The sequence below is a fragment of the Tahibacter sp. genome (assembly GCF_032229445.1).
Taxonomy (GTDB): Bacteria; Pseudomonadota; Gammaproteobacteria; order Xanthomonadales; family Rhodanobacteraceae; genus Tahibacter.
Window position 1 is genome coordinate 1 of sequence record NZ_JAVTWC010000109.1, and the last position, 57,671, is coordinate 57,671.

Annotated in this window: 42 protein-coding genes (1 of these 42 running past the window's edge); 18 read left to right on the top strand and 24 right to left on the bottom strand. The window is 67.8% G+C overall.

All coding sequences use genetic code 11. The features are described from left to right. Window positions 1-268: 268 nt before the first annotated feature. The gene (locus tag RUU78_RS19580) at window positions 269-1,438 is read right to left on the bottom strand and encodes a hypothetical protein (protein ID WP_313919316.1); all 1,170 of its coding nucleotides are present in this window, start codon (window positions 1,436-1,438) and stop codon (window positions 269-271) included. Window positions 1,439-1,523: 85 nt separating this feature from the next. Here RUU78_RS19580 and RUU78_RS19585 point away from each other — a divergent pair, with 85 nt between their 5' ends. The 5 genes from RUU78_RS19585 (at window position 1,524) to RUU78_RS19605 (ending at window position 12,466) form a co-directional block, all read left to right on the top strand. Then, on the top strand, window positions 1,524-2,441 hold the full coding sequence (locus RUU78_RS19585; RefSeq protein WP_313919318.1) for a hypothetical protein: 918 nt from the start codon (window positions 1,524-1,526) through the stop codon (window positions 2,439-2,441). Window positions 2,442-2,600: 159 nt separating this feature from the next. Next, the gene (locus RUU78_RS19590) at window positions 2,601-6,143 is read left to right on the top strand and encodes an indolepyruvate ferredoxin oxidoreductase family protein (protein WP_313919319.1); all 3,543 of its coding nucleotides are present in this window, start codon (window positions 2,601-2,603) and stop codon (window positions 6,141-6,143) included. Between the two features lie 148 nt (window positions 6,144-6,291). Continuing rightward, window positions 6,292-9,633, top strand: coding sequence for a DEAD/DEAH box helicase (locus RUU78_RS19595; protein WP_313919321.1), 3,342 nt, complete (start codon window positions 6,292-6,294; stop codon window positions 9,631-9,633). Window positions 9,634-9,783: 150 nt separating this feature from the next. Continuing rightward, window positions 9,784-10,572 carry a DUF3667 domain-containing protein gene (locus RUU78_RS19600; RefSeq protein WP_313919323.1) on the top strand — a complete coding sequence of 263 codons (789 nt, stop codon included), beginning with the start codon at window positions 9,784-9,786 and terminating at the stop codon, window positions 10,570-10,572. Window positions 10,573-10,600: 28 nt separating this feature from the next. After that, window positions 10,601-12,466, top strand: a complete 1,866-nt coding sequence (locus RUU78_RS19605; RefSeq protein WP_313919325.1) for a TPM domain-containing protein — start codon at window positions 10,601-10,603, stop codon at window positions 12,464-12,466. Window positions 12,467-12,922: 456 nt separating this feature from the next. On the opposite strand, the gene RUU78_RS19610 is transcribed toward RUU78_RS19605, so the two are convergent. The 7 genes from RUU78_RS19610 to RUU78_RS19640 form a co-directional block, all read right to left on the bottom strand. Then, on the bottom strand, window positions 12,923-14,968 hold the full coding sequence (locus tag RUU78_RS19610) for a hypothetical protein (protein WP_313919326.1): 2,046 nt from the start codon (window positions 14,966-14,968) through the stop codon (window positions 12,923-12,925). Window positions 14,969-15,191: 223 nt separating this feature from the next. Next, window positions 15,192-15,803, bottom strand: coding sequence for a DUF938 domain-containing protein (locus tag RUU78_RS19615; protein ID WP_313919327.1), 612 nt, complete (start codon window positions 15,801-15,803; stop codon window positions 15,192-15,194). A gap of 69 nt (window positions 15,804-15,872) precedes the next feature. After that, entirely contained in the window at window positions 15,873-18,707 is a 2,835-nt protein-coding gene (locus RUU78_RS19620; RefSeq protein WP_313919329.1) for an AAA family ATPase, read from the bottom strand. Further along, window positions 18,700-19,401, bottom strand: a complete 702-nt coding sequence (locus tag RUU78_RS19625; protein ID WP_313919330.1) for a hypothetical protein — start codon at window positions 19,399-19,401, stop codon at window positions 18,700-18,702. The genes RUU78_RS19620 and RUU78_RS19625 overlap by 8 nt, the downstream gene beginning before the upstream one ends. Beyond that, window positions 19,394-20,758, bottom strand: coding sequence for a hypothetical protein (locus RUU78_RS19630; protein ID WP_313919332.1), 1,365 nt, complete (start codon window positions 20,756-20,758; stop codon window positions 19,394-19,396). The genes RUU78_RS19625 and RUU78_RS19630 overlap by 8 nt, the downstream gene beginning before the upstream one ends. A gap of 381 nt (window positions 20,759-21,139) precedes the next feature. Continuing rightward, window positions 21,140-21,532 (bottom strand): YchJ family protein, encoded by a 393-nt coding sequence (locus tag RUU78_RS19635; RefSeq protein ID WP_313919333.1) that lies wholly within the window; start codon window positions 21,530-21,532, stop codon window positions 21,140-21,142. Between the two features lie 76 nt (window positions 21,533-21,608). Continuing rightward, entirely contained in the window at window positions 21,609-21,806 is a 198-nt protein-coding gene (locus RUU78_RS19640; protein ID WP_313919334.1) for a hypothetical protein, read from the bottom strand. 200 nt (window positions 21,807-22,006) lie between these two features. Between RUU78_RS19640 and RUU78_RS19645 the strand changes: the two genes are divergently transcribed. Further along, window positions 22,007-22,402: a hypothetical protein gene (locus tag RUU78_RS19645; RefSeq protein WP_313919335.1), complete on the top strand. Its 396-nt coding sequence runs from the start codon at window positions 22,007-22,009 to the stop codon at window positions 22,400-22,402. A gap of 17 nt (window positions 22,403-22,419) precedes the next feature. Here RUU78_RS19645 and RUU78_RS19650 read toward each other — a convergent pair whose 3' ends face one another. Both RUU78_RS19650 and RUU78_RS19655 read right to left on the bottom strand, forming a co-directional pair. Further along, window positions 22,420-22,782: an EF-hand domain-containing protein gene (locus RUU78_RS19650; protein ID WP_313919336.1), complete on the bottom strand. Its 363-nt coding sequence runs from the start codon at window positions 22,780-22,782 to the stop codon at window positions 22,420-22,422. Beyond that, window positions 22,779-24,044, bottom strand: a complete 1,266-nt coding sequence (locus RUU78_RS19655; protein ID WP_313919337.1) for a TCR/Tet family MFS transporter — start codon at window positions 24,042-24,044, stop codon at window positions 22,779-22,781. Before RUU78_RS19655 ends, RUU78_RS19650 begins: the two co-directional genes overlap by 4 nt. Before the next feature lie 182 nt (window positions 24,045-24,226). On the opposite strand from RUU78_RS19655, the gene RUU78_RS19660 reads away from it, so the two are divergent. Continuing rightward, window positions 24,227-26,389: a protein-disulfide reductase DsbD domain-containing protein gene (locus RUU78_RS19660; RefSeq protein WP_313919338.1), complete on the top strand. Its 2,163-nt coding sequence runs from the start codon at window positions 24,227-24,229 to the stop codon at window positions 26,387-26,389. Further along, window positions 26,386-27,000 carry a thioredoxin family protein gene (locus RUU78_RS19665; protein WP_313919339.1) on the top strand — a complete coding sequence of 205 codons (615 nt, stop codon included), beginning with the start codon at window positions 26,386-26,388 and terminating at the stop codon, window positions 26,998-27,000. The genes RUU78_RS19660 and RUU78_RS19665 overlap by 4 nt, the downstream gene beginning before the upstream one ends. Window positions 27,001-27,199: 199 nt before the next feature. On the opposite strand, the gene RUU78_RS19670 is transcribed toward RUU78_RS19665, so the two are convergent. From RUU78_RS19670 to RUU78_RS19695, 6 genes are all read right to left on the bottom strand, one after another. Beyond that, complete coding sequence (locus RUU78_RS19670) at window positions 27,200-28,522, bottom strand: PQQ-dependent sugar dehydrogenase (protein WP_313919341.1); 1,323 nt, start codon at window positions 28,520-28,522, stop codon at window positions 27,200-27,202. Window positions 28,523-28,617: 95 nt separating this feature from the next. Next, entirely contained in the window at window positions 28,618-29,487 is an 870-nt protein-coding gene (locus tag RUU78_RS19675) for an NAD(P)-dependent oxidoreductase (protein WP_313919343.1), read from the bottom strand. A 291-nt stretch (window positions 29,488-29,778) separates the two neighbouring features. Further along, entirely contained in the window at window positions 29,779-31,440 is a 1,662-nt protein-coding gene (locus RUU78_RS19680) for a fatty acid CoA ligase family protein (RefSeq protein WP_313919344.1), read from the bottom strand. A gap of 240 nt (window positions 31,441-31,680) precedes the next feature. Further along, window positions 31,681-32,394 (bottom strand): M50 family metallopeptidase, encoded by a 714-nt coding sequence (locus tag RUU78_RS19685; RefSeq protein WP_313919345.1) that lies wholly within the window; start codon window positions 32,392-32,394, stop codon window positions 31,681-31,683. 238 nt (window positions 32,395-32,632) lie between these two features. Continuing rightward, a complete protein-coding gene (locus RUU78_RS19690; RefSeq protein ID WP_313919346.1) occupies window positions 32,633-33,532 on the bottom strand; it encodes an alpha/beta fold hydrolase in 900 nt (299 codons plus the stop codon). 91 nt (window positions 33,533-33,623) lie between these two features. Next, complete coding sequence (locus RUU78_RS19695; RefSeq protein ID WP_313919347.1) at window positions 33,624-34,640, bottom strand: 3-oxoacyl-ACP synthase III; 1,017 nt, start codon at window positions 34,638-34,640, stop codon at window positions 33,624-33,626. 361 nt (window positions 34,641-35,001) lie between these two features. On the opposite strand from RUU78_RS19695, the gene RUU78_RS19700 reads away from it, so the two are divergent. Together RUU78_RS19700 and RUU78_RS19705 are read left to right on the top strand one after the other, a co-directional pair. Then, window positions 35,002-37,065, top strand: coding sequence for a hypothetical protein (locus RUU78_RS19700; protein ID WP_313919348.1), 2,064 nt, complete (start codon window positions 35,002-35,004; stop codon window positions 37,063-37,065). 18 nt (window positions 37,066-37,083) lie between these two features. Beyond that, window positions 37,084-37,476, top strand: a complete 393-nt coding sequence (locus tag RUU78_RS19705; protein WP_313919349.1) for a DUF4156 domain-containing protein — start codon at window positions 37,084-37,086, stop codon at window positions 37,474-37,476. Between the two features lie 203 nt (window positions 37,477-37,679). Here RUU78_RS19705 and RUU78_RS19710 read toward each other — a convergent pair whose 3' ends face one another. Next, window positions 37,680-40,418, bottom strand: coding sequence for a pitrilysin family protein (locus RUU78_RS19710; protein WP_313919350.1), 2,739 nt, complete (start codon window positions 40,416-40,418; stop codon window positions 37,680-37,682). A gap of 182 nt (window positions 40,419-40,600) precedes the next feature. Between RUU78_RS19710 and RUU78_RS19715 the strand changes: the two genes are divergently transcribed. Next, window positions 40,601-41,299, top strand: a complete 699-nt coding sequence (locus RUU78_RS19715; RefSeq protein WP_313919351.1) for an SDR family oxidoreductase — start codon at window positions 40,601-40,603, stop codon at window positions 41,297-41,299. 62 nt (window positions 41,300-41,361) lie between these two features. On the opposite strand, the gene RUU78_RS19720 is transcribed toward RUU78_RS19715, so the two are convergent. Further along, window positions 41,362-41,859: a cytochrome C gene (locus RUU78_RS19720; protein ID WP_313919352.1), complete on the bottom strand. Its 498-nt coding sequence runs from the start codon at window positions 41,857-41,859 to the stop codon at window positions 41,362-41,364. 71 nt (window positions 41,860-41,930) lie between these two features. Between RUU78_RS19720 and trmL the strand changes: the two genes are divergently transcribed. Continuing rightward, window positions 41,931-42,443, top strand: a complete 513-nt coding sequence (trmL, locus tag RUU78_RS19725) for a tRNA (uridine(34)/cytosine(34)/5-carboxymethylaminomethyluridine(34)-2'-O)-methyltransferase TrmL (protein WP_313919353.1) — start codon at window positions 41,931-41,933, stop codon at window positions 42,441-42,443. A gap of 135 nt (window positions 42,444-42,578) precedes the next feature. Beyond that, complete coding sequence (locus RUU78_RS19730) at window positions 42,579-43,127, top strand: hypothetical protein (RefSeq protein WP_313919354.1); 549 nt, start codon at window positions 42,579-42,581, stop codon at window positions 43,125-43,127. A gap of 512 nt (window positions 43,128-43,639) precedes the next feature. Here the strand turns inward: RUU78_RS19730 and RUU78_RS19735 are convergent. The 5 genes from RUU78_RS19735 to RUU78_RS19755 form a co-directional block, all read right to left on the bottom strand. Continuing rightward, window positions 43,640-44,221, bottom strand: coding sequence for a TetR/AcrR family transcriptional regulator (locus RUU78_RS19735; RefSeq protein WP_313919355.1), 582 nt, complete (start codon window positions 44,219-44,221; stop codon window positions 43,640-43,642). Window positions 44,222-44,525: 304 nt separating this feature from the next. Then, window positions 44,526-45,107 (bottom strand): nucleotidyltransferase family protein, encoded by a 582-nt coding sequence (locus RUU78_RS19740; RefSeq protein WP_313919356.1) that lies wholly within the window; start codon window positions 45,105-45,107, stop codon window positions 44,526-44,528. After that, on the bottom strand, window positions 45,104-46,084 hold the full coding sequence (locus RUU78_RS19745) for an XdhC family protein (RefSeq protein ID WP_313919358.1): 981 nt from the start codon (window positions 46,082-46,084) through the stop codon (window positions 45,104-45,106). The genes RUU78_RS19740 and RUU78_RS19745 overlap by 4 nt, the downstream gene beginning before the upstream one ends. A gap of 100 nt (window positions 46,085-46,184) precedes the next feature. Next, entirely contained in the window at window positions 46,185-46,919 is a 735-nt protein-coding gene (locus RUU78_RS19750; RefSeq protein ID WP_313919359.1) for a methyltransferase domain-containing protein, read from the bottom strand. Between the two features lie 83 nt (window positions 46,920-47,002). After that, a complete protein-coding gene (locus RUU78_RS19755; protein ID WP_313919360.1) occupies window positions 47,003-49,324 on the bottom strand; it encodes a TonB-dependent receptor in 2,322 nt (773 codons plus the stop codon). Between the two features lie 141 nt (window positions 49,325-49,465). Between RUU78_RS19755 and RUU78_RS19760 the strand changes: the two genes are divergently transcribed. Continuing rightward, window positions 49,466-50,626: a phytase gene (locus RUU78_RS19760; RefSeq protein WP_313919362.1), complete on the top strand. Its 1,161-nt coding sequence runs from the start codon at window positions 49,466-49,468 to the stop codon at window positions 50,624-50,626. Between the two features lie 58 nt (window positions 50,627-50,684). Here the strand turns inward: RUU78_RS19760 and glpD are convergent, their stop codons facing one another. Further along, window positions 50,685-52,241, bottom strand: coding sequence for a glycerol-3-phosphate dehydrogenase (gene glpD, locus RUU78_RS19765; protein ID WP_313919491.1), 1,557 nt, complete (start codon window positions 52,239-52,241; stop codon window positions 50,685-50,687). Window positions 52,242-52,350: 109 nt separating this feature from the next. Here glpD and RUU78_RS19770 point away from each other — a divergent pair, with 109 nt between their 5' ends. From RUU78_RS19770 to RUU78_RS19785, 4 genes are all read left to right on the top strand, one after another. Continuing rightward, a complete protein-coding gene (locus RUU78_RS19770; RefSeq protein ID WP_313919363.1) occupies window positions 52,351-53,388 on the top strand; it encodes an iron ABC transporter permease in 1,038 nt (345 codons plus the stop codon). Window positions 53,389-53,391: 3 nt separating this feature from the next. After that, window positions 53,392-54,198 carry an ABC transporter ATP-binding protein gene (locus RUU78_RS19775; RefSeq protein WP_313919364.1) on the top strand — a complete coding sequence of 269 codons (807 nt, stop codon included), beginning with the start codon at window positions 53,392-53,394 and terminating at the stop codon, window positions 54,196-54,198. Window positions 54,199-54,221: 23 nt separating this feature from the next. Further along, on the top strand, window positions 54,222-55,160 hold the full coding sequence (locus RUU78_RS19780) for a cobalamin-binding protein (protein WP_313919366.1): 939 nt from the start codon (window positions 54,222-54,224) through the stop codon (window positions 55,158-55,160). Window positions 55,161-55,452: 292 nt separating this feature from the next. Next, a protein-coding gene (locus tag RUU78_RS19785; protein WP_313919367.1) for a hypothetical protein crosses the window boundary here: on the top strand, window positions 55,453-57,671 show its 5' portion. 1,564 nt of this gene lie beyond the right edge of the window; 2,219 of the gene's 3,783 nt are visible here — the first part of the coding sequence; the start codon lies at window positions 55,453-55,455; its stop codon lies off the right edge, out of view.

Sequence of the window (57,671 nt, forward strand, 5' to 3'; positions counted from 1 at the left end):
AAACGCCTGCTTCGCAGGCCTTTGGCCGCCCCCTTGACTCAAGGGGGCTCCAGAAACAAATGCAAATATCGACTTGTTCAGCGGCTCCCTTACGTCCGATCGCGCACTTCCACATCAGCGCGATCGCGAGCGCCATGGCAGATCCTTGTTGTGCAGACACACACCGTACTGCCCGCGCACCCGGGAAACCTCTGAACCGGTTGATATTTGCTTTTCACTCCGCAGCAAGACCGGCAGTGCCAGGACCTGTTCGGAAGTTCCTCGAGATTCAGTGCGCCACCGGCGCTGCGTCGGTGATCGCCAGTTCCGCGCCGGCGGCATCGAAGACGATGCGGCCGAGCCGCTGCAGCTGTGGCGAGGCGCCGAAACGCGCCGCAAGTTGCGCGACACCATCGCCGAGCGCGGCCTGGTCCAGCGGCCAGGCGTGCGCGAGCACGCGCGCGGCGCCGTGCGCCGCCACTTGCGCCACCGTGATCACGACGACGCCAAGCCCGCGTGCTTCATGCGCATACAGCGACGCCGCCGGCAAGGCCGGGTCGACGTCGGCGAGCAGCTGAACCGGCAGCGATGCATCGTTGGCATTGGCGTCGAAACGCAGCGCAACCTGATGCGCAGCGAACAGGCCGGCGTACTGGCGCAGTTCAAACAGCCAGCCGGCATAGCCGATCGTACGTTCCGCCGCATCGTCGCCGCGGCCGAATTCCGCGACCCAGTCGGCGTAGGCGGGCAGGGCGCAATGCACCTGGCCTTCGCGGAACGCGAGCTTGCGCCCACGCGAGGTCAGCGCCTCGCCGTCGCGCTGCGGATACAGCAGGGCAAATTCGAGCATCTGCCACAAAGCAGAAAATCCCGCATGTTCCAATTGTGAGCACGTTAGCGCGCACAGATCGTGGCGAGTGAGGTAGCGCGCATGCTCCAGGCGCAGGCCTAGCGCACGCATGAGGAAGTCCGCGGTCTGCGTGCCGGCCTCGCCCTTGGCCATGAAGACGCTTTCCATGCGCGCGCCGAGGTCGGTGGCCAGGGCCTCGTCGGCGCAGAAGGTCCAGGGCAGCAACAGCAGCGCGCCGGGGACTGACTGCACTTCCGGCTGCAGGCGTTCGCCGGGCATGACGCCGCCATGGCTGCCGAACGCGACGATGCGGCCGCCACCGCCGCCCTGCAGTGCACGGCTGTGCTGCGCAAGTTCCGCGAGTTCGGCCAACACGGGCCAGCCGGGTCGCAGCAACTGGGCGTGATCGTAGAGGGCGCCCAGAACGAGCAGGTCGGCCTGCTCGGCACCGGGCTGATGCTTCGCCGGTGGCAGCAACCGCGCGAGATCGTCGGCGATCAGCCGGGCGAGCGCGTCGGCCTGGTCACGGCTCAGCGTATAGGCCGACGGCGCGGTGCCAGCGGAAAGTTCCAGCGCCAGCACACCGGGGCTATGCAGGATTTCGGACATGGGAGGGGACGCAGACCAGGCGCGAACGGTGCGCGCGGGGCTGGCGAGTGTAGCATTCGGCTTTCGCCCTCCTTCCGTGCCGCCCGTGATTGCCAAGCTCCGCTCCCAGTTGCCCGATGCCTGGCAGTTCTTTCTCGCGCCGGCACTGGCGGCGGTGCTGCCCTGGAAGCTCGCCTACCGCTGGCTGCGCTGGCTGAGCCGCCATTCGCGCAGCGCCTTCGACGAGCCGGCCCGGGCCGCCGCGGCATCGGCGCCGAACTACCTGCCGATCGCCGACGCGACGGAATTCGCCGCGAACGTGCGCCTCAATTGCCTGTGGGACACGGCCGATCTCTATCTGTCGCTGCTGCGCCGGCGCCGCGGCCGCCTGCCCTGGCATGTGCATCAGGTCGGCGCCTGGCCGCGCGATTCGCACTTCATCGCCGCGGGCTTCCACCATGGCCACGGCCATTGGGTGTTCAAGACGCTGGCCCAGGCCGGCTTCGACGCAAGTCTCGTCTCCGCGCGCTGGGATCGCGCCGACTATCCGGGACTGCCGCTGCGCTACTGGTACGGGCGACTGCGCGGCGGTGATGTGGAACGCCTCAGCGGCCGGCCCGTCGTATTCCGCCCGGGCGCCAAGGCCAAGCTGGCGCGCTCGCTGGACGAAGGCGCCGCCGTGGTCAGCGTGCTCGACATGCCACCTCGCATGGCCCCACGGGGACAGAAGCCGGTGCGCCTGCTCGACCAGGACGCCTGCTTTCCCGACGGCACGCTGGGTCTGGCGGTCGCTGCCGGCGTGCCCGTCGTGCCGTACTGGATGGAATTCGATCTCGATACTGGCGTACGCCGCTTCGTCATCGGGGAGCCGCTGGACCCGTCCGATCCGGCGACGCTGCAGACGCTCGCCGACATCCTCGACCGCGCGATCCGGCTGACCCCGAGCGCCTGGTTCTTCTGGCCGGAATGGCCGCGCTGGATCATCGACACGCCCGACGCAACCCGCCAGCCTGCGCCGGACTGATCCGGATCCGGACACCGGCGCCCCGCACCGGAGGATCCGTCCGACGCCGCCTCGCCCGGGCGGCCACGTGGCCAGTTGTCCGGACCTGGCCTCGTCGTGGCACCATGCCCCGACCGTTAAACTCCGCGGTTCCCTCAGCGCGCCACCGGATCCCTGCCCATGTCCGTGCCAGCCATACAGCCAGCCGTAGAGATCGATCGCGACTACAGCCTGGAGCACAAATACACACGTAGCGAAGGCCGCATCTATCTTTCCGGCGTGCAGGCTCTGGTGCGCCTGCCGCTGATGCAGCAGATGCGCGACCGCGCCGCGGGCCTCAACACCGCCGGTTTCATCTCGGGCTACCGCGGCTCGCCGCTCGGCGGCTTCGACCTGGAACTGTGGAAGGCGAAGAAGCACCTCAAGTCCTCCAGCATCGAGTTCACGCCAGGCCTCAACGAGGACCTCGGCGCGACCATGGTGTGGGGCTCACAGCAGACCAACCTGTTTCCGGGCGCCAAGTACGACGGCGTGTTCGCGATGTGGTACGGCAAGGGTCCCGGTGTGGACCGCTGCGGCGACGTGTTCAAGCACGGCAACGCCGCCGGCACCTCCCGGTACGGCGGCGTGCTCGCGCTGGCCGCCGACGACCACGCCTGCCGCTCGTCCACATTGCCGCATGGTTCCGAACTGGAATTCGTGTCGGCGATGATGCCGGTGCTCAATCCCGCCGGCGTGCAGGACATCCTCGACATGGGCATGCTCGGCTGGGCCATGTCGCGCTTCACCGGACGCTGGGTCGGCTTCAAGACCATCGCCGAGACGGTCGAGTCCTCGGCCTCGGTCAACGTCAATCCGCACCAGCTCGACATCGTCATTCCCGAAGACTTCGTCCTGCCCACCGGCGGCCTGAGCATCCGCTGGCCGGATCCGCCGCTCGACCAGGAAATGCGCCTGCACCAGTACGCCGTGCAGGCCGCCGTCGCGTTCGCGCGCGCCAACCGCATCGACCGCACCGTGATCGATTCGCCCAAGGCGCGTCTGGGCATCGTCACGACGGGCAAGAGCTACCTCGACGTGCTGCAGGCGCTGGAATACCTCGGCATCGGCGAGCGCGAAGCGGCCGACATCGGCCTGCGCGTCTACAAGGTCGGCATGACCTGGCCGCTGGAACCCGTCGGGATCCGCGAATTCGCGCGCGGTCTCGAAGACATCATCGTGGTCGAGGAAAAACGCTCCTTCATCGAATCGCAGATGAAGGAACACATGTACAACTGGGACCACCACACGCGTCCGAGCATCGTCGGCAAGTACGACGAGGAAGACAACTGGATCCTGCCGTCGACGAACGAACTGACGCCGGCGCGCATCGCTCGCGTCATCGCCAAGCGGCTCGCGCGCTTCTTCACCTCCGAAACCATCGAGAACCGCCTCGCCTTCCTTGCTGCCAAGGAGAAGGAACTCGCCCAGCCGCGCGCCAGCTTCCCACGCGCCGCGCACTACTGTTCGGGCTGCCCGCACAACACCTCGACCGTGGTACCGGAAGGTTCGCGCGGCCTCGGCGGCATCGGCTGCCATTACATGGTCACGTGGATGGACCGCCGCACCGAGACCTTCACGCAGATGGGCGGCGAAGGCACTACGTGGTGCGGCCAGGCGCCGTTCACCGAGACCAAGCACGTCTTCCAGAACCTCGGCGACGGCACGTATTTCCATTCCGGCTCGCTCGCGATCCGCCAGTCGATCGCGGCCAAGGTCAACATCACTTACAAGATCCTCTTCAACGACGCGGTCGCGATGACCGGCGGCCAGCCCGTCGACGGCACGCTGACCGTGCCCGACATCGCCCACCAGGTCCGCGCCGAAGGCGTGAAGACCATCGTCGTGCTGTCCGACGACATCGCCAAGTGGACGCGACCGGAGATCTTTCCCGAGGGCGTGGAATTCCTCGACCGCAGTGAACTCGACGCGGTGCAGAAGCGCCTGCGCGAAACGCCCGGCGTCACCATCATCATCTACGACCAGACCTGCGCCACCGAGAAGCGCCGGCGGCGCAAGCGCGGCAAGATGGAAGACCCGAAAAAGCGTGTCTTCATCAACACCCAGGTCTGCGAAGGCTGCGGCGACTGCGGCAAGAAATCGTTCTGCGTATCGGTGCTGCCAAAGGAAACCGAATTCGGCCGCAAGCGCGAGATCGACCAGTCCAACTGCAACAAGGACTATTCCTGCGTCAAGGGCTTCTGCCCGAGCTTCGTCACCGTGCACGGCGGCGGCCTGAAAAAGCGCAAGAGTGTGGGCAAGGTCGATTTCGACGCGCTGCCGCATCCGGTGTTCGCGACCGATCTGGCGCAGCCCTGGAACATTCTCGTCACCGGCATCGGCGGCACCGGTGTCGTCACGATCGGCGCGCTGGTCGGCATGGCCGCGCATCTGGAAGGCAAGGGCGCGACCGTGCTCGACCAGACCGGCCTGGCCCAGAAGGGCGGCGCAGTCACCTGCCATCTGCGCGTCGCGCGCGATCCGTCCGGCATCCACGCCGTACGCATCGCCGCGGGCGAAGCCGACCTCGTGCTCGGCTGCGACATGGTCGTGGTCAACGACTACTGGGCGCTGTCGAAGATCCGTGCCGGTCGCACGCATGCGGTGCTGAACACCTACGAAGCGATGCCGGGCACGTTCACGACACGGCCCGACATGCAGTTTCCGTCCGCGCAGATCGTCGACGCAGTGCAGATCGCGCTCGGCGACGAAGCGCCGGAACTCGTCGACGCGACCGCCCTCGCCACGACGCTGCTCGGCGACTCGATCATGGGCAACCTGTTCATGCTCGGCTATGCCTGGCAGAAGGGCTGGGTGCCGCTTAGCCTCGACGCGCTGATCCGTGCGATCGAACTCAACGGCGCGGCGATCGAGCAGAACCGCGCCGCGTTCAACTGGGGTCGCATGGCCGCGCACGACATCGCGACCGTGCTCGCCGCCACCGGCAAGAACACCCAGCCGGCCATGCCCGACGCGCTCGCACTCGGCGGCGACAGCCTGCTCGACGACCGCAGGATCTCCCCCGACCTCGACACCGTGATTGCGCGCCGCGTCGCGTTCCTGACCGAATACCAGAATGCGGCGTATGCGCAAAAGTATCGCAACCTGGTCGACCAGGTGCGCGCAGCGGAAGCGGCCCGCGCCGCCGGCGCGAGCACGCTCAGCGAAACCGTCGCGCGTTACGCGTTCAAGCTCATGGCCTACAAGGACGAGTACGAAGTCGCGCGCCTGTACACGCAGCCGCAGTTCCTGCAGCAGATCCGCGACACCTTCGACGGCGACTACAAACTGCACTTCCACCTGGCACCGCCGCTGCTCGCGCGCCGCGACAGCGAAGGCCATCTCGTCAAGCGCGAATACGGCGCCTGGATGCTGACCGCATTCAAACTGCTGGCCAAGTTCAAGGGCCTGCGCGGCGGCGCGCTCGACGTGTTCGGCAAGACTGCCGAACGGCGCATGGAACGCCAGTGGATTGCCGACTACTTCACCACCGTCGAGGAGCTGCTGCGCACGCTGGACGCGGACAACCGCAGCCTCGCCGTCGAAATCGCGAGCGTGCCCGAACACATCCGCGGCTACGGCCACGTCAAGGAAGAGCACGAAGCCAAGGCCAAGGCACGCTGGAACGAACTGCTCTCGACCTGGCGTAATCCCAAGGCATTGCCGGTCAAGCTGGTGGCGTGAGTCCCTTCGCACCTATGGCCTGATCCGCACGGCGCTCATGACGCGCCGTGCGGATCGCGCGCACCGCCTTCGATTCTCGGCATAATCGGCGTTTATCTGTCGCAGCGACCGCGCCCGTCGCGGTTGCTGCGAAAGTGCCGGGAGGCCCATGGATCGGTCGCGGTTCATCCAACTGCTAACGGATTTCGACTTCGACAGCGTGTTCAGCCTGCGCGTGCTGGAACGTGGTTCGGACTACGTCGACAGCGGTCGCGTGCTGGAGAAGAAGTACACCACCGAGGGCGCGGCCGGCCTGCTGATCGGACTGGTGCAGGGCAATTCCACCGAACCCTATCGCTGCGGATTCCGCATGCTGCCGCGCGGCCGGCGACTCTTTGTCGATACGTTCTGCAGCTGCCCGGTCGGCAGCGACTGCAAGCACGTTGCCGCGCTCGTGCTCGAATCCCTGGGCGAAGACTGGATGGCCGACGACGAGTCGCATCCGTTCGCATTGATGCCGCCGCCGTCGCCGGCGCAGATCAAGCCGGACCTGCGGCCCTGGGAACAGTGGCTGTCCAGTCTCAACCTGCCGGCCGCGCCCAGTGGCGCGAGCGAAAACCGCGTGCTCGGATTCCTGTTCGAGACCGCGACCGGTTCGCCGGCCGGGTTGTGCGCACAGGCCATGTGGTTCCGCCACGGCAAGCGCGGCGGACTCGTATCGCCGCGACCGGTGCAGCCGGTGCCGGGACGCGGCGATCCCTGGGTCGGCCTGTCGCCCGATGAGTTCCAACGCATCGCGGAGCTGCGCATGGCGCAGGCCGAATACCTGCGCAACGGCAGCTGGCAGCGGCTCGCCTCGCCGCGGCACGAAGCCTGGCTCAACGATGTGCTTGCGCATACGCCCTGCTATTTCGGCAAGCCTGGCAGCGCCGCGCTCAAGCGTGGCGCACAGCGCGGCGTGGAATGGGCCTGGCAGGCGCAGGCCGACGGCACCCAGCTGATGTCAGCCATCGTGGTCGGCGCTGCGCCGGCCACGCAGCTGCTGCGCATCGCCGGGCTGTGGTACTGGGATCCGGCCAGCAACGAGATCGGTCCGGTCGACGGCGACGTGGCCATGGCCGAACGCCTGCTGCGCGCGCCGTCAGTGCAGCCCGAGCAGGCGCCACTGCTGCGCGAACGCTGGAAGAACACCGAATCGCTCGCCGACGTGCCGATGCCGGCCGATCATGGCCAGATCGAGGTGGTGCAGGCCGCGCCGATGCCGGTGCTGCGCCTGGGCACGCTCAAGGCGCGTCAGCATGGACGCAGCGGCAGCGCGCGCTATACCGCCGGCTGCCTGTTCCTGAGCTTCGACTACGCCGGACAGCGCGTGGACTACGCCGCGACGGCGCAGCGCGAGCGCCGTTTCGTCAACGGCCGCGTGATCGACATCCATCGCGACCGCAGCGCCGAGATCGCCGCGTACGAGCGCCTGGACCGGCACAAGCTGGTCGAGGCCGACGACGTCGCCTACGCCCATGACATCGAGCCCTACGGACCGGGCAGCGCGTTCGTGCTCGAACGCGGCCGCAACGAACTCGCGCCGCCGGATCATCTGCTCGCGCTCGCGATGCGTCTGCAGGCCGACGGCTTTCAGCTCGAGTTCGACGCCGGCTCGCCGGTGGAAATCCTGCCGGCGCCGGAAGCCTGGCATGCGGACGTCAGTGACAGCGGCAACGCCTGGTTCGACCTGTCGCTCGGCATCGATATCGCCGGCGAGCGCGTCGACCTGCTGCCGATCCTGCAGCGCGCGCTGACCGATCCCTCGTTTCCGCTGACGGCGCCGGCCAAAGAACCTGCCGATGCGATCTGGCTCGCGCCGGTGGATCCGCGCCGCCGCGTGCCGCTGCCGGTGGCGCGCGTGCGGGCGCTGATCGCGCCGCTGCTGGAATGGCTGGAACAGGGCAACGCACGCGAAAGCCTGCAGCTGCGCCGCGCCCAGGCCGGCGTCGTGGAAGAACTCTCGCATGGCGTCGCGGCGCTGCCCTGGCGCGGCGCGAGCCGGCTCAAGGACATGCTCGTGCAGCTGCGCGCCGAGCGGCCGCCGGTCCGTGAACCCGAAGGCTTCGGCGCGACCCTGCGGCCGTACCAGCGCGACGGCCTGGCCTGGCTCGAATTCCTCGGCCAGTCCGGTCTCGGCGGCATCCTCGCCGACGACATGGGCCTGGGCAAGACGGTGCAGGTACTCGCCCACCTCGAAGCCATGCGCCAGCGCGGCGAGCTGGACCGACCGGCCCTGGTCGTCGCGCCGACCAGCCTGGTCTGGAACTGGCGCGCCGAGGCGCAGCGCTTTGCACCGAAACTGCGCGTGCTGATCCTGCACGGCTCGGCACGCGACGCGAATTTCGCCGCGATGCCCGACCACCACCTGATCATCACGACCTATCCGCTGCTCGCGCGCGATCGCGACGTCCTCGTGCAGCAGCCGTTCTCGCTGCTGATCCTCGACGAGGCCCAGGCGATCAAGAACGCGCGCACCCAGGCCGCGAAAGTCGTGCGCGAACTCGACGCGCGGCGCCGCCTCGCCATGACCGGCACGCCGCTCGAAAATCATCTCGGCGAGCTCTGGGCGCAGTTCGACGCGGTCGAACCCGGCCTGCTCGGCGACGAGCGCGGCTTCGTGCGCCACTACCGCACGCCGATAGAAAAGCACGCCGACCCGGACCGTCAGGCCAAGCTGCACAAGCGCATCGCGCCGCTGATGCTGCGCCGGCGCAAGGAAGACGTACTGCTCGACCTGCCGCCCAAGACCGTGATCGAACGCGGCGTGGAACTGGTCGGCAAGCAGCGCGAACTCTATGAATCGCTGCGCCTGGCCCAGCACGAGCGCGTGCGCGAGGCGATCCGCGAGCGCGGTCTGGCCCAGTCCGGCATCGTCGTGCTCGACGCGCTGCTCAAGCTGCGCCAGGTGTGCTGCGATCCGCGCCTGGTCAAGCTCGAACGCGCGCGCAAGGCGCCGGAGTCGGCCAAGCTCGATCTGCTGCTGGACCTGCTGCGCGAGCTCGTCGCCGAAGGCCGTCGCGTACTCGTGTTCTCCCAGTTTGCCGAGATGCTGGAACTGATCGAGCGCTCCCTCGACGCGGAATCGATCAGCTACCAGACCCTGACCGGGCAGACCCGCAACCGCGCCGAACTCGTCGAGAACTTCCAGGCCGGCAACGTGCCCGTGTTCCTGATCAGCCTCAAGGCCGGCGGCGTGGGGCTCAACCTGACCATGGCCGACACGGTCATCCACTACGACCCTTGGTGGAACCCGGCGGTCGAAGCCCAGGCCACCGATCGCGCCCACCGCATCGGCCAGGACAAGCGCGTGTTCGTCTACAAGCTGATCTGCACCGGCACGGTCGAGGAAAAGATCCAGGACATGCAGCAGCGCAAGGCGGACCTCGCCCAGGCCGTGCTCGAAGGCGGCACGACCCAGGCGCTGCGCTTTGACGAAAGCGACCTGGCGGAGTTGTTCGGGATCGAGTGATGCGGGCCGCCCCGTGCGGCGCGCATTTTCCGATGAGCCCCGGCACCGGGCCGGGCTTCTGCCGGCAGGAAATCGACGATCCGCGACGGGGCGGAGGAAACGCGGTCGTTCTGCGTACAGCGCAACAACGCCCTCCTGCCGATCCTGCCCGTGAACACGACCGCCGAACCCGTGCTGCCCTCCGCCGGCTATTTCACGATCGCGGTCTGCCGCAACTGCGCGGCCCCGCTGCACGGGCCGCATTGCAGCCAGTGCGGGCAGAAGAAAGCCGCGCGCATCGGCACGGCGTCGCTGCGTAGGGAGATCTGGGAAAAGCTGCGCGTGTTCGAACTCGACCACCTGCAGTCTGCGCTGCGGCTGCTCGCCGGCCCGGGCTGCGTCGCGCGCGAGTACGTGCTCGGCGTGCGCAAGCGCCATACCCACCCGCTCAAGCTGCTGCTGCTCGCCATCGCCGTGCTTCTCGTCGTGCTGGCGCAGACGCGCTATCTGCATTCTTCCAATGTGCAGGTTTCCAAGGTCATGGAAACCGTGCGCAAGTACGCTGAGTGGTCGTTCTCGCTCGGCCTCGCCGCGATCTGGCTCGCCTCGCTCGCCGGATTCCATCGCAGCCGGGGCTACAACGCGACCGAGCACCTCGTGCTGGCGCTGTACGCCCACTTCCTCATCATCCTGGCCAACATCGCCAACCAGCTGCCGCTGCTGCTCCTGCGCTCGCCGGCCTGGCTCGCAGGGCACAAGCAATGGTCGGGCTGGTACATGGACGCAGTGGAACTGGGCATCGTGCAGCTCGCACTGTCGCAGTTCTTCCTGGTCGACCTGCGCCGGCACTGGTGGCGCCTGGCGCTCGCCGGCATCACGTTCGTTGTAGCAAAAACGCTACTTCTCTATTTATATGCATTGGCGCTGGTCAAGCTGGTACTGGCCCGCGCCGCGTCCTGAACCACCACGAACCTCCCGGGGAACCGTCATGTCCTGCGCCCGACCGCTGCACCGCAACCTTCTCTGCGCCGCCCTGATCCTGGCCCTGGCCGGATGCGGCGACGCCGCCGACTCGCGCAGCGCCGGCGACGGGCGCAACATCGCCGCCGCCCGCATCGCGCCACCGCCGGCACCACTGAGTGCGGCCAACGAGCGAGCGCTCGTCGACGAGATCGCCCAGTCGCTGCAAGCCTGCTCCTACGATGGATCGCCGCTGGCGCTGTCGAAGTCGGCGCTGGACTTCAGCGCGCGCGGCGCAGGCGCGCAGGTCGTCGCGGAAATCATGAAATACACCGGCCTGCCGCAGAATTTCGACGTCATCGAAGGCCAGGTGCCGAATGCAGCCGCGATCATCGTGCTCGGCCCCGACCAGCTGCCGCGGCGCGTGATCGCCTACAACCGCGCCTTCATGGACCAGGTGCGCCAGGCCACGCGCAACAACGACTGGGCACCGGTCAGCATCATGGCGCACGAGATCGGCCATCACCTGTCGGGCCACACCATCACGCCGGGCGGCAGCCAGCCGCCGACCGAACTCGAAGCCGACAAGTTCAGCGGCTTCGTGCTGTACAAGATGGGCTCTTCACTGAGCGACGCCAAGAAGGCGCTGGAAACGCTCGTGCCCGAGCAGGACGGCCGCACGCATCCGGGCCGGCGCAAGCGCGTCGCGGCAATCCAGGACGGCTGGGCGCAGGCCTGCGCGCAGCAGTCCGCCGATTGCGGCAGCGGTGCGGCAACCGCGACGGCAGCCACGAAGCCGGCCGTTGCGGCGACTACCGCGCCGCTCACGGCGACGCGTGTGCCCGATACAGGCGACAGCATCGCGGCGAACGTCGGCATGGATTCGCCAGCGGTGTCGGCGGATCCGTCCACAGGCAACCGCGTCGATACTGCCACGCGAGCGGGTACCGATCGGATCGCGCTCACGCGCGCGCCGGAAACACCGGCCACCACGGGCGGTGCAGAACGCGCCGACGTATTGCCGAAGCCCGACGCCAACGCGGTCGCCAGCAAGTTCGACCGCTTCGTCTACGACGAGACCGGCCTGCTCGATCCGGCCGCACGCCGCGCCTTCGAGGCGAAGATGTTCGACCACGCCAACAAGCACCATGTGGAAATCGTGAGCCTGCTTGTGGAGGATCTGCACGGGCTCAGCGCCGACGAATACGCCTACGCGATGCTGCGCCAGCTGCGTGTCGGCAAGCTCGACGTCGGCAACGGCGCGGTACTCGTCGCCGCGCCGGGCGAGGGACAGGTCGGCGTCGCCATGGGCCCGGGCGTGCAGCGCCAGATGAAATCGTATGTGGAGCTGGAGAAGCGCCGCCTGACGACGTTCGTCGACAGTGGCTATCCCAGTTGCCAACGCAACGGCGCGTGCAATGCGGCCTGGACCGAACGCTTCTTCGCCGCCGCCGATCACATCGCCGACGACACGGATTTCCAACCCTGGGTGATCCGCTACCAGAGCCTGGCCGAACTCGCCGCGGCGGACGCCGCCGACCGGGCCGAGCGCGAGTCGCAGAACCGGCGCTACGATCCAAAGACCGATCCGGTGCGCGGCCAGATCCTGCGCCTGCAGGGCAGCCTCGCCGCGCTCGACGCACGCCAGGGTGAACTCGCGCGCCATGTGCTCGACCACGCCGGCATTGACGACGCGGACCTGCGCACACTGCAGGTCACCGCCGACGGCCGCAACGTGCTGCTCGAGGTCGATCCGCATGCGGAAAAGCTGATGCCGACCAAGCTCATCGCCGGCGCACGCTACGATTTCGTCGTGCGCGTCCGCGACGCCACATTCCACAATCCGAAGGATCCGATCCGCGTCGAGCTGCTGAGCTATTCGACGCTTGATTGAGAGGCCGCACAAAAAACGGGTGAGCGGCATGCGACTGAAGATAGTCCACGCCCGGTTTTCTCGGCGGCGGTTCACGGCAACGATGCCATGGCGTCGCCGCGAAGCGCCACCCGAAACGGTCGATCGCAGGGCCGCGAGCAGCGCGGTCTTGCGCACCGTCCAGGGCAACGGCAACGCGTGCAGCGCGGGCACGAACGCGAAGAACACAGCAACGTGGGCGAGTCGAAGACCGAAGCCTTCCACCGAAAAGCGATCCCACCAAGCAGGCCGGTGCGGTTTAGCGCCAGGAGCACGACGGCCGCTCGTACGCGGACTGCGGTCGCGGCTCCCGCGCAGGCAACGGGCGATCGTGCATCAAAAGGAAAACGGGATCGGATTCTTACCGTGTGCCGCGCCTCTCACTCCGGCCTGCAAGCGTCACGACCCTGACCCGTCCTGATCGCGCCCGCCATGGACTCACTCCAGGCCGAAGCCATCGGCAAAAAGCAGGTCCGGTGATGCGCGGCGCAGCCACAGGCCCGATCGCGTGCCGACCACGCTGACCGATTGTCCGGCGATGCATTGGCTGTCGACAGCATTCGCGCGATTGATGCCGCTGAGCCGCGCTGGCGGTTCCGGCGTCAGCTCAGGCGTCGTACCGCGCAACACGCGCAGGTCGTACGTGGTGTAGCGCTCACGGTCGCAGGCATCGATCCATCCGTTCAACCCGCTGTAGTAAACGGGATTCACGACCGTGGTCCAGTTCACGCCGCCGTCGCTGCTCACGCGCAGGCTGGGGATCTGGTTGGGTACCGGGACGCCGGTGGAGACGAGGTGCAGGTCGTCGTTCGGATCGACGGCCAGCGTGCGCGAGTAGCCTCCGAAGCCGCCGAGTTCGGTGAACGTGGCACCGCAGTCGGTGGTCACGGCATAGCTGCTGGAACGCAGCAGGTAGACCCGGCTCGGCGCACGGCGCGCGGATTCCAGGCGCGGCGACAGCGTCGTCGTCACGCTGCTCCAGCTCGCGCCGCCGTCGAGCGAGCGGTAGATCGTGTCGCCGATCTGGGCCATCAGGTGCGTGTCGTTGTTCGCGCACCAGACCACGTCGCGCCAGCCCCGGCCGTCGGGCTGCGGACCGATCGATGTGGCAACCGGCTGCCAGGTGAGGCCGGCATCGCGCGAGCGGTATAAGCCGCCTTGCGCCGCGGCAACGAGATGGTCGGGATCCACGGGCGAGCGCGTAAGCGAGCGGACGTCCTGCGGCACCTGGCCGCCAACGTCGTTCCAGCTGATGCCGCCGTCGTCGCTGCGCTGCAGCGACTGCAGGTCGCGAGCCGCCAGCAACCGCTGCGCGTTGCGCGGATCGACCGCTACCGCGTTGATCGCGGCATCGCGCATACCGCCGGCGCGTACGTTCCAGGTCGCGCCGGCGTCGTTCGAATGCTGCACGCCAGTGGACGGATCGGTCAGCCACAGCTGATCGGCGCCGTCGCGCAGCAGGCCGCCGAAGGCCACGTCGCTGTTGGGACGCTTGGCGCCGTGACGGATGCCGCCGCGCACCTGCCACTGTGTCGCGCCGGGCGCGAGCGCCCAGACTTCTTCGCGCAGGCAGTAGTCGCATGCGGCATAGCCGCCCAGGCTTTGCGCGAGCACCGTGCCCGGGTTCGCCGGATCATCGCGCATACCGCTCAGCAGACCTGGGACGTCGGGAAAGTGCGTGACGGCGCCGGTGACGAGATTCACGGTGCCGGAGCGGCCGGGCAGGCCCCAGGTCGTCGCGTCAGCCCAGAACAGCTGCTGCGCGTCCGACGCGCGCGGAAACAGCTGCAGGATATCGAGGGACGACATGCGCAGCGTCGCCACCGGGCTGCTCCAGGAGGTTACGTTGTCGGGGCTCAGATACAGTTTTGCGTCGATGCCGTCAGGTACGTAGTCGTACTTCAGACCGACGAAATGCTGTCCCGACAGCGCAGCACCGAGCTGCACGCCGGGATCATCGATGTCGCGGCTGGTCGGCGTCCAGTGCGCACCGCCGTCGAACGACAGGGCCATGGCATTCGCGTTCGCCGCCGCATCGCGATACCAGATCAGCAGCGTGCTGGTCGCGACTGGATGGGCAATCGGCAGCGCGAGTGTCTCGCCCGGCAGCGCCAGCGCCTGCCAGTTCGCACCGCCGTCGCGGGTCTCGAGCACGCGGTTGATGAATTCCATATAGAACTGGGGCGAGCCGCCCGTCGGAACCAGTTCATCGAATTGCACATACCAATGCTGTGCATCGGCCGGGTCGACGAGGATGCCGCGGATGTAGCTCCAGCGCGGCAGCGACGCCAGCCGCGACCAGCTCCCGCCATCGTCGGTGGAAACCTGCAATCCCTGCAGTGTACCGAGCAGCAGCTGGTTGCCGGCCCTCGCGACGACGGTGCCGTTGGCGCCTTCGAGGCCGCGATATGACCATATCGAGGCGTAGGTCGCGGTGCCGAGCGCGCACAGGGTCAGGCCGAACAAGGTACGGAGGAAGCGCATGCGGGAGTCCTGACAGCAAAGTTGAATGCGGGAGCCGCACGGACGCGCGGCCGGCGGCAATCGTCGCTCACGCAACCGCTGCGTGCCTATGACGCCCTGCGAAAGCGCATCCCCCAACCGGGGCCGTGCAGAGTCGGATCACGTCCCTGCGCGCAACGATGCGCGGCGGCGCCGGTACACCCCGGGGACGGCCAGTGCCAGCGACGGGGTACGGTGTGCGGGATCAGCCAACGCGCCCGCGACGCCATAGGCGACAGCGATTGTTCGCCGGCAGCGCGTGATCGGCAACAATGTCGAAGCCATGCAATGTGGCCAGCGCATCGACCTCGGCCGCATCGCGGATGCCGCGATGCGGCACGGCGGCGCGCAGCGACCGGTCGAACGCGGCGTTGCTCGCGCTGGTAAATTGTCCGTCGATGTTGAACGGCCCGTAGATCGCGAGCGTGGCGCCTGGCCGCAGCACCTGCGCGATGCCGGCGAACATCTGACGCACTTCGGACCAGCTCATGATGTGCAGCGTGTTCGCGCTGAACACGGCGTCGAAGGACTGCGCCGGCGGCCATACTCCGGTGGCGACGTCGAGTTGCAGCGGCGGCGGCGTGTTCGGCAGCGCCGCTTCGGCGAGCCATGCGCGGATGCCTGCCAGGTTCTCCGCACGATCGGAACACTGCCAGCGCAGTGCCGGCAGCGCCGCGGCGAAATGCACTGCGTGCTGGCCGGTACCGCTGCCGATCTCCAGCACGTCACGGCAACCGGCGAAGGCTTCGCGCAGAACAACGAGGATCGGGTCGCGATTGCGTTCGCTGGCGGCGGAATAGGGCTTATCGAGGTTCATGTCCACCGCGCTCCTGTCTCGGGGTTGTCGCTCATCAGCTGACGCCATTGGCCGCCGCCGTGTTTAGTCTCAGCGCCGCGCGGCCCGCGTCTCGACTGCGCCTGTTTCCCGTTCTGCCGGCGCACGCTTGAGCACCGCCACCGGCTCGGCCCAGGTGCTGGCCGGGCGCCGCTTGGTCGTCGTCAGCACCAGGTCGGTCGGATGGAACACGTTGAGGTTGTGGGTGATCGGCGTGGTCAGGATGTATTGCGCTTCGGTCGCGCGCAGGAAACTTCCCACTTTCTCGATGTTGAAAACGTCGAGATGGGCGAACGGCTCGTCGATGAAGACGAAGCCGCCCGGATGCGTCTCGTCACGCAGCAGTGCGACCAGCAGCAGCAGCGATTTCATGACCTGCTGGCCGCCGGAGGCTTCGCCGTCGTCGAGGCCGATCCATCCCTTGCGGTCGAAATCGAAGCGCACGCTCAGGCCGGCCTGGGCCAGCGCGATGTCGTCATTGGCCAGTTCCGGCTGGTCGACCTCGACGCTGATGCCGGACAGCTCGCCGAGCGCGCGCAGGTTCCTGGCGTACTGGCGCACGGTGGCGCGCAGCACATTGATGTAGGCGCCGCGCGCCTCGTCGGTGATGCGCCGCGCGCGGTTGAGATGCGCCTCACGCCGTCCCAGAGTGGTTTCCAGCGCTTCATGATCGGCGGCGATCTTGTCGCGCAGCGCGACGCAGGACGCATCCATGACAAAGCCGCCGCGCTCGATGCGCTGGGCGATCTTTTCCAGCTCGCGCTGGACTTCGTGCTCGGTCTCGAATTCCGCGAGCGCGGCGGCAAGCGCGTCGGGATGACGCCAGGCGGGCGGCATGAGGCGGCGCTGATGGCGGTAGTCGAGCGCGCGGCGCACGTATTCCTGGCGATGCCGCGCAAGCTTCTGCTGGTTCTCCTCACGCTCGCGCTCGAGCAGTTCGCGCCGCGTGCGCCGCTGGCCCGCATCGAGCTCCTCGCGCTTCTGCGTCTCACGCGCGGCATCGACCGCGTCGCGTGCCGCGCTGAGCGCGTGCGCGCTGTCCTGCGCGGCCTGCTGCAGGGCCGGCAATGCTTCGGCGGCGGAAGCGAATTCGACTGCACGCGCCGCGAGTTCCTGCGCCGCGTCGAGCTTGAGCAGGCGCGCCTGGTTCGCGTCCAGGCGCTGTTCGAGTTCGGCGCGTTCGCGCCGGCGCGCCTCCTGCGCGGCGGTCAGCTCGCCGCGTTCGCGCTGCAGATCGCGCAGCCGCGATTCGCGCGCACTGGCGCCGAAGTTGCGTTCGTCGGTGCCGATATGACGACCGCCGCGGTGTTCGCGCAGATAGCCCTTCGGCGTGATCCAGTCCTGTCCGGCCGGCAGTTGCATGCCCTTGGTCACGTCGGCGACACGGCGCAGGCGATCCAGCTGGCGCGGCAGCCAGGCCGGCGGATCGGCGGAAAAGCGCAGCACTTCCAGCAGCGACCCCGGCGTCGCGGCGGTTGCGGGTGCGCGCTCGGCGACGACGAAATGGCGGTACTGCGCCTGTTCGCCGAGTCCGAACGCGACCTTCGCGTCCGACGGCGAAGCCAACAGTACGAGGTGACGGTACGGCTGCAGGACCGCTTCGACGGCAGCCTCCCAGGCTGGATCGGTGACCTCGACCGCGTCGGCGAGCATGCGGTGCGCCACGCCCGCGCGTTCCAGCGCGCCGCGGAATTCGCGCTCGAACCCGGGCATGAAGCGCTGGCCGCTCGCGAGTGCGGCGATGTGCGCGTCGAGCTCGCCCGCGCGTTCGGCGGCGTGTTCGTCGGCGAGCCTGATCTGCGCCTGGCGGCGCCGATCGGCTTCGACCGCGCGCAGCAGCTGCGCCAAGTCGCCGGCGCCCTGGCTCGCGGCCAATTTTTCCAGTTGTTCACGGCGCCGGTCGATCTGCTCCGCATCGCGCGCCGCATCGCGCGCGGCGAGGAACGCCGCTTCCGCGGCCAGCGCCTGCGACTGGGTCTCGCGCAAGGTTTCCGCGACCGTGACCAGGCGCGCGGCAGCCGCAGTCTCTTCGGCGTCCAGCGCACCGGCGCGGCGCAGGCAATCGCGCAGCGCGCGGCGCAGTCCGGTCAGCTGTGGACGGCTACCGTCGAGGCTGGCCTTGCGTTCGGCCAACGCCACTTTCGGAGCGACCTCGGCCTGCAGGCGCTGCCTGTCGCGCTGCAGCTCGCCGTATTCCTCGAACGAACGCACGTCGGCCTTGGCTGCTTCCAGGCGGGTATGCAGCGAGGCGAGGTCCTGCCCCAGCGCCTTGAGTTCCTGCTCGGTCGCGAACTGTTCGGAACGCGCGCGCTGGTAGTCGTCGAGCACCGGTTTTTCGCCGAAGACGTCCCAGACCAGCTGCAGCAGTTCGCGCGGCGGGTACTGGCACAGCTTGTCGGTCGCGCCCTGCTCCAGCGTCAGCACGCGGCGTATCGCGCGTGTGAGTCCGGCGCCTTCCAGGCGTACGCGATAGTCGCGCAGGACTAGCCATTCACCGCCCTGCGCCTCGATCGTCTCGACGCCGATGTCGCCGCCGAGGATCTGGTAATCGCGCGTCCAGTCGCCGCCTTTCTTGCGGATCCGGCAGGCCAGCGTGACTTCGGATTCCATCAGCGGGAAGAACGGCCGGCGTCCGTTGCGGTCGGGCCGGTTGCTGACCACGCCGCGCAGCCAGGCGAACGGCTTGCCGTTATGGCGCAGATAGGTCTTGTAGTCACGCGCGGTCTCGCGGTCCTCGATCGCGAGCAGCGTGCGCAGCGCGTCGAGCAGCGTGGTTTTTCCTGAGCCGTTCGGGCCGACCACGGTGACGATCGCCGAGTCCAGCGGCAGTGTGAAGCGCTGCCAATAGTCCCAGTGCACGACTTCGAGTGCGCGGAATTCAAACATGGTCGGTCTCCGTCGCATCGCGGTCGTCGTCGACGTCATCCGCCGCATCGGCTGCGGCCTCGCGCCGCGCCTGCTCGACCACGAAGGCCAGCGCACCGTCGAGCACGCGCCGTGCCGTGCGTTCGTAATCGAACGCGAGATCGAGCAGCGGTCCTTCCTGGATGCGGTCCTTGCGCCTTACGATGAAACCATGGCGCGCGAGCACGCCGAGATTCATGTTCAGGCGCATCTTGCCGCCGAGCTTGTCGCCGAAATCGGCCAGCAGCGTCCGTTCGGCCAGCGGTTCGGCGACTTCCGCGCCGACCGGCACGGGCTTCATCTCGGCGAAGATCTGGCCCTGTTCCTGGTCGCGGTCGACCTCGACGCGGCGGATCTGGCGCTGGCGTTTGGGAAGAATCAGCAAACTCCACAACACCACGAGCAACGCGATCGCGTCGCGGTCCAGATCGAGGTTGCTCGCCGACCAGGCCTTGGGACCGGCGAACACGGCGGCTTCCTGCGCTTTGGCCACGGCGAGCGCGACGTGCCCCGCATACGGATGGTCGAGGAGGCGCAGGCCGACGGCGGACAGACGCCGGTCCAGCTCCTCGCGAAAGCCGGCATCGGTCAGCGCCTGGCGCGCGAGTTCATCCTCGCGCGGCAACCAGCGCTCGGACAGCAGGCGCGCGATCAATGCGGCCACGGGATCATTCATCGGTGACGTCCTCGCCGCGGGCGCCGGAAGGCGCCGCGGGTTGCTGCAGGTCAGGTGACGGCACCGCCGTTTCCGGCGAGCGGTCGGGATGCACGCGGCGCAGCCGGCCGGCGCTGATGCGCGCGACGCCGGCGCTGTCGATGTCCTCGAGCACGCCGCTGAGTTCCAGTCGCAGCGGCAGGCGCGCAAGCTCGGCCAATGCGCCGTCGCGTGCATGCGCGCCCGGATCGCCGAGCAGGCCGAGCAGCGACAGACGGTAGGCCGATGTGGCGAAATCCTCGCTCGGCACGAGCCCGGCCAGGGGCGCGTCGTCGACGAGCGCCGCCAGCTGAGCCTGCCAGCGCTGCGCAAGGACGTAATCGTTGCTCGCGATCGGCGCGTCGGCCTGTTCCGGCGCGGCGCGCGCGTCGGGCAAGGTCTCGACGATGCTGACTTCGCGCTCGCGCTCGACCAGTTCGAAGTCGGCCACATCGAGCGCGATGTCGCCGAGCACGAAGGCCGGCGCAAGACGCGCGGCCAGTACGTCGCTTGCGATCGCCGCGAGCGCGGCCTGGTCGAGACCACGCAGCCACTGGTTCACATCGGAGGACGACAGGCCGCTGCCGCCCAGGTGCACGCGGTGCCGGTCAAGCTGGTTCAGCGCACGCTGGAATACCGACGCCTGGCGCAGCATGGCGCTCTGTGCACGGCCGATCTGCTGCGCGACGCGGTGCGTGGCCGGATCGAGTTCGCCGTCCTGCGCGATCAGCCTGACGATGGCCGTGCCTTTCTCGACCCAGCGCCAGACCGATTTCAAGGTCGCCGCCGCGGCGTGGATCCGGTGCTCGGAACCGCTGAGCACGGCGCGGTCGAAATCGTCGCGCAACTCGTTGAGGCGCGACAGCAGGTGCTGCAGGTCGTCGCTGCCGACGCGGCCGGTCGCTTCGCCCGCGGCGATCTGTGCCGTGACATACGCGAGTTCGTCCCCCTCGCCCTGGAACTGCAGCAGCTGGCTCAGCGACGACAGCGCCTGGCGGCCGACCGGACTGACGCGATAGCGCTGCGTTTCCGCATCCCACGTCAGCAGCGCGTTCTCGCGCAGGCGCGCGAGCACGGTATCGAGCTTGGTCGCATCGACATAGGCGAAATGCTCGCGCAATTCCTGCGGGCTCCAGTCCGGTGCCGCGCCGCGCTCGCCGATCGTGCGCAGGATGAGCAGTCGCACCATGACCACGTCTTCGCCGCCGTGGAACAGCGTCGAAAAGGCACGCAGCAGTTCGCGCGCCTTGCGCAGCGGAAACAGGGCCGGGATATCGTTGGCGAGAAGGCCCGGACGCAGGAAATCCTGCAGGCCGTCATCGGACGCGGATGCGCTCACTGGTGTGCTGGCCCATACGTTTTCGAACGAAAGATTCCGGATGGATTGACCCGCTTCGCTGTTGAATACCGCTGCGAGACCAGGCGTGCCGAGGAGACATGCTGGCAGTACGGCGACGAGGCGCAACGACGTATCGCGGCGAACGACAACGGAATGTTCGGAAACGTATGGGCCGGCACACTCGGTATCGCAAACGGGAGGCAGCCGGCAATGGTCGGGCATGTGCGCCGGCATGGCAAGGTGAGGCGTTCGGCGCGCCCCACCTGCCGTCGCGACCAGCCGCACGTCATCGCGACCCGTGTCAGGGGTCTGCTGTCCTGGTTGGGAAATGAAACGACCGCGCGACGGTGCGAACCGCCCCGCCAGAACCTCGACGGGACATCACGTGTTCCATTCCCCCGCCACATAAAACCAGCGCCCACCCTCGCGCCGGAACCGGCTCAGTTCGCGCAGGCGCTGCATGCTGCCGCCGCCGACCTTGTACTTGGCGACGAACTCGACGAAGGCGTTGTCGGCGTCCAGTGGCTGGTAGCGCAGGATCTTCAGGCCGTGCCAGCGCGGCGCGGGTTTTTCGCCGGCGAGATTCAGCACGGCAGGACGGGTCGATGGATGCCAGCTGGCGAGAAGGTAGGTTTCCAGGCCGAGCGCATAGGCGCTGTAGCGCGAACGCATGAGTGCTTCGGCGGTCGGTGCGGGTTCGCCCGCGTGCAGCGGGCCGCAGCACGCGGCATAGGCGAGATCAGAGCCGCAGGGACAGTCGACGGGTTCGGTCATGGACGCACGCAGCCGGGAACGGCGCGCATTCTCGCCGCAATCGCCGCGGCGTCACAGGGCCCGCGAAGGCGACGGTTCAGGCCGGGCGTGCGCCCAGCAGTCGTGCCGGCAACAGCAGCAGCGCGCGCAGGAACTCAAACACCGCCGACAGCGTGATGCCGACGAGCCGGAACGGCAGGCTCAGCAGCCAGACCAGCGGATACAGCACCAGCGCGAGCAGCGCCAGCGGCCAGCACAGCACCAGAAGCAGCAGCCAGAGCAGGAACTTCAGCATGGCGCGCGCGGCCTCCGCCGGATGACGACGCGCCTAGCGTGGCAAAAGCCGACGCGGCGCAAACGTGCCGGAAGTGAGTATCCCTGCACCTGGGCCGCCGGGTCGTTCAGGGAATGCAACGGCGACGCAGACGCCATGTGCGTCGCAGATTTCGAGACGGTCGCCTGCGAGCCTGCACACCCACGCGGAGGTGTCCCTTTATGCACAAAAAGATTCCTTACACTGATCCACTCGTGGAACTGCTCGACTGCATCGAGGACGCCGTGCAGTTGCTCGCCTTCGACTATTTCGCCGCGGCCGGCGACGAGCTGCGCCGGGCCGACGCGCTGCTGCAGGGCGCGCTGTGCGACTGGCGCGGCGAGGATGCGGAACTCGCGCGGCGCTGGCTGCGCCAGGCCGTGCTGCCGGGCTGCAGCGGCGCAACGCCCGAACGCCGCGGCCATTGCGCCGGCGCGCTGTGGCGCGCGCGGCGCGCGGTGCGGCGGCACTGGCTGGCGCGACTCGGCGTCGCCTGGGATCCGTATGACACGGCGCTGGCCGCGCCCGGCTCGCGAACCGCGCTGATCGGCAAAGGGGAGAACAGGCCGGATGCCTGAGCCCGACTGACGCGGCTTCAGCGTGGTGGCGCACCGAGCTCGCGCGTGTCGAGGTAGCCGTTCCTGTTCGCGTCCTGGCGGCGGAAGACTTCCGCCAGCCGGGCGCGGTGCCGCGCGAGCGAGATCGGTCGCGTGTTCGGCCCGACCACGGCCGGATCGAACTCGTCGAGATCGACGATGCCGTTGCCGTTGTGGTCCATGCGCCGAAATATCTCGCTGAGCTTGTCCTGGTATTCGGCCAGGCTCACGCGACCGTCGCGATCGCGGTCGTATTCGCTGAGGTAATCCTGCGTCGAACTCGCGAACTGGCCAGCGGCCGGCGCCGCGCCGGCCATCGCCAGCATCAGCGCGGCGAACCGTAGCGCGGCGCCGGTCGTCATGGCCGCGCGGCGTCAGTGGCAGCGGCGGCGGCGTCCGCCGGATGCGTGGCTTTCCAGGCGACGGCCAGCGCCACGAGCAGCAACACGGCGGCGACGAGGAACGCGGCACCGGGCAGATGCCACGGCGCGTCCTTGTCGATGCTCCAGGCGAACACCTGAGTGTAGAGACCCGGACCGATGATGCCGGCGAGACTGGTCAACCCGGCCAGCGCGCCCTGCAGACGGCCCTGCTCGCTGGGATCGACCTGTCGCGTGACCAGCGCCTGGGTCGCCGGACCAGTGCAGCCCCACAGTGCGAGCAGCGGGATCGCGATCAGCGACGCCAGGCCGGTCGCGGCGATGCCTTGCCAGGCGAAGCCGAGCGCGCCGAACGCGAGACCGGCGTAGATCGCGCGGCGCTCGCCGAAACGCCGCACGATGCGGCCGACGAGCAGCGCCTGCACGATGCCGTTGCAGACCCCGACGAAACCGAGCGTAAAGCCGACCGCCTGCGGACCCCAGTCGTAGCGGTAGTCGGCATACAGCACGAACGTGGTGTTGAGCACGTAGTGCGCCAGCTGCGACAGGAACACCACGACGGCCAGTGCATACACTTGTGGATAACGCCGCAGCAGCAGCAGCGCGCCAAGCGGGTTCGCGCGACGCCAGTCGAACGTGGTGGTGCGCCGCTCGACCGGCAAGGATTCAGGCAGCACGAAATAGCCGTAGCAGAAGTTGGCCAGCGCGAGTCCGGCCGCGAGCCAGAACGGCAGGCGCAGGTCGATGTCGCCGAGCGTGCCGCCGAGCGCCGGGCCGAGCACGAAGCCGATGCCGAACGCCGCGCCGAGTGCGCCGAACGCGGCCGCGCGCTTTTCGGGCGCCGTGACGTCGGCCAGATAGGCGTTGGCCGTGCTGAAGCTTGCCGAGGTCATGCCCGAGAGCACGCGCGCGATCACGAGCCAGGGCAGGGTCTGCACGACGGCCATGAGGATGAAATCGAGTCCCAGGCCGAGGTTGGACAGCAGGATCACGGGGCGCCGGCCAAAGCGGTCGGACAATGCACCCTGGATCGGATTGCAGAAGAACTGCACGACAGCGAACACCGTCGCAATGACGCCGACCCAGTGGGCCGCCGAAATCATGTCGCCGCCGGCGATCTCCTTGATCAGACGCGGCAGCACCGGAATGATGATGCCGAAGGCGAGGATGTCGAGCAGGACCGTGACGAAGATGAAGGCCAGCGCGGCCTTGCGCGCGGGCGGTACGGAAGCGGGGACGTGCACGGCGTTTCCTGCGGTTTGCGGCGGCGCGCAGTCTAGCAGGCGCTGCCGACGGCCCGGCCCGCACGCTTCGGCGCGGGACGGCCTCGCTTCATCGCGACATCGGCGTCGGGTCAGGCAACACTCGCGCTAGCTTGCGGTCCTGTCTGTGCGCCGAGTCGGCGCGTACTGCCTCCGGAGTATCGATGCCCTCGTGCCTGCGAACCTTGTTGCTGCCGCTGCTGGGCCTGCTGCTGATGCCGGTCGGGACTCGCGCGGCCGTGGTCGCGACGGAGCACCTGAACGTCGAACTCGTGGCCGGGAAGACCGCCCTGGTCGCGGGCCGCGCGAACTGGCTGGGCCTGCGCCTGGACCACGAGGCGCATTGGCATACGTATTGGGCCAATGCCGGCGATACCGGCCTGCCCACCCGCTTCGAGTGGACCGTTCCGGCCGGCTGGACCGCTGGCGCCATCGACTGGCCCGCGCCGGAACGCCTGCAGATCGGCGAGCTGTTCAATTTCGGCTTTTCCGGTGAAAACCTGCTGCCGGTCAGTGTCGACGTCCCCGCCGATGCCCCCATCGGCAGCCCGGTCACGCTGCAACTGCGAGCCAACTGGCTGATCTGCAAGGAAGAATGCATCCCAGGCAAGGCCGAGCTGGCAATCACCTTGCCGGTTGCCGCCCCCGGCAGCGAGCCTGGCGATTCGGCCGCTGCGCCCGCACTGCGCACCGCGCTGGCGCAGCGGCCGGTTGACACCGACTGGACCGCCGCAGTCACCCCGACCGGCGATCGCATCGGAATCCGCCTGCGCGGCGACGGACTGCCCGCCGTCGCCGGCCTCGACGTGTTCGCGCTGCAGCCGCAGGTGCTTGCGAATGCACCGCCCCGGATCGCAGCCGACAGCGACGGCGTGCTGATCGAGGCGGCACGCAGCGACTATTTCACGACGGCACCCGCTCAGCTGGACCTCGTACTGGTGCAGCGCGACGCCGGCCGTGTTCGGGCATGGCGCGTGGCTGCGCCCTGGGCCTCGGATGCGGCCGCGGCACCGGTAGCAAGCACGCCGGGCGTTGCGGCGAGCACGATCGGCAGCGGCGCCGCCGGTGGCGGCGCAGTGGGCAGCGTGGGCCTGGCCCTGCTGCTGGCGCTGTTCGGCGGGGTGGTCCTCAACCTCATGCCCTGTGTGTTCCCGGTGCTGTCGCTCAAGGCATTGAGCCTTGCCGAGAACGCGCATGCGCCGGCCGCCGCGCGCCGCGACGGGCTGGCCTATCTCGCCGGCGCGGTCGCTGGCTTCGTCGCTCTGGCCGCGATCCTGCTTGCACTGCGGCAGGCCGGACAAAGCCTGGGCTGGGGCTTCCAGCTGCAGTCGCCGCTGCTGGTCGCGCTGCTGGCCTATCTCATGGTGGCGATGGGACTGAGCCTTTCCGGCGGATACATCATCGGCGCGCGCCTCGGCAGCGTGGGCCAGTCGCTGGCCGACGGCCACGGCACGCGCGCGGCGTTCTTTACCGGCCTGCTCGCCTGCCTCGTCGCGAGCCCTTGCACCGCGCCGTTCATGGGTCCGGCGCTGGGGTTTGCGCTGACCCAGTCCACACCGGTCGCGCTGGCAGTATTCGCTGCCCTCGGCGTGGGCCTGGCGCTGCCCATCGTCGTGCTGAGCTTCGTACCGGTGCTCGCGCGCTGGCTGCCCCGGCCCGGTGCGTGGATGGACACGTTCAAGCAGATCATGGCCTGGCCGCTGTACCTGACCGCGGTCTGGCTGGTCTGGGTGCTGATGCGCCAGGTCGGCGCGGATGCGACCGCGATGGTGCTGCTGGGCCTGGTAGCGCTCGTTGCCGCGCTACTGTTCCACGGTCGCGGCCAATTGCGCACGACACCGACAACGCGACGCCGGATCGCATTTGCGCTGTTGCTGCTGCTCGCGTTCGCCCCGCTATCGGTGGTGCGGACCCTGGCCGCGCAGCCCGGCAGCAGCGACAGCGACACCTGGCAAGCGTGGACACCGCAGCGCCTGGACGAACTGCGCCGCGCCGGCGAGCCGGTCTTCGTCAACATGACCGCGGCCTGGTGCATCACCTGTCTGGCCAACGAACGCGTGGCACTGTCGTCGGAGGGCTTTACCGGGCGCCTGCGACGCGACGGTATCCGCTATCTCAAGGGCGACTGGACCAGCCAGGACGCCGCGATCACCCGCTATCTCGCCGGCTTCGAACGCAGCGGCGTGCCGCTGTACGTGGTTTACCCGCGCGGCGGCGGCACGCCGGAAGTGCTGCCGCAACTGCTTACCCCTGGCCTGGTCGACGCCGCGCTCGCGCGTGCGGCGGCCGGAGCTTCATCTCCACCCGAAACCCGGAGTTCCCCATGAAACTGTTGTCTTCCCTGTTGGCCGCCGCCGTGCTTTCCGTTGCCGCCACGCCGCTGATGGCCAAGGTCGAGATCGGCCAGCCGGCCCCCTCGTTCAGCCTGACCGACAGCAACGGCAAGACCCGCACGCTGGAAGAATTCAAAGGCAAGACCGTCGTCCTGGAATGGACCAACGCCGAATGCCCGTTCGTGAAGAAGCACTACGGCAGCGGCAACATGCAGGCGCAGCAGAAAGAAGCGACCGGCGCCGGCGTGGTCTGGCTGGCGATCAATTCCGGCGCGCCGGGCAAGCAGGGCCAGGTCGAAGGCGGCGACGCCAACGAGCAGATGCAGATCGACCGCAGTGCGCCGACGGCATACCTGCTCGATCCCACCGGCACCACCGGGAGAGCCTATGGCGCCTCGACCACCCCCCACATGTACGTGATCGATGGCCAGGGCGTGCTGCGCTACAAGGGCGGCATCGATTCGATCCAGAGTGCCGACGCGGTCGACATCCCCAAGGCGACGCAGTACGTCAGGCAGGCGCTGGCCGAACTGTCCGCCGGCAAGCCGGTCAGCGTTCCCGTGTCGCCGCCCTATGGTTGTTCGGTCAAGTACGCGGCCCAGTGAGCTGTCGGGGGCGGCAACCCGAAGGCGACGTCGTACTGCGTCCTCCTTCGGGTAAAGCCGGCCCGGAGCACGTCGTCCGGCAGGCCGCAGAGCCAAACCTGCGGCAGTCCGATGAAACACCGCTACTGATGCGCCTGGCGAGGGTCGCGAGGTTCCGCGACCCTCGCTCAGGGCGATCTCAGGAGGACCAGCGCGGTCCTTACGGCTCGAAATCGTCGGCGAAGATGTTGTCCACCGAAATGCGGTGCACCTGGCCGTTCGAGCGCGTGATGTAGACATTGCCGTCCACATCTTCGCCGAAGCCGTAGATCGAGCCGCTGGCCAGGCCGGTCAGGCGGTTCACGCCGCCGGAGTCCCAGGTGGCGCCGGTGGATTCGGACCACCACAGGTCGCTGCTGCAGGAGTCGCCGTAGAAGTACGTGCCTCGCATGGCCGTGATCGGGCCGCGATAGACGAACCCGCCACTGACTGCACAGGCGCTGGTGTGGTTGTACTCGATGACTGGCGCGACGGTGGAGGTAGCCGACGGGCACGTGGTGCCACTGCCCGGGGTCGTGAAGTAGTGTCGCCCTTCGCAGCGGCTCCAGCCGTGATCGAGGCCGCCAGCGCCAGCGGCGCTGACGGTGATTTCCTCATACGAACCCTGGCCGACGTCGCCGATGATCAGGCGGTTGTCCTCGCGGTCGAAGCTGAAGCGCCAGGGATTGCGGAAACCCGCAGCCCAGATCTCATCGCAGGTATTGCTCGTGGGGACATGGGGATTGTTCGCCGGAATCGCGTATTCCGCCGGCGATATGCCGCTGGAACCACACATGTCGTTCGATACGGCGCCGCCGCGCGTATCGACGTCGATGCGCAGCATCTTGCCGAGCAGGAAATATTGAGTGCCCGACGGGTTGGTGCCACACGTGTTCCGGTTGCTGTCGGCCGGCTTCTTCCAGAGGCATTCCGCGAAACCGTGCGGATTGTTCTGGTCACCGCTATCCCCGGACGACACATAGAGATAGCCGTCGCTGCCGAAATGGATGTCGCCGCCGTTGTGATTGCCGGCGAGGTCCGGCAACCGAAGGATGATGGTACCGGCCGGATTGGCGACATCCGAGGTCAGCGACGGCACGGTATAGCGCGCGACGACCTGATCGGGCGTCGAGCCCAGGCGCGGATCGGCGCTGGGTCGCGAATAGAAGATGTAGAACTCGGTGTTGTTCGGCAGCGAGGGCTTGCCGAAGTTCGGATGGAAGGTCAGGCCGAGCAAGCCGCTTTCGCTCGAGGTCGTCACGCCGACGGTCAGGAATGCGGTCGGCAATACCGCACCGTTCTTGATGACTCGGATGTTTCCGCCCTTCTCGACGACGAACAGCCGGCCGCTGCCGTCATTGGGCGCACGCAGCGCCACCGGTGTGGAGAACGTGGTCGAGGCATTCGGCACGCGCGCGAGGAACAGGCCGGCTGGCGGCGCCGCCACCGTCGGAGCCGATGCAGCGGCCAGCAGGACGGCCGCGAAAACTGCGGTGAGGCGCATGGAGATCTCCGTTACGAAAAGAGCACCGTTTTACGCCTCGCCCCGTCACGAAACCAGTACGGCATCGCGTGGCCGTGACGGCGCGCACAACCGGATCAGACTTGCGGTCGCTTCAGCCGGATCAGCGCGGAAATATCGTCATCGGCGTAGCCGCGCGCCATGAGCTCGGCATAGTCGGCGAGCGATTTGTCGATGACGCTGCGGTCGGTGCCTGCGGCGAGGGCCAGTTCGCGCACGATGCCCAGATCCTTGTGCAGCAGACCGAGCTTGAAGCCAACGCTGAACTGGTTGGCGAGCATGGTCGCACCGCGCTTTTCGAGGAACCAGTTGCCGGCCGCGCCCGCGCCCAGCGTCGGCAGCAGCGTGGCGGCGTCCAGCCCGAGCGCTTCACCCAGCGCCAGGCCTTCGGTGACGGCCTGGGCGATGCCGGCGATCAGCACCTGGTTGACCGCTTTGGTGTTCTGGCCCGCGCCGACTGCGCCCATGTGGCTGATGCGCGCGGCATAGGCCTCGAGCACTGGCCGCACGCGGTCCAGCGCCGCGGCGTCGCCGCCGGCCATGATCGCGAGCTTGCCGTTCTTCGCGCCTTCGACGCCGCCAGATACCGGCGCATCGACGAAATCGCCGCCTGCGGCCTGCAGCAGCATGGCGGCCTGCTGCGCCGTGGCCGAGGACACAGTGGAATGGTCCACGACGACGCATCCCGCTTCGGCATTCGCCGCGATCGCTGCACTGACCGCGAGCACGTCCGCATCGGCGCTGACGCAAAGCACGAGCACATTGCAATAATGCGAAATTGTATCAATGCTCGCCGCGGCGACGCCGGCATGGTCCGCGGCGAAGCGTGCAGTCTTCTCCGGGCTGCGATTGGCCACGGCGGCGAGCAGGCCGCGCTGGTGCAGATGGGCAGCCATGGACCAGCCCATGGCGCCGAGGCCGACGAAACCGGCACGGATAGCTTGCATAGGATTCAACGCGAAGTACGGGAAGGGACCGCAAGCAAAGCGCATCGCAGCGGGTTTGCGCAAGTCCGTAAGCGGCTAGCGTGAACTGATGCTATGGGGTATGCGCCTGCTGCGCGATCCATGGATCGCACGTGCGGTCCGCGGCGTCCGTCGGACCCGCAGCCGCGGGGCCATGTCGCCTGGGACATGCATCCGCAGGTAACCGGGTTTCGCTCCTCAGCGGGAAAGTCGGCGAGACTCGCGCCCACGCGCAGAGCAACCGCATGCGACGCGCGCACCTGCCAGGTGCAACTACGGTGTCTGTCCGATGCGCGTCGCGGCCCAGGCCGCGAGCTTTTCGCGGCCGATCTTCGCGTTGTGCCGGATATCGACCGGAAACTGCGGGTGAAACAGCACCTGCGCGATGCTCCGCGTATGCGCAAAGGACTGGGCGAGGTTGCGCGCCTCGGCCTCGATGCGTTCGGCCGAGTCGGCAGACTCGCGCTCGAGCTCCAGCAGCAGCACGGGAATCTGTTTCCTGGCCGCGCCCACGCCGACCAACGCACTGCGGCGCACGCCAGCGATCGCGTTGAAGATCGGCTCGGCCTGTTCGGTATAGAGATCGCCGCCCGCGGCGCGGACCCGCTGCGACTTGCGGCCGCAGAACCAGAGCCGGCCCTGCGCGTCGAAATAGCCGAGGTCGCCCATGCGGTGCACGAGACGATCGCCGTCGCGCACCTTGGCCAGCGCAGTCGCAGCCGGACGCGCGTGGTAGGCCTGCGTCGTGGTCGGGCCGGCCACGGTGATCTCGCCAATCTCCCCGGTGGCCAGTTCGCGTACCCCGCTCCAGTCGGCGATGGCCTCGTCGGTGATCGCGATGATGCGCACGGTATTGGCCGCCAGCGGCCGTCCGACGCAGGTGCCGGCGCCGCGCTCGGTCTGCGCGCGCGTGTCATTGAGCAGTTCCGCACTCTCGATCACGGCCAGCGGCAGGCATTCGGTCGCGCCATAGGGCGTGTAGATTTCGGCCGCCGGATCGAGCCATGGCCGCAACCGCGCGAGAATTGCCGGCGCCACCGGCGCACCGGCCGAGATCACGCGGCGCAGGCCCGGCAGGCGCACGCCATGCCGCTCGCAATGCCGCGACAGCGTGTCGAGCAGCGCCGGCGAGCCGAACAGCATGTCGACGCCGAAGCGCTCGATCGCGGCCACGAGCTTGCGCGGATCGGCGCTCGCCGGCCGCGTCGGGTCCATGTCCGGGATGACCGAGGTCGAACCCAGCGCCGGGTCAAACAAGGCGAAAGGTGGAAAGGTGGGCATGTTCACATGCCCGGGCTGCAGCGCGAACGCGTCGCGCAGCAGCTCGACCTGGGCGAGAAAATGCCGATGCAGGTATTCCACGCCCTTGGGCACGCCGGTCGAGCCCGACGTGAACAGGATCGCGGCGAGTTCATCGGGCCGCGTCGCCGCGGCCATGAACGGGCGCGCCGGGGTCGCATCGCGCAATGACTGCATGCGCTGCCCGCCCCAGCCGAATGGTCCGCCGACCGTCACGACGATGCGCACGGAAGCGCGCGCCCAGCGCAAAACGAGACGTGCGACCTGCGCCAGCGGTATGCCGACGAACGCCTCGGGCGCGGCTTCATCCAGGCACTGGCGCAGTGCGCGCCGGTCGATGCCGGGATCGATCAGCACGGGCACCGCACCGAGCTTGAACAGCGCGAACATCAGCACGAACAGCTCGCGACCGGGCCGCACCATCAACGCGGTCTTCGTGCCGCGCGCGATGCCGGCGCGGGCCAGCGCTGCAGCGCTGTGGTCGCTCGCCGCATCGAGTTCGACGTAGCTGATATCGAGATACGGCGGCAGCTCGCTGCCGCGCGACGCGTGCTGCGGCACGCGCAGTGCAATCGCGTCGGGACGCAGCTTCGCCATCGCGGTCAGCGCGCTGGCGATGTTGGCGGTTTCGGTCATGGGCTGCCTTGCGTTTCCGCGCACCGCGGGACGGTAGCTGGCGAAGCAACACCGTCCCGAACCAGCCCTCCCCTTGAAGGGGAGGGCTTCAGCATTTCCGACGGTTGGCGAAGCACTCCCTCCCCTTCAAGGGGGTGAACGGGCAACCGCTCAGAACCATAGGTTCTGGTTGTCCTGAACGCCCAACGGGCCGGAGGGTTGTGGGGGGGATGGTGTTGTTCGAACGTTGATGACATGAGTTCACCTCGCCTTGACCGCGGGCATCGCGCGTCGCTTGTAGGCCAGCCTCAGGGTCACGAACAGCATCGCGAGCGAAACGCCGGCCCAGACGATCGTCCAGATCACCGCCGGAATCCCGGTCGTCTGGGCCATGCTGAGCGCATCGGTCTGCACGTTGCTGCCCGCCGACAGGCGCAGCAGCGTGAACAGGCTGTTGAAGCCGTCGAGCACCAATTGCAGCGCCAGCACCATGAGCAGCCCGTCGCTCCAGGGCGGGCGCAGGCGATAGCCGGCAAGGAACATCGCGGCGGCCAGCGCGAGACCCGTCGCGATGCCGAACAGGTTGCGCACGAACAACAGGCAGAGCAGGCCGAGTATCAGGCCCAGCGCCATGAGCAGCACGCGCGAGGCTGCGCCCCGCGCCGCGAGCAGAATCAGCACGCCGCCGAATACGGCGCTGCCGACGTAGCCTGCGCTGGAAATGAGCCAGCGCCAGCCGCCGGCGGACCAGGCCAGGCCCGACAGGTCCGGGCTGACGGTGAACCGGTGGAACTCGCCACCGCTCACGAGCGCCGCGAGCCCATGACTGATCTCGTGCACGAAGGTGCCGAACAAGCGCAACGGGTAGACCACGAGGCCGACGATGGGTATCTGCCAGAGCACCAGCAAGGCCAAGGTCAGCGCGGCCAGTCCGGCCAGTTCGGTCCAGCGCCATCCATCCGAAAACCCAGACATGGTTTAACTCCGAGGCAGTTTTAGCTATTTCGCTTTTTCACGGGCACCAGATCTCCACAACCCTGGCCAACGCTACGCGTTGGCCGCCCCCTTGACTCAAGGGGGCTCCAAAAGCCGCTTCGGTGGCCAGCGTCTCAGGCCCTTCGCGCAGCCTCGAACTTTTTCGCTTCGCGCTCCTGCTGCGTGGATCTCGTTCTTCCAAGCGTTGCCACCGGCGGTGTCGTCCCTGGATTTTTGCCTAGCCTGTGCGTTGCAGGAATGTGCGCACGGCCGGGACCAGTTGTTCGTGGGCGTCTTCGAGGACGTAGTGGCCGGCGTGCGCGTATTCGTGTGCCTCTGCGCCGGGAAAGCGGCGGCGCCATTCTTCGAGAAAGGCCTTGTCGAAGACGAAGTCGCGCAGGCCCCAGCCGATGAACATCGGCCGGTCGCCGAACTGCGCCAGTTCGCGCCCGCACCGTTCGACCAGATCCCAGGCACGGTCGCCGGGAGCGAGCGGGATGTCCTGCACAAAGCGCAATGTGGACAGTCGATTTTCCGGTGTGTCGTACGGCGCGAGGAAGGCACCTCGCACTTCGGGTGCCATCGGCTTCTTGACACCCCAGTGCGCGGCACCACGCGCGAACGCGTTGTGCTTGAGGATCAACCATTCGCCGAGCTTCGAATCGCGTCCGAGGCGCAGCGTCGCGGGCAGCCGCTGGCCCTTGGGATTGGGGAAGGCCGCGGTATTCGTGACGACGATGCGCCCGATTCGCTCGGGCCGGCGGCAGGCCCAGGCCAGTCCGATCATGCCGCCCCAGTCGTGCACGGCCAGGGTCCAGCCGCGCTCGGGAGCGCCTTCGCGGATCAGGTGGTCGACCAGCGCGTCGAGGTCGTCGACGCGCGATTGCAGCGTATAGGCATAGCGATCGTCGCGGGGCTTGTCCGACAGGCCCATGCCGATATGGTCGGGAACGATGCAGCGGTAGTTGTCGCGCAGGCCGAGGACGAGGCGCCGCCAGTAGTACGACCAGGATGGATTGCCGTGCAGCATCAGCACCGGCGGCGCATTGCGCGCACCTTCGTCGAGGTAGTGCTGGCTCAGGCCGTTGGCATGGCCGAAACGAAGCCCGCGGAACGGGTAGTCGGGTAGGACAGGCATGCGCGGCGTCGGCACTCGTCAGGCGGCGCAGGCCGCGGCCGCGCGATGATAGCCGAGCCCGCGCCGGTTTCCCGAGCGGGCCGCGGTCGCATTACCAGACGACCTCGGCCATCGAGCAGTTCAGCCCCGAGCCGATGCCGAGCAGGGCGATGCGCTTGCCTTTCTGCAGGCGGCCCATTTCCTTGAGCTTGGACAGCACGATCGGCACCGAGGCCGGACCGATGTTGCCGTGCTCCGGAAAGATCGCGTGCACCTTTTTCGGATCGATGCCGAGCAGGCGGCAGAATTCCTCGGTGTGGACGCGGCTGATCTGGTGGATGACGAATTCGTCGAGTTCCTCGATGACCCAGCCCAGCGCGGCGCGCGCGGCCTGGAACGTCTTGCCGGCGAGTTTGAGACCTTCGGTCAGCAGGCTGCGCGTATCAGTGATCATGCGATCCAGATTGCCCCGGCACAGGTGCGAGAACTCCGTCGCCGCGCGCGTGACCGAACCGAGGAACTGATGGCCTTCCGGCAGCAGTTCGGAACGGCCCATCACCATCGCGGCTGCGCCGGAACCCAGCGTCAGCGAGGCGAATTCGCCGCGGAATTCCTTTTCCTCGATGTCCGGCGAGAGCATGCGCTCGATGGTCCGCTCGGTGATGAGGTTGGAGGTTTCGCCGTCGACGATCAGCGCGTACTCGATGTCGCCGCGCTCGATCATGCGCGCGGCGATGTCCATGCCGCTGAGGAACGCGAGGCAGGCATTGCCGACGTCGAAATTCTGGCAGGTGTCGGCAAGACCGAGGTTGCCGTGGATGATGCTGGCAGTCGACGGTTCCAGGTAGTCGCGGCAGACCGACGTATTGATGAGGATGCCGATCTTCTCGTGCGGCACGCCGGACTCGGCCAGCGCCTTCTGCGCGGCGGCGGTGGCCGCTTCCGAAGGCATGGTGTCCTTCGCCCAGATGCGCCGGGCATAGATGCCGGCGATGTCTTCGAGCACGTTGTCGCGGATGCCTAGCCGCTGGATGGTTGGCTTGAGGCGCTCGTTGAGTTCGGCCGAGGTCAGGCGGACGGGCGCGTCGATATGAGCAACGCTGGCGATGGCGACGTGCTTGAAGAGCATCGGAGGGATGTGCCGCAATGGGATGACCGCGAAGGCTATAGCCTTGGTGTGGAAGCCGCAACCAATGACAGGCGCGACCAAGGTCGCTCGCGACGGGTGTCGGTCCGGCAAGATGCAGGCGCACACGCGGGCGGATCGTGCGCTACGCCCGAAGGCTGGAGGTCGATCCACCCGCCAGCCCCGGACGAACCGCTAAAAACCAAGCGGACACAGGGATTTGCAGTCGCGCGATGCCGGCGCCGCCCGCCGCGCGCGCTGGCACGTCTGCTGCGACTGTGCGGCAAGGTGCCGGCGCAACGATGACGTTCAGATTGCTCCGGCTATGGTTCGCCGTCGTACGTTCGTTGCAATGAGGGAAGTCATGAAACCGGGGATAGGATTCTTCTTTGTAGGCCTGCTGGCATTGGGTATCGCGGCTCCCGCCGCCGCGGTACGCGAGCTGCGGGGCCAGGCGCCATCAGGGGCTCATTACACCATCGCCGTCCCTGACGGCTGGAAAACCGGCGATGCGCTCGTGCTGTACCAGCACGGCCTCAACTTCTCTCCCGACAACGATCCCGGCCTCGGCCCGCTGCGCGACCTCGCGCTGGAACAGGGCTATGCCATCGCCGGTTCAGGCTTCACCTCGCGCGGCTGGGCACTGCTGCGCGCCGTCGACGAAAACAAGGAATTGCTGGAGATTTTCCGCCGCGACGTCGGCGATCCGGGCGAACTCCTGCCGTTCGGCGGCTCGATGGGCGGACTGATCGCGTTGAAGCTCGCCGAAGACCGAGACCTCAATCCGCTGATCAAGGGCGTGCTCGCGCTGTGCCCGCCGGTGGCCGCCTCGCGCGCCTGGGACAGCGGCCTGGACGTGCGCCTGGCCTATGACGCGGTCTGCAGCGACGTCAACAACGGCAGACTCAAGACCGGTGCCGAGCCCTATCCGTGGGCGTACAACCTCAACGACATCCCCGACGATCTCGACGACCTGCAGTTCGATCCGGACGTGCGCAGCGCACTGCTCAGCGTGACCGTCTGCACCGGCATCACCTTGCCGCAGAGCATCCGCACCAATGGCATGCGTGATCGCCTCGCGCGCCTGCAGCGCATCACCGGCATCCAGGACGAGCGTTTCCTGCTGACCAACATCGCCTATTCCACGTTCGTCATGAGCGACGTGCTGCGCGCCCCGGACAAGATGGACGGACGCAATCCATTCGGCAACATCGGCGCGATGTATACCGACGTGGATCTCGACCGCCGCATCCGCCGGGTGACGCCGCAGCCGGCAGCGGCCGTGGAATTCAACTGGCACTCGGACTTCCGCGGCGATGTCGGCACGACGCGCGTGCTGTCGCTGCATACCAGCGGCGACGAACTCGTTGTTCCGGAGCACCAGTTCGTCCTGCGCCAGCGCCTGCCCGCGACGCAGCTGCTCAGCACGGTCGTTCGCGAGACCGAGCCGAGCCACTGCGGATTCAGCGAAGCCGAGGGGCTGGTCGCGTGGGAAGCGCTGCGGAGCTGGAAGGATGGCGGCGTGAAGCCGACCGTGGCACAGCTGCAGCAAGGCTGCCTCGGAATCGCCTCCGGCGCGGACTGCCGCTTCGACGAAACCTATGTGCCGGGCTCGTTCGATGCGCTCGTGCCGCCGCGCGCGGCGCCGGTGACGGTCGATGCGCGTTTCAACGGCAGCTGGTTCGATCCGTCGCGCAGCGGCGAAGGCATCGCGCTGGAAGTGCTGGACGGCGGACGCGCCATCGTCTACTTCTTTACCTTTTCACCGGCCGGCATGCAGCCGGCGCAGGCCTGGCTCGTCGGCGACGGCAAGGTCGTGCCCGGCGGCATCGCGTTCGACACGGTCTACCACCGCCCGAGCCGGCCTGACGGCGGCCCGGTATCGACCGATACGACGGACTGGGGCCGCCTGTTCATCGGCTTCTCCGACTGCAACAGCGGCGAGCTGCGCTGGGAAGGGCCGCAAGGCTGGGGCCGCAAGACGGTGCCGCTGTCCCGCCTGACCGCACTGAAGGGATTGGGCTGCGAAAACTCCCTCCCCGCGCCGGCACAGGCCAGCGGCTCGTGGTTCGATCCGAGCCGCGGCGGTTCCGGTTTCCATGTAGAGCAGTTCGACGGCAACCGCTTCCTGGTCATGTATTACGGCGCCCCCGGCAGCAGTGATTTCGTCGGCTGGGCCAGCGGTGTGGCGACCGGGGACCTCGCGGCCGGCGCAACGGTCGATCTCGCAACAGTGACCGGTCCAGTCTTCGGCGATGCCTACGACCCGGCCGCCGTGGTAAACCATCCCGCCGCGCTGAGCCTGCAGATCCGGCTCGCCTGCAGCAGCGGTACCGCTACGCTGACCCAGGCCGGCGGCACGCCGGTCGCGCTGAACCTGCAACGCCTGACCGCGCCGGATGACGTCGCGCCCTGCACCGGCAACTGACCGAGAAAACAACCGACCATGAAAACACCGCTGCTGTTTGCCGCCACGCTGGCGCTGCTCGCCGGCTGCACCTGGGTCAAGCTCGACGATGCCGGTGCGCGCGTGCGCGTCGCCTACGATGGCCGCGTCGACGGATGCGACAAGGCCGGCGAGGTCAGCGTCTCGGTCAAGGACCGCGTCGGCTTCTACGACCGCAACGACCTGAAGGTCAAGGACGAACTCGAGACGCTTGCGCGCAATCAGGCGATCAGCCTGCCGGCCGACACCATCGTCGCGCTCGGCGCTCCGCGCAACGGCGAGCAGTCCTTCGCCGCCTACCGTTGCGGGGCAGGCCGGCGCGCTGCCACCGATCGCGACGCGCTGCCGCCGCCGCGCGACAAGGGCGGTGCGGAAACCTACCCGGTGCGGTGAGTTGCGGCCTGAGCGCGTCCGACGGGAACGTCGGTCGCTCGGCTTACGGTTTCGCTGCTCCGGCGCAACACCATGCCACCCAACCGGCCGGCTGGGCGTCAAGGACAATGAGAACCTTCGGTTCCAGACCATCGTCCTTGACCCCCTTGAAGGGGAGGGCTTTTCCGGCTTCGCGCTTACGATTCCCGATTCCCGATTCCCGTTCAGCGCACCGGCTTGCCGTCCGCGTCGACGACCTTGACCTCGCCCACGTTCAGCGCGCGCACGCCCGCTTCGATCTTTGCCAGATCACCGACGATCACCCAGGTCAGCGCATCGGGCTTGATCACTTCGCGGGCGGCGGCGCGGATGTCATCTTCTTTCTGTCCTTCGACGCGCTGCTTGAACGTCTGCACGTAATCGTCCGGACGACCGTTGCGCACGATATCGACGACGGCGCCGAGTACCGCTGTCGTGGTTTCGAAGCGTCCGGGCAATTCCCGGATGTCGTTGTTGCGCACCTTGTCGATTTCTTCGCGCGTGATCGGGCGGGCGCCATTGATGTCGCGCGCTTCCTTGATGAGTTCCCGGACCGACTCGGCGGTCTTGTCGGTCTGCACCGGCGCGTACAGCAGGAAGAGGCCAGGCCCTTCGGCCGACTGCATCAGGCTGCGCACGCCATAGGCCCAGTGCTTGTCTTCGCGCAGATTCATGTTGAGGCGCGAGGTGAAGCTGCCACCGAGAATCGTGTTCATGGTGCCGATCTCGAGGTAGTTCTTCGCACGCGAGGACGGCGCGGTTTCGCCGGCGAGGATCAGCGACTGCTGCGCGCCGGGGCGATCCATCAGGAATACGCGCGGCCTGGACGGTTGTACGACCTGATCGACGGCCGGTTTCTTCAGCACCGCCGACGGCGCTTTCCAGTCACCGAACACCGCATCGAGTTCGCGCGTGATTTCCGCCAGCGTAGTATCGCCAGCGACCATGATGCGGGCGTTGTCGGGACGGATGAAATCGCGGTGGTAGTCGGCCAGATCCTGCGCCGTCAGCGCGCGGATCGAATCGGCCGTGCCCGAGCCGGTCAGCGGGATCGCGTACGGATGACCTTCGCCGTAGACGAGCGGCGGCAGCAGGCGCAGCGCGATCGACACGGGCTGGGTGCGTTCCTGCGCGATGCCCGACAGCCACAGGCCGCGCACGCGCTCCAGGTCGGTCGACGCGAACGCCGGATGGCGCACGATCTCGGCGAACAGGGCCAGCGAGGGCTTTAGCTGCGCCTTCAACGCGTCCATCGAAACCGCCGTCGCATCGAGGCCGGCGCCGGCGCTGATGCCGACGCCGAGTTCTTCCTGGCGCTTGGCGATCTGCAGCGCATCGAGCGAGCGCGTACCTTCGTCGAGCATGGCCATGGCGAACGACGCCGTGCCGAGCTTGCGGCCCTGGTCGGAGGCATAGCCGCCATCGAACTGCAGGCTCAGCTGCACCACCGGCAGCGACGTGCGCCGCGCCAGCACGACCTCGATGCCGTTGCGCAGCGTGCCGCGCTCGATCGCCGGGAAGCTCAGGTCCGGAAAGCGCTCGACCGTGGGCAAACCCTTGCTGCGGTCAACGCTTTCGGGCGCGGCCTTGTAGTCGGCGAACGGCTCCACGACAAGCGTGTAGTCGCCGCGCGCAATCCAGTTTTTTGCAGCATTGTGGACATCGGCAACGGTAGCCGCATCCAGGCGCGCGAGGCTCGCCTTGTACGAGGCGGGGTCGTCGTTATAGACCTGACCCTCCGCCAAGGTGCGCGCCTTGCCGGCACCACCGACCTTCTCGACGCTGCGCACGACACCGGCGAGGATCGAGGTCTTCACGCGCTTGAGCTCTTCTTCGGTCGGCCCCTTGTCGAGGAAGCGCTGCCATTCCTCGGCAATGACCTGCTCCACGCGCGCCGGATCGACACCCCGTTTCACGTCGACATCGAGTCCGAACAGGCTCGCCAGCTCCATCGGTTCGATGCTCACGCCGACGGAATCGGCCAGCTGCTCGCGATAGATCAGGCGCTCGTACAGGCGCGAGGTCTTGCCGCCGCCGAGGATCGCCGCGGCGATCTGCAGCCGGCTCAGGTCCGCCGTATAGCGTTGCGGCACATTCCAGCTGCGATAGATCCGTACCTGCGCGACGCGATCCTGCGCGACGTCGCGCGACGAGTCGGTGCGCGGCGCGACCCAGGCCTCGCGCCGCGCGAGCGGCGGACCGGAACCGATCGCGCCGAAATACTTCTGAATTTTTTCCTTGGCGGTGGCGGCGTCGATGTCGCCGGCCAGTACGACCGTGGTGTTGGCCGCGCCGTAGTAGTCGCGGAACCACTGCTTGACGTCATCGAGGCTGGCCGCATTGAGGTCATCCATCGAGCCGATGGTGTCCCAGCGATACGGATGGCCTTCGGGGAAGCTCGCTCGCAGGATGCGTTCGTAGGCCAGGCCGTAGGGCTCATTGTCGCCCTGACGCTTTTCGTTCTGCACCACGCCGCGCTGTTCGTCCAGCACCTTCTGGTCTATCGCGCCGAGCAGATGACCCATGCGGTCGGACTCCAGCCACAGGGTCATGTCCAGTGCCGTGGTCGGTACCGTCTCGAAATAGTTGGTCCGGTCCGCATTCGTGGTGCCGTTGCGGTCGGTCGCGCCGACCTGTTCCAGCGGGCGGAAGAATTCGTCGCGGAAATTTTCCGAGCCCTGGAACATCAGATGCTCGAACAGATGGGCAAAGCCGGTCTTGCCGGGACGCTCGTCCTTGGAGCCGACGTGATACCAGACGCCGACCGCAACCACGGGTGCCTTGCGGTCCTCGTGCACGACCACGGTGAGGCCGTTGGAGAGCTGGAACTTCTCGAACGGAATATCGATGGCGTCGGCCGCGCCGGCGAAGGTGCGGCCGACCATGAACAACAGGCCGATGGCGAAGGCTAGCGTCTTGCGCATGAAGTGCTCCATGGGAATCGCCGGGGCGAACCGCGGGAGGCTAACGAGGCCAGCCGCGGCACGCAATTGCCGCCTGACCACCCCCGACCGGCGAAAGTTCAGACGCAGGCGTTCCACAGTAGAGGTTGCCTGCGTGGCAGCGCTGCCCCAGCATGCGCTGCCATCACTGCACGGAGTCACGCATGCCGTTCGCCATCGTCAGCGGTGCCAATCGTGGGCTGGGTCTGGAACTGGTGCAGCAGCTGCTGAGCCGCGGCTGGCGCGTGATCGCCGGCTGCCGCAAGACCCAGGCCTTGCGTCTGACCGAACTGGCCGGCGCGCATCCGGGCCGTCTGCATGTGATGCCGCTGGACGTGGCCAGCGAGCGCTCCATCGCCGCATTCGTCGGCGAGGCGCGCATCGTCACCGACCAGCTCGATCTGCTCATCAACAATGCGGGCCTGCTCGTCTCCGGCGAGCACTTCGGCCAGGTCAACGCGAAATCGATGGCCGACAGCTTCGCGGTCAATGCCTGCGGACCGCTGCTGCTGACCCAGGCCTGCGCCGGGCTGTTGCAGCAGGCATCCGGCGCGCGCGTGGCGAACATCTCGTCGATCATGGGCTCGCTCGCGTCGACGGACACGTTCCGTACGCCGAGCTACGCGATGAGCAAGGCGGCGCTGAACATGGTCACGCGCCTGCTCGCCGCCGAGCTGTCGCCGCAGGGCATCACCGTAGCGAGCCTCCACCCGGGCTGGGTGCAGACCGACATGGGCGGCGAGAACGCAACCTTCGGCGTGGAGCAGGCGGCAATCGCGCTGATCGAGCGGATACTCGCGCTGGACGCCAGCGACGCGGGCCGTTTCATCGCGAGCGAGGACGGCCGCGAGCTGGCGTGGTAACCGCAACGCGGTGCATCACACCCGGGCGTTGAATGGCTTTCCCCGGCCGCGCAGGCGTCGCGTCAACGGCCTGCGTTGGCGACAGCCGGCGGCGGCGAAGGAAAGCGCACGGCGGGACCGGCCGGCTCCACACCCGGCGGCAATGCCGCCGGCGCGGGCTCGCCGGCCTTGCCCAGGGCCTGCACGGCGAGCCAGATCGCATCGAGGTCCGCATCGCTCATGCGATTGAGGACCCAGTACGGCATTGGCGGTCGCGCCTTCATCACGCGTGCGTATGCGCGCCACTCGTCGCGGCTCAGCGTGTTCAGGCGCAGGCGCAGATTCGTCGCATAGCTCGTGCCCCACGGGCCATTCCAACCGAGCTGGTCGCCGATGAGCCACGCGGATTCGGGCGCCTGCCCGCCGTTCATCGCAAAGCCGGGCGTATGACAATCATGGCAACCGGACTGAAACAGCAGCTCGCGGCCACGCTGCTGGACCGCGACCGTATCAGCGCCGGCGACAGACAGCGAAGAAGACGCCAGTACGAGCAGCGCCGACAAGAGGAAGGTAGTGCGCATCGAGGTTCCCGGATCGACCGCAACGGCGGTCGCTTGTGCACCGAGGACGCAACGACGCGCGCAAGACTGTCATGCACGTCCGTCTGGCCTCGCCCTGCGGCCGCAGCGATAATCGCCCGATGCTGCATGTCGTCCTGCACCAACCCCAGATTCCCCCCAACACCGGCAACGTGATCAGGCTGTGCGCGAACAGCGGCGCACGTCTGCACCTCATCCGTCCAATGGGATTCGACCTCGACGATGCACGCCTGCGCCGCGCCGGCCTCGACTATCGCGAATACGTCGACCTTCGGGTACACGAGGATTTCGCCGCGTTCCTGAGCGCCGTGACGCCTGCACGCGTGTTCGCGCTGTCCACGCGTGGCACGCTGAGGCCGCATGACGTGTCATTCGGCCGCGACGACGCGGTCATGTTCGGTTCCGAAACCCGCGGGCTGCCGCAGGCCCTGCTCGACACGCTGCCGCCGGATCGTTGCCTGCGCCTGCCGATGCGGCCGGACAATCGCAGCCTCAATCTCTCCAACGCCGTCGCCGTCGTCGTCTACGAAGCCTGGCGGCAGATGGGTTTTGAAGGATCACTCTAGTTTTCAACGCCCGATTCAGCGTCATGAATCCGGAGTAAATCGGGCCGATCGTCATGCCTTGGTTTGGCCGCACCGCACCATAGTTTGTTTTTCACGGCGATAACGCCGTCTGTTAAAGCAAACTAGGAAGACATAATGAAACGTACTGCCCTCGTGCTTGCTTCGCTGCTGGCCCTGCCGTTCGCTTCGCAGGCCGCGGATCTGAGCTACTCCTGGCTCGAAGCGGATTACGTGCACGTCAATCCCGATGATTTCGACAATGCCGACGGCGTTGCCGTCCGCGGCTCCGGCGAGCTCGGTGAGAATTTCAACGTAATCGCGGGCTGGAACCGGGTCAATGTCGATACGCCGCTCGTCGATGACCTGAAATCCTGGTATCTCGGCGTCGGCTATCACACGCCCGTAGGCGACCAGACCGACCTGTTCACCGACATCGCCTATGTCAAGAACACCACCTTCGATAATGATGGCTACGGCGCGCGCGTCGGCGTCCGCTCCGCGCTGTCGCCCAAGTTTGAAGGCGCCGCATGGCTCGGCTATGAAAAGCTAGACCGCACCGACGGCAACGGCTCGCTCGGCGTCTCCGGTCAATACAAATTCACGCAGAACTTCGGCCTGGTCGCGGAAGCGCGCGTGGCCGAGAACGACACATCGTTCCTGGTCGGTCCGCGCCTGAGCTTCTGATCGCTTCTACCGCGCGGCATCCGTCGCGACACTCCGAGCCCGGCTTCGTGCCGGGCTTTTTTGTCGCCCACGTTTGCCCGGTGACGATGCCCTGACAGCGGGGGGAAACGTGTCGCGCTACGGAGCGCATGATGGCCCGTGACAAGCGCGAAAGAGATATCAGGCGAGGAGAGCGCAGGCAGCCGCATCAACGTCGACGGGCCTGGGATCAAGGCGGGCCAGCGAAGGTGCCTGACCCGGTACCGGTGATCGGGGGGGGAGGAGGGAGTCAGCCGGTACCGGGCAGGCGGGGAACCCGGGTGTTGCGAGAACTGGGGATGCGTCGTGCGTCTTCAAGTCCTGAACGAGTTCAGTCGTGTAGCAGCGTATCCGATGGAACATACCGCTCGAACGTACATCATGTTGCCAGTTTCCCTGACCCGTCCACCAGGCAACGGAGGGCAGGGAGGAGCACGGACGGTCGGGCCAGGGAGTTCTGTGGCGACCGTCCCTTGCCGCGTTGCCGCAGGTGCCTAGTGCGGCGCTTCGATTCCGTGCAGCAGCAGGTCGAGCCATTGCCGCTGCAGTTCGGATCGCGTCGCCAGCGAGCCAACCACCATCAGTTTTTCGTTGACGCGCTCGGTCTGGAAACCGAACAGGTTGAGCGAAAGCACCACTTTGGCTACCAGGGCCGGGCTGATGCCCTCGCGCAACTCGTCCGACACTTCGTTCAACAGCCCCACGACGCGATCGAAATTATTCTGGATCAGCGGAAACACCGGACTGCGTTCCAGCACGGTCGGCGAACCCGTCAACTCGCGCAAGATCAGCCGCGTTCCATGCGGACGCTGGTGCAGGAAGGCGTTATGCCACTCCACCAGCCGGCGCAGGCGAGCCGCCAGACCTTGCTCCTTGAGTTCCAGCGCACCGAGCGACCTGCCGAAAATATCGCAGGCCTGGGTGAGCACCCGCTCATACAGTTCCTGCTTGGTCGCGAAATGATGGAACACATTGGCTTTGCAAACCCCGGCGGCCAGTGCGACCTCGTTGATCGACACCCCATCGAAACCGCGCTCTGCGAACAGGACTTCGGCTTCGACCAGGATCCGCGTCAATGCCGATTTCTCGGATGCTTCGTACGCGGATGCCAACAGGGTAGGGACCACAGGCGCAAACTAACTGACCGATCGGTTGGTAGGCATTATCCGGTCGCCGCCAGGCCGGTTGAATAGGACAAAAGTCGTATGACTTTGGACATGGCATAAGCGATTTTTGCTCTGTATCGCCGCGAAAATCGCCGGATCCGTCAAATGGGTTTTGCGCCGACGTAGCGGCGGCGCCGGCCCCTCGTGCGCAGCCCCCGATCCGTCACCCGATGCGCCCTCGCTGCGTGGCAGAGCCACGCTCATCGGACCAGCGCTACGCGTCGTCGTCCGCTGGCAAATCGCCGGGCGCGTCGATGTCGCGCGCCAGCGCCTCGTTCGTGACGACGTGCGTTTCCGTCGCGCGCGCCTGCAGCAGTCCGCGCGCGCCCCGGTCACCGGCGAAGTCCGCACTGCGCAGCCAGTCGCGTGGCAGCAGTGCCGGCACGCCGACGGTCTGCGCGTAGCCACTCGCGGCGGCTTCGCAGGGTGCTTCACGCCAGCACGCCACCAGTTGCTGCAGATGCGCCGCGTCGAGCGCCGGCTGGTCGCACAGCACGACCAGCACGCCCATGCACTCCGGATCCAACGCATCGGCACCGCTGCGCAGGGAATGCCCCATCCCATGCTGCCACGACGTCGCACTGATGCAGCGTACGTCCAGGTCCGACACGGCGGCGGCCAGCAGCGTGGCCTGGTGGCCGAGCACGACGACGAGGTCCGCTGGCCGCGTCGCCAGTGCCGCACGCGTCGCGCGATGCAGCAGCGCCTCGCCGTCGATCGCGACCAATTGCTTGGGCCGGCCCAGGCGCCGCGACGCGCCGGCAGCAAGCACGACCACGCCGTGGCGCGGCGTCACGCGGCCGCGCCCTGGCCCTGCAGCGCGGCGACGATGGCCAGCGCAATGGCCTCGGGCCCCTCGCCACCCAGGCGCAGCCCGACCGGAGCCTGCAGCCGCGGCGACAGCAGGTCCCGCGTCGTCGGATCAAGTTCGGCGAGCAGCGCATCGCGCCGCGCCGCCGGACCGAGCAGGCCGATCCAGGCGATAGCGCTATGCGCGCAGTGCTGCAGGAATTCCAGATCGCGCGAATAGTGATGACTCATGACGACGGCGGCGGCGAAGCGCTGCGTCGCGAGCAACGCCGGCAGCGCGGCCGGCTCCGCATGATGCGCATCCGCACCGGCCAGCAGGCCGAACCAGCGGGCTCGCGATTCGACCACTTCGACGTGCCAGCCGAGCAGATGTGCGAGGCGCAGCAGCGGTGCGGACTCCGGCCCCGCGCCGAGCAGCAGCAGGCGCGGCGGCGCGCGCAGCGCCAGTCGCCAGCGCGCTATCGCTTCCGTCGCGCCGGACGCGGGCCAGCGCCACTGCTGCGTGTCCGTGCGGGCCACGCCGCTGCCGTCGACGGCGAGTTCCAGCTGCAGGTAGGGCTCGCGCTCCAGGCTGCGCAATGCGGTGAGCAGCGGTGAGGCTTCGGCTAGCGGCAACAGCAGCAATTCCACCACGCCGCGGCAACCCGAGGAGGAACCGAACAGCAGGTCATCGTCGCCGCGCGTGTCCAGGCACAGGTGTTGCGCCCTGCCCTGCGTCAGCGCGCGCGCCGCGGCCTGTTCCAGTTCCGCCTCGAGGCACCCGCCGGAAAGCCAGCCGACCCGGGCGCCATGCTGCGGCAGCAGGATCAGTGCGCCGGCCTTGCGATACGTCGAGCCTTCGGTCGCCACCACGACGGCGAGCACCGCCGGCGGCAGCGGCGAATGCCGCAGGTTGCGTAGGATCGCGCGCAGGCCGCCGTCGCTGTCGTCCTGCACGGGCATGCGCGCATCGTCTGCCGCCATCGTCATCCGCCGGTGCTTCGATGCGGCGATTCTACGCGCGCGGCTTCGAGGTGCTTCACCGCCCGCCGGATGTGCGCGGCGCTTCGGCGCGACACGCTCCTCAACCGCCACGCACCGCGACGATAACCGGCCGGGCATGGCCAAACAGGTGCTGCGCTGGCCGTTCGATGCGCGCGTCGGCGAATCCCGCATTGCGCAGCCGTGCGACGATGTCGCGGCCATAGTCGCGCTGCACGAGAACGGTCGCGCCGCGGTAGCGGTCGGCGTGATACATCGGCGGCAACAACGCGACGCGCCGGCCGTCACGCAGGGCCATGCGCTCGACGGTATCCGCGCTGTCGTGCAGCGGCACGGTGAAGAGGAAGCGCCCGCCCGGGCGCAGCACGCGGTGCACTTCGCGAAAGCCGGCTGTGTCGTCCTCGACATGCTCGAAGACCTCGCTCGACGTGCACAGGTCGAAGCTGGCATCGGCGAACGTCAGGCGTTCCACGTTCTGACACAGCACGCCGTCGCGCGACTCGCCGGGTTCGACACCGTCGAGGAGTTCGCTCGTGGTCAGCAGCGCGGCATGCCGGCGCAGGAACGCGACCAGCGGCCCCTGAGCCGACATTTCATAGACGGCGGCATTGCCGAGCCCGGGCAGCTCGGCGCGAATCACGCCGGCCAGCGACTGCGTCACCGCGCTCGCGCCGCAGCGCGGGCAGCGCACGCCAAGCTCGCTGCGCGCCAGACGCAGCAGCCAACCGGATCCGCAGACGGCACAGCGTTCCCGCGCAAGACCGAGTTCGGTCGGACGCAGGGTGTGCAGCAGGCGCAGCAGACGCGAGGAACCCATGGACCGCCATTCGCAGCGAAACAGCGGCGCAGTGTAATCGCCGTCGCGACGCCCTGTCCCAGGCGCCGCGGCAGCGTGCGTTCCTACCAGGCGTAGCGCGCGACGAACTGATAGACCGGCCCGGCCTTCTCGCTCTCGATCTCGTACTCGTCATAGTCGCGCTCGATCTGCTCGCCCAGCGTATTGAACTTGTGGAAGGTTTCGTCCTTCGACGCGTTGAGCAGGTTGGTGCCGGTCAGGCGTAGCGACCACTGCGTGCCAAAGCGCTTTTCGACGAAGGCTTCGAGATCGGCGCCGTAGCGCGTCTGAACTTCCTCGGCAAGCAGACGTCCGTACGCGCTGCCCTGGCGCCGGTAGCTGAGGCCGAAGTTGGCATCCAGCGAGGGCAGGTCCTGGATGAAGCCCACATTGAGCACCGAGCGCGCCTGGTCGTTGAAGCGGCGTCCGCCGAGCGCGTCGTTTACGTTGCTGTCGAGCCACGAATAATTGAGGAATACGCCGGTGTCCGGCAGGCCCAGCGCGGTCAGCGGTGTCGACAGGTCGAATTCCACGCCGTAGACCTCGCCGTCGCCAACGTTGGCGGCCGAGTACAGGAAGCTGTCCGGATCAAGTACCGGATAGCCTGGCGTCTGCGGCGTCGCGCCGGGGTTGCCTTCCAGGAACTCGGCGACTTCGTCCTCGAAATCCTCGAGCGAGGTTTCGCTCGGATTGCCGGTGTTGGTCAGCTCGATCAGATCCTTGACGTCCCGGTAGAACAGGTTCACGCCGACGATGCCGCGCTTGCCCAGGCGATGTTCGAAGCCGAGGTCAACGCCCCAGGCCTTTTCCAGTTCGAGATCGGGATTGCCAATGAAATCGTTGTCGCCGTATTCGCCCTCGCGCTGGATCGGCAGCAGGAAATTGAAGTTCGGCCGACGCACGCTGCGCGCGACCGAAACGTTCAGGCGATCCGCATCGCCGAGATCCCAGCGCAGGTGCGCCGACGGCAACGGCAGGTTGTAGTCCTTGTCCTGGCGACCTTCGCCGGACTCGATGCGGCTGCGCGTCGTTTCGTAGCGCAGGCCGGCTTCCCAGGCCAGTGCGCCGCCCGTGCCGGTGAACATCAGGTACGGATCCACGCGGCGTTCGTCGATCGTGCTGCGCTCGAGGTCGAATTCCACATACGGCGGCAGCGGCGCGCCCTCCTCGTCGGTATCGACCTCGCTGACGCGCAGTGCGAATTCGCGTTGCTTGCGCAGATAGTCGATGCCGAATTCCATCGTCGCCGCGCCGACCGCGAGCGAGTGCGAGAGGGTCAGCCCGTTCTCGCGGTCGCGCAGGTCGGAGATCTCCAGCGTGCCTTCATATTCGTCGAAGGACGGCGGCGCGTCCTCGTCGTCGTAGCCGATCTCTTCCTCGACGTTGCGGGTGTCGTCGGTCATGCGCGCCAGGTTGAACGACAGCGCCGTCTTGCCGCCGTCGGCGTGCTCGACGCCGTACTCGCCCTGGAGCGCGACGTTCTGCTGGCGAATGTCGGCGACCTGATCGTTGACGGACAACAGATTGTCGCGGGAGATGCTGGTGCGGTCGTTGTATTCCAGCGAACGCTCGGTCTCGCTACGGTCGGTGCGCACGAACAGGCCCGACAGCGCGAGCTTCCCCGCGCCAACCTCACGCACGTACGAAAGATTGAACGAGTCGTCGGTACCGTCGCGCGTATCGTCCTGATCTTCGCGATTGTCGAAATCGCCGCCCGGCTCGTCGTAGCGCAGGCTGACTTTCTTCTTCGGGTTGTAGCGACCCTGGTGGCTCACGCCGGCGAGGATGCGGCCGCCGGCGAGCTCGCCGCTCGCGACGACCGCGGCGGTGGGCTTGATCTCGCCGTCGTCGAAATGCGAGATGCCGGCGCGCACGTAGCCACCGTCGAATTCATAAGCGTCGCGCAGCACGATGTTGATCGCACCGGCGATCGCGTCGCCGGAGCGGTTTGCGCTGGCGTTGCGCACGATCTCGATCCGCTCCACGACTTCGGCCGGGATGCGGTCGACGAAGAACGAGCGGTCGTCGCCGCCACCAGGCACCTTCTTGCCGTTGATGAGGATCTGCGTATAGCCCGGATCGAGGCCGCGCAGGCGTGCGCCGTCGTATTCGAGCACGTCCGAGATGAAGCTCACGCTCGGTACGCGCTTGAGCATGTCGCCGACCGTGCGCGGCTCGAAGCGCTGGAAGTAGTCGAGGTCGTAGACCAGCACGGGCGCCGTATCGTCGGTGCGGTCGCGGTAAGTGATCTCGCCGGTGACGATCACCCTGTCGAGTTCCGTCGCCGTGGCCGGATCGGGCGCAGCGGCCGCATCGACGACGGTTTCCGCGAATGCCGCCGTGGCCAGCGCGTTGAGCAGCGCCAGCGCCAAGAGTCGTCTGGTCATGATCCGGATCCCCTGAAAAAGTTCCGGAGTTGTAGTGTCGGCAGATGGCGACCGCATGACAGCGCGGCTTTCATGTCATTGCCAGGAATCCGTCATGTGGAACTGCTAAAAGCGCCGTCTGTTTGATTCGGGGGGAAGCCCATGTACCTGCGCAACCTGCGCCTGCCGCTGGCCGCGATGTTCGGCGCCGTACTCAACGCCTGTTCGATCGCACCGACAGCAACCGCGCCAACGTCCACGAACGAGCCTGACGAGCAGGCCGTCGCCGAACCGCTGCTCTCCGCCTCGGGGATTGCGCACGCGACCATCCGCGAGCGTTTCGTCACGCCGCTGACGCCGGAAGACAACGTCGATTCGCCGGCCGTGTGGCTGGCTCCGGACGGTAGCGCCGTGCTGCTCGCGACGGCGAAGAAGACCGGTCGCCTGATGCGCTACGACGGCGACAGCGGCGCGGCGGCGGGCGTCGTCGGCACGCCCGGCACGGGAGCGGGACAGTTCGACCGGCCCAACGGCATCTTCGTCGCGGACGACCTGTTGTTCGTCGTCGAACGCGACAATCGCCGCGTGCAGGTGCTGCGCCTGCCGGGTTTCGAATCCCTCGGCAGCTTCGGCCAGGCCGAACTGCAACAGCCCTACGGCATCTGGCTGCGCGCCGCCGAGGGTGGCGGCTACGACGTCCTTGTCAGCGACGCCTACATGGCCGGCAAGGACGCCAGGGGCGACGACATCGTGCCGCCGCTGGCGCAGCTCGATCGGCGCGTGCGGCGCTATTTGGTCCGCATCGCCGACGCGAAAGTCACCGCGACGTTGCGCGGCGCTATCGGCGACACCGGCGCGGCCGGTGCGATCCGCATTCCTGAATCGCTCTGGGGCGACAGTCGCCACGATCGCCTGCTGATCGCCGAGGAAGACACCCTCACAGGCACCGCCGTGCGCGAATACGACCTCGCCGGCCGTTATCGCGGCCGCACGCTGGGCCTCGGCCTGTTCAAGGCCCAGGCCGAAGGCATTGCCCTGTGGCAGTGCGCCGACGGCAGCGGCTACTGGATCGCGACTGACCAGTTCAAGGACCGCTCGCTATTCCACATTTTCGATCGTGTAACAATGGAACACCTCGGCGCTTTCGCCGGCGAGACCGTCGCCAATACCGACGGCATCTGGCTGCAGCAGAAAGGCACGAAGCGTTTTCCCGACGGGGTGTTCTATGCCGTGCATGACGACCAGGGGGTCGGCGCGTTCGATTGGCGCGAGATCGCCACGGCGCTGAAACTGCGCCCGAGCTGCGACGCCGCGAAACCCTGATCGACCGGCATGCGCCGGCGGCCGACCCACGCAGGCTCGACGCGGTCGGGCCGCAGCGTCACTCGCACAGGGGCCGGGAACGGGATCCCGGCCTCTCTCGATGGGCGTCGTCGTCGATGCGGGCGCGCTGCAGCCAGTCGTCCAGCCGCGCCGGCGCGTCCGGCGGCAGGTGCAACCCCAGCTTGCTGCGCCGCCAAAGGATATCCTCCGCCGTCTGCGCCCACTCCTGGCGGCGCAGATAGTCGATCTCGGCCGCATACAGCTGCGGCAGCACTTCCTCGCCGAGATCGTCGAGACGCTTCGCGGTGCCCAGCACGCGCAGCACACGCGAACCGTAGGCACGCGCATAACGCACACGCAGATGCGGCGGCAGCCAGGGGCAGCGGTGGGTGAGGTCGTGTTCGAAGCGCGCGAAGTCGGCATCGGGCAGATCGCCGCCCGGCAGGTGGGCGCGCCGCGTCCACGCGGTAGCGGACTGGCGCAACGCCGCGGACAGCGCGTCGACGGCTTGTTCGGCGAGGCGTCGGAAGGTGGTGATCTTGCCGCCGAATACCGACAGCAGCGGCGGACCGTCGGCATCGACGTCGAGCACATAGTCGCGCGTGACCGCGGAGGGACTGGCCTCGTCGTCACGCAGCAGCGGGCGCACGCCGCTATAGCTCGCGACGACGTCGGCAACACTCAGCGGCTCGCGGAAATAGCGGTTGGCCAGCGTGCACAGGTACTCTATTTCGCCGGGTGCGATCTGCGCTGCGGCCGCATCGTCGGCGACATCGACTTCGGTCGTACCGATCAGCGTGAACGCGTCTTCGTACGGCAGCGCGAACACGATACGGCGGTCTTCGCCCTGGAACACATAGGCCTGTGAATGCGTGAAGCGGCGCGGCACGATGATGTGGCTGCCGCGGACCAGGCGGATGCCGTGCCGGGCCGGTACCTTCGCGATCTCGTGCTGGAACTGCGCGACCCACGGCCCGGTCGCGTTGACGACGGCGCGAGCACGCACGGTCACATGCCCGCCGCGTGCAGCGATCAGCCCGGCCTCCCAGTGGGACGCCGCGCGGTGCAAGGTCGCGCAGCGCATGCGGGTCAGCACCGTCGCGCCGTGTTCGGCGGCGTCCCTGGCCGCGGCAACGACAAGACGCGCATCGTCGACCCAGCCATCCGAATAGACGAAGCCGCGGCGGAACGCCGGCTGCAGGGCCGCGCCGGTTTCGTGCGTGCGTAGGTCGACGACGCCCGAGCCGGGCAGGCGGCGTCGGCGTGCGAGATGGTCGTACAGCAGCAGGCCCAGGCGGATCATCCAGACCGGCCGCAGGTGCGGCGCATGCGGCATGACGAAGCGCAGCGGGTGGATCAGGTGCGGTGCGGCCTCGAGCAGCACCTCGCGCTCCTGCAGCGATTTGCGCACGAGGCCGAACTGGTAGTACTCGAGGTAGCGCAGCCCGCCGTGGATCAGCTTGGTACTGGCCGAGGACGTATGCGCGGCGAGGTCATCCTGCTCGCAAAGCACGACGCGCAGCCCGCGTCCGGCCGCGTCGCGCGCAATGCCGGCACCGTTGATGCCGCCGCCGACCACGAGCAGATCGCAGTCGAATACCGGAGCGGATTCCATCGGGGATGAGTTCTCGGTCACGCGCCGTCCCGCTGCGGAATGCCGCACCCATGCTAACGCGCCACCGCCGGGCCACCTACAATCGTCCACCGAACGAGGGAAGTGGAACGTGAGCGCACAACACGGAAGTTCCTCCGATTACCGGCCCGCAACCTTCACGCGCGCCGTCGGCATCTGGACGGTGCTGCTCCTCGGCGCCGTGGCCGCGCTGTTTGCCGCGCTGTTCATCGGCAGTAGCGACATCACGGTGCGCGATTCGATCGCGGCGATGTTCGGGCAGGGCGATACGCTTGCCGCCACGGCGGTCTACCAGCTGCGGCTGCCGCGGGCGCTCGCGGCATTCGGCACCGGCGGCCTGCTCGCGGTTTCAGGCTGCCTGATGCAGGTGCTGCTGCGAAACCCGCTCGCGGATCCGTACATCCTTGGCTTGTCGGGCGGCGCGGCGGTCGGCGCGCTCGGCGCCATGCTGCTCGGCGCGGGTGTGTTCGCGGTGACCGCGAGCGCGGCGGCCGGCGCGCTCGCCTCGAGCCTGCTGGTTTTCGTGCTCGCGAGCCGCGATCTGGCGCGGCTGCGGATTTCCACCACGGTCGTCGATTCGCCCCGGCTGATCCTGACCGGCGTGATGCTCGCGGCCGGCTGGGGCGCCGTGGTCACGCTGATCCTGGTGCTCGCACCCGAGAGGAACCTGCGCGGCATGCTGTTCTGGGCGATGGGCGATCTCGGCGGCGTGCAGAACTACGCGCCGGTGCTGATCGTGCTGGCCGTGCTGCTGCTCGCCGTCGGGCCACGACTGCGCCAGTTCAACGTGCTACTGCGCGGCGATGCGGTTGCGGCAACGCTGGGCGTACGCGTGGGCCCGCTCAAGAGTCTGATCTTCGTTGCCGCGTCGATATCGACGGCGACTGCCGTCACGACGGCCGGGACGATCGGCTTCGTCGGTCTGGTCGTGCCTCATGCATTACGGCTTCTGATCGGCAACGACCAGCGCGTGCTCGTGCCGGCGTGCGCCATCGCGGGCGGCGGGTTGCTCGTGGTGGCCGACACGATCGCGCGCACCATCGTCGATCCGCAGCAACTTCCGGTCGGGGTCGTGACCGCGTTCGTCGGCGTTCCGGCATTCCTGACGCTGCTGCTGCGCGGACGCTGAGCCATGACCGACGCGCCCGGAACGACCCGCATCGAGCTGCGCAACCTCGGCTTGCGCGTGGCCGGCCGCGACCTGATCCGCGCGCTGGACCTGCGCGTCGACGCCGGCGAAATGTGGTGCGTCCTCGGCGCCAACGGCAGCGGCAAGTCCACCTTGCTGAACGCGCTGGCCGGCCTGCAGCGGATTCACCGGGGAACGGTCGCGTTTTCCGGACGCGACGCATCGCGCATGGATCCGCTGCAACTGGCCCGGACGCGCGGGTTCATGCCGCAGACAGTCAGCGACGCGTTCAGCAGCAAGGTCCTGGATGTCGTGCTGTCCGCGCGTCATCCGCGGCTCTCGCTGTGGGAATGGGGCGGCGATGAAGACCACTCGGTCGCGCTCGAGGCGCTCGCCGCCGTGGGCATGAGGGAGTTGATTGGACGCGACGTCACGACCTTGTCCGGCGGCGAGCGGCAGCGCGTGGCCATCGCGACACTGCTCGCACAACAGGTCGATGTGATGCTGTTGGACGAACCGACCGCGTCGCTCGATCTGCACCACCAGATTCACGTGCTCGCCCATCTGCAGGCGCTCGCGCGCGCCGGCAAGACCATCATCTACTCGATCCACGACACCAACCTCGCGTACGAGTATTCGACCCATGGCATCCTGCTGCTCGGGGACGGCACACTGATGCATGGACCGATTCGCGAAGTCATGAGCGGGGCTTCGTTGTCGACCGCGTTCCGCCACCCGATTTCCGAGAAGCTCGTCGATGGCGAGATCTTTTTCGTCGCGGACCGCACGCACAGCGCGCCGCCGCCATAGTCTCGCCGGATCAAGGACTGGCCATGCCCCGAATCGCAACGTTCGCCCACCCGATCGCGCGCATGGCCTCGTGCGCTTGCGCCTGCGTCATCGGTCTCGCGCTGTCGACGCTGCCGATCCGCGCGAACGCGGACACCGGGATCAGCGTGATCGACGACTCCGGCCGCACGGTTACGCTGAACGCGCCGGCACATCGCATCGTCAGCCTCGCGCCGAGCACGACCGAGCTGCTGTTCGCCGCGGGCGCCGGACGCTATGTGGTCGGCACGTCGAGCTATTCGGACTATCCGCCGGAGGCCACGCAGATCGCACAGGTCGGCGATGCGGCGATGATCAACATGGAACGCATCGTCAGCCTGAAGCCGGACCTGATCATAGTCTGGTCGCATGTCGACTCGGCGGCGGTGCTTGAAAAACTGCAGGTCCTCGGCATCCCGGTGTACTACAGCGAACCGCGGCGGATCGCCGACATCGCGAAATCGATCATCGACATGGGTACGCTCGCCGGCACGACGACAGAGGCCACACGTGTCGCCGACCAATTGAGCGGGCGCATCGGCGCGCTGCGCAGGAAATACGCCGGACGGCCGCCGATTCGCGTGTTCTACCAGGTGTGGGAGCGCCCGCTGATGACGATCAACGGCCAGCAGATGATCAGCGATGCGATCGAACTTTGTGGAGGCGTGAACATTTTCGGCGGCCTCGCGGCGACCGTGCCCACGGTCAATCGCGAAGCGGTCGTCGCAGCGAATCCCGACGTCATCGTCACCTACGATGGCGAGACCGAGGATGCCCTCTCAGGATGGAAGACGCTGACGACCATGCACGCCACGGCCTGGGGCAATCTCGTCGCACTGTCGACGCCGGCGCTGGGCCGGCCTTCGCCGCGGTTTCTCGAAGGCGCGGAGAATCTCTGCATCGAATTCGATCGCGCACGCGCGCGGCGGCCTGCAGCGAAGTGAACGATCGGCCGGACCAGGCCGGCGATCAGCGCCGCACATCGGTTTCGCCGCGTTCGAGCGGCCGAGCGCGGTAAGGCTGCACCGACGTCAGCGCATGCCGCGGTCAGGCGCGCCTGACCGCGGCGCACGCGATTCCGCGCTGGCGATGCAGCCACCGCAGTCTGCCAGGCGGCGGCGTGTGCCTCGACTGGCGCCGTCGCCGGTGCGGCCTTGACCACATTGCGCACTATGCGTGTTTCGCCACGAGTTCCGGTGTAGGCTGCCGCGGTCCGCGGCGCGCAGGGGAATAGCGATGGTCTCCACGGAAACCCAGGCGGCGGTAGACGCGGCGGCGCGGATCACTGCGCCTCCGCCCGGGCCAGGCATCGATGCGGATGCGCTGCGCCGCGCGGAGATGGACCTGATCCTGGGCCTGCGTCCCGGCGAGGCACGCACTGACGATGCGTCGGCCTGGGGCCTGGCGCTGTCGGGTGGCGGCATCCGCAGCGCGACGTTTTCGCTCGGCGTGCTGCAGGCCCTGGCCCGCGACAACCTGCTGCGCTGCTTCCACTATCAGTCGACGATTTCCGGCGGCGGCTACATCGGCGGTTTCCTGCAGGGGCTGATCCGGCGTCGTGGCTTCGGCGCTGCGTTCGAGGTATTGCGTTCGACCTTGCGCGAACGCACCGCCATGCCGGGGCGACGGGCGGCGGACGATCCGCAACTGCCGATCCAGCACCTGCGTGAGTACAGCAATTATCTGAGTCCGCGCAAATCGCCGCTGTCCGGCGACACGCTCGGCATGATCGGCACCTTCGTGCGTAACGTGCTGCTGGTGCAGGTGCAGCTGAGCGCGCTGCTGCTCGCGCTGAGCCTGCTGCCCATTCTTTTGTTCCACGTTGTCGCGCGCTGGGCAGGCACGGCCCCCGGCGTGTCGCTGTCGGTCGCCGGGCTGCTCTGCGTGTTCGCTGCGGTCCTGCTGGGCTGGATCGGCGGGCAGGCCAACCGTCCCGTGCGCGCCGAAACCGACGACCAGCGGCCGCGCACGCGCGTCGCGCTGGCCGCGCTCGGCGTCGTCGGTGCGCTCGCCGCGGGCTCGTTCCTCGGCGCCACGGGCCTGAGCAAGCTCGTGCGCCTGCCCGAACCGTGGGACACGCTCTCGCTGGCGCTGCTGCCGCAGGCGGCACTGGAAACGCGGCTCGGCGTCCTGACCGGCGCGTTGTATCTGGCGATCTGGCTGATCTGGATCGTGTTCGATCGCGCACTGATGCGGCTGCGCCGCAACGACGACGAATGGCGATTGCCGCTGCAGCAGCACCCGTGGCGGTTCGTCTTCGCCGCACTCGGCTCCGCCGTGTTCAGCGGCTTCGCGATCATCGCCACGCTGCGCCTGCTCGCACCCTGGGGCGCCAGCGAAGCCACGCTGTGGCACAGCATGATCATTGGCCCGGCCTTCACGCTCGCCGCGGTCACGCTGACCGGCGTCGTGCACGTCGGCCTGGCCGGCGATGCGCTCAGCGACCTGCAGCGCGAGGTGTGGGCGCGGGTCGGCGGCAAGACCGCGGGCCTGGTGCTGGTCGGCATGGTGCTGACGCTCGCGCTGACCATCTACGGCCCGTGGCTGCTCCTGAGCCTGTCGGGCTTCGTCGGCGAGAAATGGCGCGCCGTTTCCGGCTGGGCCGGCGTCGTCGCGTGGCTGTTCACCTCGGGCTCGGGCGTGATGCTGGCCTACAGCCAGCGCAGTGGAGGACACAAGCCGCGCTCGGCCATGCTCGACCGCCTCGTGCGCATCGCGCCAGCGGTGTTCGTGCTCGGCCTGCTCGTGGGCATCAGCCTCGGCGCCCAGGCGCTGCTGACCGTCGGCGGCTGGGACGAGCGCCCGACCGGCGCCGACAAGAGCCTGACCACGTATCTGGGCCATCTCGCGCTGAGTGCCGATACGCAGATCGGGGTCGTCGCGGTGGTCGCGCTGGTTGCCGTGGGCATCTGGCTGCTGTTCGGCCTTGCCGTCAACGTGAACGAGTTCAGCATGAACGCGTTCTATCGCAACCGCCTCGTGCGCTGCTATCTGGGCGCCAGCAACGCGCAGCGCCAGCCCGAACCGATCACGAATTTCGATCCGCACGACGACATCGTGCTGGCCGATGTGGTGGAAGTGGAGCGCGACGACGGCTGCCGGCCGCTGTATCCGCTGATCGGCACGGCCCTGAATCTCGTCGCGGCCAAGCAGCTCGACTGGCAGGACCGCAAGGCCGCGTCGTTCTGCCTGACGCCGGGTTTTTGCGGCTACATCCCGCCGCCCTCGCGCGTGGGCGCGACCGCGGTCGGCGATCCGGCGCCGTGGGCTGCGGCCACGGCCATTCCCGGCGCAACGCCGGACCCGCTCGCTGCCGCGCTGACCCTGGGCAGCGCGGTATCGATTTCCGGTGCCGCCGTCAGCCCGAACATGGGCTATCACAGCTCGCCCGCGGTCACCTTCCTGCTGACGTTGTTCGATGCGCGCCTGGGCTGGTGGCTGGCCAATCCCAGCCA

Coding starts and splice junctions, on each gene's coding strand:
- RUU78_RS19700 (WP_313919348.1), top strand. CDS start 35,002: ATGAAACCGGGGATAGGATTCTTCTTTGTAGGCCTGCTGGCATTGGGT.
- RUU78_RS19715 (WP_313919351.1), top strand. CDS start 40,601: ATGCCGTTCGCCATCGTCAGCGGTGCCAATCGTGGGCTGGGTCTGGAA.
- RUU78_RS19640 (WP_313919334.1), bottom strand. CDS start 21,806: ATGCTGAAGTTCCTGCTCTGGCTGCTGCTTCTGGTGCTGTGCTGGCCG.
- trmL (WP_313919353.1), top strand. CDS start 41,931: ATGCACGTCCGTCTGGCCTCGCCCTGCGGCCGCAGCGATAATCGCCCG.
- RUU78_RS19755 (WP_313919360.1), bottom strand. CDS start 49,324: ATGACCAGACGACTCTTGGCGCTGGCGCTGCTCAACGCGCTGGCCACG.
- RUU78_RS19660 (WP_313919338.1), top strand. CDS start 24,227: ATGCCCTCGTGCCTGCGAACCTTGTTGCTGCCGCTGCTGGGCCTGCTG.
- RUU78_RS19730 (WP_313919354.1), top strand. CDS start 42,579: ATGAAACGTACTGCCCTCGTGCTTGCTTCGCTGCTGGCCCTGCCGTTC.
- RUU78_RS19590 (WP_313919319.1), top strand. CDS start 2,601: ATGTCCGTGCCAGCCATACAGCCAGCCGTAGAGATCGATCGCGACTAC.
- RUU78_RS19750 (WP_313919359.1), bottom strand. CDS start 46,919: ATGGGTTCCTCGCGTCTGCTGCGCCTGCTGCACACCCTGCGTCCGACC.
- RUU78_RS19780 (WP_313919366.1), top strand. CDS start 54,222: ATGCCCCGAATCGCAACGTTCGCCCACCCGATCGCGCGCATGGCCTCG.
- RUU78_RS19685 (WP_313919345.1), bottom strand. CDS start 32,394: ATGTCTGGGTTTTCGGATGGATGGCGCTGGACCGAACTGGCCGGACTG.
- RUU78_RS19610 (WP_313919326.1), bottom strand. CDS start 14,968: ATGCGCTTCCTCCGTACCTTGTTCGGCCTGACCCTGTGCGCGCTCGGC.
- RUU78_RS19670 (WP_313919341.1), bottom strand. CDS start 28,522: ATGCGCCTCACCGCAGTTTTCGCGGCCGTCCTGCTGGCCGCTGCATCG.
- RUU78_RS19615 (WP_313919327.1), bottom strand. CDS start 15,803: ATGAACCTCGATAAGCCCTATTCCGCCGCCAGCGAACGCAATCGCGAC.
- RUU78_RS19665 (WP_313919339.1), top strand. CDS start 26,386: ATGAAACTGTTGTCTTCCCTGTTGGCCGCCGCCGTGCTTTCCGTTGCC.
- RUU78_RS19595 (WP_313919321.1), top strand. CDS start 6,292: ATGGATCGGTCGCGGTTCATCCAACTGCTAACGGATTTCGACTTCGAC.
- RUU78_RS19645 (WP_313919335.1), top strand. CDS start 22,007: ATGCACAAAAAGATTCCTTACACTGATCCACTCGTGGAACTGCTCGAC.
- RUU78_RS19605 (WP_313919325.1), top strand. CDS start 10,601: ATGTCCTGCGCCCGACCGCTGCACCGCAACCTTCTCTGCGCCGCCCTG.
- RUU78_RS19650 (WP_313919336.1), bottom strand. CDS start 22,782: ATGACGACCGGCGCCGCGCTACGGTTCGCCGCGCTGATGCTGGCGATG.
- RUU78_RS19775 (WP_313919364.1), top strand. CDS start 53,392: ATGACCGACGCGCCCGGAACGACCCGCATCGAGCTGCGCAACCTCGGC.
- glpD (WP_313919491.1), bottom strand. CDS start 52,241: ATGGAATCCGCTCCGGTATTCGACTGCGATCTGCTCGTGGTCGGCGGC.
- RUU78_RS19675 (WP_313919343.1), bottom strand. CDS start 29,487: ATGCAAGCTATCCGTGCCGGTTTCGTCGGCCTCGGCGCCATGGGCTGG.
- RUU78_RS19745 (WP_313919358.1), bottom strand. CDS start 46,084: ATGGCGGCAGACGATGCGCGCATGCCCGTGCAGGACGACAGCGACGGC.
- RUU78_RS19720 (WP_313919352.1), bottom strand. CDS start 41,859: ATGCGCACTACCTTCCTCTTGTCGGCGCTGCTCGTACTGGCGTCTTCT.
- RUU78_RS19690 (WP_313919346.1), bottom strand. CDS start 33,532: ATGCCTGTCCTACCCGACTACCCGTTCCGCGGGCTTCGTTTCGGCCAT.
- RUU78_RS19760 (WP_313919362.1), top strand. CDS start 49,466: ATGTACCTGCGCAACCTGCGCCTGCCGCTGGCCGCGATGTTCGGCGCC.
- RUU78_RS19620 (WP_313919329.1), bottom strand. CDS start 18,707: ATGTTTGAATTCCGCGCACTCGAAGTCGTGCACTGGGACTATTGGCAG.
- RUU78_RS19625 (WP_313919330.1), bottom strand. CDS start 19,401: ATGAATGATCCCGTGGCCGCATTGATCGCGCGCCTGCTGTCCGAGCGC.
- RUU78_RS19710 (WP_313919350.1), bottom strand. CDS start 40,418: ATGCGCAAGACGCTAGCCTTCGCCATCGGCCTGTTGTTCATGGTCGGC.
- RUU78_RS19680 (WP_313919344.1), bottom strand. CDS start 31,440: ATGACCGAAACCGCCAACATCGCCAGCGCGCTGACCGCGATGGCGAAG.
- RUU78_RS19705 (WP_313919349.1), top strand. CDS start 37,084: ATGAAAACACCGCTGCTGTTTGCCGCCACGCTGGCGCTGCTCGCCGGC.
- RUU78_RS19635 (WP_313919333.1), bottom strand. CDS start 21,532: ATGACCGAACCCGTCGACTGTCCCTGCGGCTCTGATCTCGCCTATGCC.
- RUU78_RS19580 (WP_313919316.1), bottom strand. CDS start 1,438: ATGTCCGAAATCCTGCATAGCCCCGGTGTGCTGGCGCTGGAACTTTCC.
- RUU78_RS19695 (WP_313919347.1), bottom strand. CDS start 34,640: ATGCTCTTCAAGCACGTCGCCATCGCCAGCGTTGCTCATATCGACGCG.